The 57108-nt window shown below is 66.9% G+C and carries 48 protein-coding genes and 2 pseudogenes (2 of these 50 only partly in view); 26 read left to right on the top strand and 24 right to left on the bottom strand.

Features of this window, described 5'->3' with window-relative positions:
• Both ACT53N_RS03165 and ACT53N_RS03160 read left to right on the top strand, forming a co-directional pair.
• Window positions 1-911, top strand: partial view of a polar localization protein TipN gene (locus ACT53N_RS03165; protein WP_476062508.1) — the 3' end only. 1738 nt of this gene lie to the left of the window's left edge; 911 of the gene's 2649 nt are visible here — the last part of the coding sequence; its start codon lies beyond the left edge, outside the window; the stop codon is at window positions 909-911.
• 14 nt (window positions 912-925) lie between these two features.
• A complete protein-coding gene (locus ACT53N_RS03160; protein ID WP_476062507.1) occupies window positions 926-1486 on the top strand; it encodes a sugar transferase in 561 nt (186 codons plus the stop codon).
• Here ACT53N_RS03160 and ACT53N_RS03155 read toward each other — a convergent pair.
• Complete coding sequence (locus tag ACT53N_RS03155) at window positions 1483-2931, bottom strand: mannitol dehydrogenase family protein (RefSeq protein WP_476062506.1); 1449 nt, start codon at window positions 2929-2931, stop codon at window positions 1483-1485. The two genes, ACT53N_RS03160 and ACT53N_RS03155, sit on opposite strands and share 4 nt — an antisense overlap.
• An 86-nt stretch (window positions 2932-3017) precedes the next feature.
• Window positions 3018-4532 (bottom strand): UxaA family hydrolase, encoded by a 1515-nt coding sequence (locus tag ACT53N_RS03150; protein WP_476062505.1) that lies wholly within the window; start codon window positions 4530-4532, stop codon window positions 3018-3020.
• A gap of 160 nt (window positions 4533-4692) precedes the next feature.
• On the opposite strand from ACT53N_RS03150, the gene ACT53N_RS03145 reads away from it, so the two are divergent.
• The 9 genes and pseudogenes from ACT53N_RS03145 to ACT53N_RS03105 all read left to right on the top strand — a co-directional run bounded on the left by ACT53N_RS03145 (window position 4693) and on the right by ACT53N_RS03105 (window position 14466).
• Window positions 4693-5766, top strand: a complete 1074-nt coding sequence (locus tag ACT53N_RS03145; RefSeq protein ID WP_310216340.1) for a LacI family DNA-binding transcriptional regulator — start codon at window positions 4693-4695, stop codon at window positions 5764-5766.
• A gap of 108 nt (window positions 5767-5874) precedes the next feature.
• Window positions 5875-7338 carry a glucuronate isomerase gene (uxaC, locus tag ACT53N_RS03140; RefSeq protein WP_476062504.1) on the top strand — a complete coding sequence of 488 codons (1464 nt, stop codon included), beginning with the start codon at window positions 5875-5877 and terminating at the stop codon, window positions 7336-7338.
• Window positions 7339-7362: 24 nt separating this feature from the next.
• Window positions 7363-8202, top strand: a complete 840-nt coding sequence (gene kduI, locus ACT53N_RS03135; RefSeq protein WP_476062503.1) for a 5-dehydro-4-deoxy-D-glucuronate isomerase — start codon at window positions 7363-7365, stop codon at window positions 8200-8202.
• Window positions 8187-8337, top strand: a pseudogene (locus ACT53N_RS03130) (hypothetical protein); the annotation flags it as partial. The gene kduI and the pseudogene ACT53N_RS03130, both read left to right, overlap by 16 nt.
• Before the next feature lie 15 nt (window positions 8338-8352).
• Window positions 8353-9120 carry a 2-dehydro-3-deoxy-D-gluconate 5-dehydrogenase KduD gene (gene kduD, locus ACT53N_RS03125; RefSeq protein WP_476062672.1) on the top strand — a complete coding sequence of 256 codons (768 nt, stop codon included), beginning with the start codon at window positions 8353-8355 and terminating at the stop codon, window positions 9118-9120.
• Window positions 9121-9306: 186 nt separating this feature from the next.
• On the top strand, window positions 9307-12036 hold the full coding sequence (gene ppc / locus ACT53N_RS03120; protein ID WP_476062502.1) for a phosphoenolpyruvate carboxylase: 2730 nt from the start codon (window positions 9307-9309) through the stop codon (window positions 12034-12036).
• A gap of 277 nt (window positions 12037-12313) precedes the next feature.
• Window positions 12314-12685: pseudogene (locus ACT53N_RS03115) on the top strand (hypothetical protein); the annotation flags it as partial.
• Window positions 12679-13353, top strand: coding sequence for a bifunctional 4-hydroxy-2-oxoglutarate aldolase/2-dehydro-3-deoxy-phosphogluconate aldolase (locus ACT53N_RS03110; RefSeq protein ID WP_476062501.1), 675 nt, complete (start codon window positions 12679-12681; stop codon window positions 13351-13353). The pseudogene ACT53N_RS03115 and the gene ACT53N_RS03110, both read left to right, overlap by 7 nt.
• Before the next feature lie 6 nt (window positions 13354-13359).
• Window positions 13360-14466, top strand: a complete 1107-nt coding sequence (locus ACT53N_RS03105) for a sugar kinase (protein WP_096050980.1) — start codon at window positions 13360-13362, stop codon at window positions 14464-14466.
• Here the strand turns inward: ACT53N_RS03105 and ACT53N_RS03100 are convergent.
• The 3 genes from ACT53N_RS03100 to ACT53N_RS03090 form a co-directional block, all read right to left on the bottom strand.
• Window positions 14456-14701, bottom strand: coding sequence for a hypothetical protein (locus tag ACT53N_RS03100; RefSeq protein WP_476062500.1), 246 nt, complete (start codon window positions 14699-14701; stop codon window positions 14456-14458). The genes ACT53N_RS03105 and ACT53N_RS03100 overlap by 11 nt on opposite strands.
• Before the next feature lie 305 nt (window positions 14702-15006).
• Entirely contained in the window at window positions 15007-15189 is a 183-nt protein-coding gene (locus ACT53N_RS03095; protein WP_476062671.1) for a hypothetical protein, read from the bottom strand.
• Between the two features lie 308 nt (window positions 15190-15497).
• Window positions 15498-15809, bottom strand: coding sequence for a DUF1244 domain-containing protein (locus ACT53N_RS03090; protein WP_476062499.1), 312 nt, complete (start codon window positions 15807-15809; stop codon window positions 15498-15500).
• A 242-nt stretch (window positions 15810-16051) separates the two neighbouring features.
• Here ACT53N_RS03090 and pip point away from each other — a divergent pair, with 242 nt between their 5' ends.
• Window positions 16052-17137: a prolyl aminopeptidase gene (gene pip, locus ACT53N_RS03085; protein WP_476062498.1), complete on the top strand. Its 1086-nt coding sequence runs from the start codon at window positions 16052-16054 to the stop codon at window positions 17135-17137.
• Here the strand turns inward: pip and ACT53N_RS03080 are convergent.
• Both ACT53N_RS03080 and ACT53N_RS03075 read right to left on the bottom strand, forming a co-directional pair.
• Window positions 17134-17634: a PIN domain-containing protein gene (locus ACT53N_RS03080; protein ID WP_476062497.1), complete on the bottom strand. Its 501-nt coding sequence runs from the start codon at window positions 17632-17634 to the stop codon at window positions 17134-17136. The genes pip and ACT53N_RS03080 overlap by 4 nt on opposite strands.
• Entirely contained in the window at window positions 17634-17861 is a 228-nt protein-coding gene (locus tag ACT53N_RS03075; RefSeq protein ID WP_476062496.1) for a type II toxin-antitoxin system Phd/YefM family antitoxin, read from the bottom strand. The genes ACT53N_RS03080 and ACT53N_RS03075 overlap by 1 nt, the downstream gene beginning before the upstream one ends.
• Before the next feature lie 210 nt (window positions 17862-18071).
• Between ACT53N_RS03075 and ACT53N_RS03070 the strand changes: the two genes are divergently transcribed.
• Together ACT53N_RS03070 and ACT53N_RS03065 are read left to right on the top strand one after the other, a co-directional pair.
• On the top strand, window positions 18072-19436 hold the full coding sequence (locus tag ACT53N_RS03070; RefSeq protein ID WP_476062495.1) for a cation:proton antiporter: 1365 nt from the start codon (window positions 18072-18074) through the stop codon (window positions 19434-19436).
• Window positions 19437-19615: 179 nt separating this feature from the next.
• A complete protein-coding gene (locus ACT53N_RS03065; RefSeq protein ID WP_476062494.1) occupies window positions 19616-21121 on the top strand; it encodes a serine hydrolase domain-containing protein in 1506 nt (501 codons plus the stop codon).
• Between the two features lie 10 nt (window positions 21122-21131).
• On the opposite strand, the gene ACT53N_RS03060 is transcribed toward ACT53N_RS03065, so the two are convergent.
• The 4 genes from ACT53N_RS03060 to ACT53N_RS03045 all read right to left on the bottom strand — a co-directional run bounded on the left by ACT53N_RS03060 (window position 21132) and on the right by ACT53N_RS03045 (window position 24371).
• The gene (locus ACT53N_RS03060) at window positions 21132-22691 is read right to left on the bottom strand and encodes a tryptophan halogenase family protein (RefSeq protein WP_476062493.1); all 1560 of its coding nucleotides are present in this window, start codon (window positions 22689-22691) and stop codon (window positions 21132-21134) included.
• A gap of 245 nt (window positions 22692-22936) precedes the next feature.
• Window positions 22937-23350, bottom strand: a complete 414-nt coding sequence (gene arsC / locus ACT53N_RS03055; protein WP_476062492.1) for an arsenate reductase (glutaredoxin) — start codon at window positions 23348-23350, stop codon at window positions 22937-22939.
• Window positions 23347-24021 (bottom strand): MIP/aquaporin family protein, encoded by a 675-nt coding sequence (locus ACT53N_RS03050; RefSeq protein WP_476062491.1) that lies wholly within the window; start codon window positions 24019-24021, stop codon window positions 23347-23349. The genes arsC and ACT53N_RS03050 overlap by 4 nt, the downstream gene beginning before the upstream one ends.
• Window positions 24018-24371: an ArsR/SmtB family transcription factor gene (locus ACT53N_RS03045; RefSeq protein ID WP_476062490.1), complete on the bottom strand. Its 354-nt coding sequence runs from the start codon at window positions 24369-24371 to the stop codon at window positions 24018-24020. The genes ACT53N_RS03050 and ACT53N_RS03045 overlap by 4 nt, the downstream gene beginning before the upstream one ends.
• A 54-nt stretch (window positions 24372-24425) precedes the next feature.
• On the opposite strand from ACT53N_RS03045, the gene arsH reads away from it, so the two are divergent.
• Window positions 24426-25160 (top strand): arsenical resistance protein ArsH, encoded by a 735-nt coding sequence (arsH, locus tag ACT53N_RS03040; RefSeq protein WP_476062489.1) that lies wholly within the window; start codon window positions 24426-24428, stop codon window positions 25158-25160.
• A gap of 49 nt (window positions 25161-25209) precedes the next feature.
• Here arsH and ACT53N_RS03035 read toward each other — a convergent pair whose 3' ends face one another.
• The 3 genes from ACT53N_RS03035 to ACT53N_RS03025 form a co-directional block, all read right to left on the bottom strand.
• On the bottom strand, window positions 25210-26436 hold the full coding sequence (locus tag ACT53N_RS03035) for a PQQ-dependent sugar dehydrogenase (protein ID WP_476062488.1): 1227 nt from the start codon (window positions 26434-26436) through the stop codon (window positions 25210-25212).
• A gap of 120 nt (window positions 26437-26556) precedes the next feature.
• A complete protein-coding gene (locus ACT53N_RS03030; RefSeq protein ID WP_476062487.1) occupies window positions 26557-27834 on the bottom strand; it encodes an MFS transporter in 1278 nt (425 codons plus the stop codon).
• A 44-nt stretch (window positions 27835-27878) separates the two neighbouring features.
• Window positions 27879-28697, bottom strand: coding sequence for a 2-keto-4-pentenoate hydratase (locus ACT53N_RS03025; RefSeq protein WP_476062486.1), 819 nt, complete (start codon window positions 28695-28697; stop codon window positions 27879-27881).
• Between the two features lie 220 nt (window positions 28698-28917).
• Here ACT53N_RS03025 and ACT53N_RS03020 point away from each other — a divergent pair, with 220 nt between their 5' ends.
• The gene (locus tag ACT53N_RS03020; RefSeq protein WP_476062485.1) at window positions 28918-29280 is read left to right on the top strand and encodes a BlaI/MecI/CopY family transcriptional regulator; all 363 of its coding nucleotides are present in this window, start codon (window positions 28918-28920) and stop codon (window positions 29278-29280) included.
• A gap of 22 nt (window positions 29281-29302) precedes the next feature.
• Here the strand turns inward: ACT53N_RS03020 and ACT53N_RS03015 are convergent, their stop codons facing one another.
• Window positions 29303-30184, bottom strand: a complete 882-nt coding sequence (locus ACT53N_RS03015; protein WP_476062484.1) for a LysR family transcriptional regulator — start codon at window positions 30182-30184, stop codon at window positions 29303-29305.
• A gap of 106 nt (window positions 30185-30290) precedes the next feature.
• On the opposite strand from ACT53N_RS03015, the gene ACT53N_RS03010 reads away from it, so the two are divergent.
• Window positions 30291-31034, top strand: a complete 744-nt coding sequence (locus ACT53N_RS03010; protein ID WP_476062483.1) for an SDR family oxidoreductase — start codon at window positions 30291-30293, stop codon at window positions 31032-31034.
• A gap of 42 nt (window positions 31035-31076) precedes the next feature.
• Here the strand turns inward: ACT53N_RS03010 and ACT53N_RS03005 are convergent, their stop codons facing one another.
• From ACT53N_RS03005 to ACT53N_RS02990, 4 genes are all read right to left on the bottom strand, one after another.
• The gene (locus ACT53N_RS03005; protein WP_476062482.1) at window positions 31077-32567 is read right to left on the bottom strand and encodes an alpha,alpha-trehalose-phosphate synthase (UDP-forming); all 1491 of its coding nucleotides are present in this window, start codon (window positions 32565-32567) and stop codon (window positions 31077-31079) included.
• Window positions 32564-33343 carry a trehalose-phosphatase gene (gene otsB / locus ACT53N_RS03000; protein WP_476062481.1) on the bottom strand — a complete coding sequence of 260 codons (780 nt, stop codon included), beginning with the start codon at window positions 33341-33343 and terminating at the stop codon, window positions 32564-32566. Before otsB ends, ACT53N_RS03005 begins: the two co-directional genes overlap by 4 nt.
• A gap of 108 nt (window positions 33344-33451) precedes the next feature.
• Window positions 33452-36259: a TonB-dependent receptor gene (locus ACT53N_RS02995; protein ID WP_476062480.1), complete on the bottom strand. Its 2808-nt coding sequence runs from the start codon at window positions 36257-36259 to the stop codon at window positions 33452-33454.
• A 94-nt stretch (window positions 36260-36353) separates the two neighbouring features.
• Window positions 36354-38165 carry a glycoside hydrolase family 15 protein gene (locus ACT53N_RS02990; protein ID WP_476062479.1) on the bottom strand — a complete coding sequence of 604 codons (1812 nt, stop codon included), beginning with the start codon at window positions 38163-38165 and terminating at the stop codon, window positions 36354-36356.
• A gap of 206 nt (window positions 38166-38371) precedes the next feature.
• On the opposite strand from ACT53N_RS02990, the gene ACT53N_RS02985 reads away from it, so the two are divergent.
• The 4 genes from ACT53N_RS02985 (at window position 38372) to ACT53N_RS02970 (ending at window position 41524) form a co-directional block, all read left to right on the top strand.
• A complete protein-coding gene (locus tag ACT53N_RS02985) occupies window positions 38372-39880 on the top strand; it encodes a L,D-transpeptidase family protein (RefSeq protein WP_476062478.1) in 1509 nt (502 codons plus the stop codon).
• 72 nt (window positions 39881-39952) lie between these two features.
• Window positions 39953-40603 carry a peptidoglycan L,D-endopeptidase MepK gene (gene mepK, locus ACT53N_RS02980; protein WP_476062477.1) on the top strand — a complete coding sequence of 217 codons (651 nt, stop codon included), beginning with the start codon at window positions 39953-39955 and terminating at the stop codon, window positions 40601-40603.
• Window positions 40604-40711: 108 nt separating this feature from the next.
• Complete coding sequence (locus tag ACT53N_RS02975; protein WP_476062476.1) at window positions 40712-41044, top strand: hypothetical protein; 333 nt, start codon at window positions 40712-40714, stop codon at window positions 41042-41044.
• A 117-nt stretch (window positions 41045-41161) separates the two neighbouring features.
• A complete protein-coding gene (locus ACT53N_RS02970) occupies window positions 41162-41524 on the top strand; it encodes a GFA family protein (RefSeq protein ID WP_476062475.1) in 363 nt (120 codons plus the stop codon).
• Between the two features lie 80 nt (window positions 41525-41604).
• On the opposite strand, the gene ACT53N_RS02965 is transcribed toward ACT53N_RS02970, so the two are convergent.
• The 3 genes from ACT53N_RS02965 to ACT53N_RS02955 all read right to left on the bottom strand — a co-directional run bounded on the left by ACT53N_RS02965 (window position 41605) and on the right by ACT53N_RS02955 (window position 47510).
• Window positions 41605-42645, bottom strand: coding sequence for a substrate-binding domain-containing protein (locus tag ACT53N_RS02965; RefSeq protein WP_476062474.1), 1041 nt, complete (start codon window positions 42643-42645; stop codon window positions 41605-41607).
• A gap of 126 nt (window positions 42646-42771) precedes the next feature.
• Window positions 42772-45150: a transglycosylase domain-containing protein gene (locus ACT53N_RS02960; RefSeq protein ID WP_476062473.1), complete on the bottom strand. Its 2379-nt coding sequence runs from the start codon at window positions 45148-45150 to the stop codon at window positions 42772-42774.
• A gap of 278 nt (window positions 45151-45428) precedes the next feature.
• Entirely contained in the window at window positions 45429-47510 is a 2082-nt protein-coding gene (locus tag ACT53N_RS02955; protein ID WP_476062472.1) for a TonB-dependent siderophore receptor, read from the bottom strand.
• Window positions 47511-47646: 136 nt separating this feature from the next.
• Here ACT53N_RS02955 and ACT53N_RS02950 point away from each other — a divergent pair, with 136 nt between their 5' ends.
• From ACT53N_RS02950 to ACT53N_RS02940, 3 genes are read left to right on the top strand one after another with little or no spacing between them, the layout of a single operon-like run.
• Entirely contained in the window at window positions 47647-48381 is a 735-nt protein-coding gene (locus tag ACT53N_RS02950; protein ID WP_476062471.1) for an ABC transporter ATP-binding protein, read from the top strand.
• A complete protein-coding gene (locus ACT53N_RS02945) occupies window positions 48378-49826 on the top strand; it encodes an ABC transporter permease (RefSeq protein ID WP_476062470.1) in 1449 nt (482 codons plus the stop codon). The genes ACT53N_RS02950 and ACT53N_RS02945 overlap by 4 nt, the downstream gene beginning before the upstream one ends.
• Window positions 49823-51178 carry a DUF3526 domain-containing protein gene (locus ACT53N_RS02940; RefSeq protein WP_476062469.1) on the top strand — a complete coding sequence of 452 codons (1356 nt, stop codon included), beginning with the start codon at window positions 49823-49825 and terminating at the stop codon, window positions 51176-51178. The genes ACT53N_RS02945 and ACT53N_RS02940 overlap by 4 nt, the downstream gene beginning before the upstream one ends.
• 4 nt (window positions 51179-51182) lie before the next feature.
• On the opposite strand, the gene ACT53N_RS02935 is transcribed toward ACT53N_RS02940, so the two are convergent.
• Complete coding sequence (locus ACT53N_RS02935) at window positions 51183-52319, bottom strand: acyltransferase family protein (RefSeq protein WP_476062468.1); 1137 nt, start codon at window positions 52317-52319, stop codon at window positions 51183-51185.
• A 131-nt stretch (window positions 52320-52450) separates the two neighbouring features.
• On the opposite strand from ACT53N_RS02935, the gene ligA reads away from it, so the two are divergent.
• Together ligA and ACT53N_RS02925 are read left to right on the top strand one after the other, a co-directional pair.
• Window positions 52451-54802, top strand: coding sequence for an NAD-dependent DNA ligase LigA (gene ligA / locus ACT53N_RS02930; RefSeq protein ID WP_476062467.1), 2352 nt, complete (start codon window positions 52451-52453; stop codon window positions 54800-54802).
• 110 nt (window positions 54803-54912) lie between these two features.
• Complete coding sequence (locus ACT53N_RS02925; RefSeq protein WP_476062466.1) at window positions 54913-55341, top strand: DUF2147 domain-containing protein; 429 nt, start codon at window positions 54913-54915, stop codon at window positions 55339-55341.
• 131 nt (window positions 55342-55472) lie between these two features.
• On the opposite strand, the gene ACT53N_RS02920 is transcribed toward ACT53N_RS02925, so the two are convergent.
• On the bottom strand, window positions 55473-57108 hold the 3' portion of the coding sequence (locus ACT53N_RS02920; protein WP_476062465.1) for an aminopeptidase P family protein. 176 nt of this gene lie beyond the right edge of the window; only the last 1636 of its 1812 coding nucleotides appear in the window; its start codon lies beyond the right edge, outside the window; the stop codon is at window positions 55473-55475.

Genomic DNA, 57108 nt, shown 5'->3' with positions numbered 1-57108 from the left:
CGGCGCGGAGCACGCTCGACGAGCTTGAGGCCATGCTGGCCGAGATCGGCCGTCGCACGGCCGACCTTCCGGTCGAAGCGCTGCAAAAGGCCGGCGAGGTTCGTATCGCGATCGAGCAGGGCGTCGAGCAATTGATGAACGCCGTGCGTCGCACCGCCGAGGAGACGGCGGCGATCGACCAGGCCTTCCAGGAACGCGTTCGTCGCAACTACGAAATGCTGAGTGAGGCGGCGGGCGCCGTCACAGCCTCTGGCATCTCGACGGTCGCCGCCCGGGCGACCACGGCTGCGACGCCGCCCGTCCGGGCGCGCGCTGCCCCGCCACCGCCGCCTTCACCGCTTCCGACCGTCGAGTTCGACGATGAGGAAGAGCCGCTCGCCGACCGGCGCCGCCTGCGGCTGACGCCCACGGCCACCGACCAGGAGTTCCGCTCGGTCTTCGAACAGGCCTCCGCGCGCAAGCAGGCGGGGGCGCCGCTGGCGGAGAATGAGGCGGACGGCAATTGGAGCTGGCGCGGCCTGCTGTCAGGCATCGAGAGCAGCACGCCAGGCGACGCGGCGCTGGGCGAGAAGCTCGCCGCCGAGATAACCGCCATGGGCATCGACCCTCATGCCCTGTTACCGCGCGGTCGGATCGACGAGATCGCCGCCGCGCTTCAGACTCGCGACGCCAGCGGCGCGCGCGAGGTGGTCAAGCGGCTGGCGCCGGCCGCGATCCGGCGACTGGTCCGTCGCCTTTTCTCCGACGCGACGCTGAAGAGCAACACCGAGCGCTTCCTCAAGCGCTATGCGGGCATGATCGACGAGGCCGCCGGCCAGGATCGCGAGGGCTTCCTGCTGGCGGCGCTGCTTTCGTCTGACGCCGGCCGGGCCTATCTGCTGCTCGACGCGGCCAGCGGCGATCTGGCCTAGTCCGAGCGTGTTGAATGAAGCGCGCGTTTGACTTGCTGTCCGCAGCAGCGGGGCTGGTCGTTCTAGCCCTGCCTCTCGCGGCGCTGTGGCTGCTTGTTCGGATGACCTCTCCCGGACCAGGTCTCTACTGGTCGCAGCGCGTGGGAAGGGCTTCTGTACTGTTTCCGATGCCGAAGTTTCGCACGATGCGCATCGATACGCCCGAAGTGGCCACCCACCTGCTGGACGATCCCGATCAATGGCTCACCCCGATCGGAGGGCTGATGCGCAAACTCAGCCTGGACGAATTACCCCAGCTTTGGAGCGTGCTTGTCGGCCACATGAGCCTGGTGGGGCCCCGACCGGCTCTGTTCAATCAGGACGACCTGATCGCCGCGCGCCAAGCAGCGGGCGTGGATAGGTTACGTCCGGGCGTCACCGGCTGGGCCCAGATCAACGGACGTGACGAATTGGCCATCCCCGACAAGGTCGCGTTGGACGCTGAATATCTGCGTCGCCGGTCGTTCCTGTTCGACCTGCAGATCCTGGTCAGCACCGTCGTACCGGTGCTGACCGCGCGGGGTGTCACCCGTTAGGCGAGCTCGGCATAGGCTTTTTCCAGGGCCGATACAAAGCGAGGATCGCTTGCGAGCGAGGCCGGGAAAACCGCGTCCAAGGTCAGGAAAGCGGCGACGTCGGCGCTGGCCTGGCCGGTGGTCGCAAGGCCCAACGCCAGGAGACGCTCCTGTAGCGGATCGACGATCGCTTCACCGGCCTTGGCGCGCAAGGCGACGAACCGCATCCAAGCCGCCAGCGGGACGACAAGCCGGTCGACCGACCGACCGGCCGCAAGGGCTTCGGTCAAGGTCCCCAGGATGCGGAACGGAAGCTTCTGCGAGCCGTCCCAGGCGATCTGGGCCAGCAGGTGACGGATTTCGGGATTACGGAAGCGGGCGAGGATGGCGTCCGCGTAGGCCTGCAGGTCCAGGCCGCGCGGCGGCGTCAGGGTGGGAATGATGTCGTTCGTCATCATGTCCCGCGCCAGGTCGGCAAGCACCGGATCGCTGATGGCTTCGAAGACTGTCTCGTGACCCCGCAGAATGCCGACATAGGCGAGCGTTGAGTGCACGCCGTTCAAAAGACGCAGCTTGGCGCGCTCGAACCCGCGCACGTCGTCGGTCAAGATCACACCGACACTGGCTAGGTCGGGGCTCTCTGCGGGGAGAACGTCTTCTACGACCCACTGGGTGAAGGCTTCACGCTGGATCGGCCAGGCGTCCTCCAGTCCCGTCGCGGCCAGCGTGCGAGCGCGCAGAGCGTCGTCCGTCGCGGGGGTGATGCTGTCGACCATGGTGCGCGGGAACCGCCCGTCACCGTCGATCCAAGCCGCCAGCTCGGCGTCCAGCTTGGCGGCGTAGGCGACGACAGCCGATTTCAGACGCCAGCCGTTGTCTGCGAGGTTGTCGCAGGCCACCACGGCGTAGGGCGCCAGGCCGGCGGCGAAACGGCGGCGAAGGCCCTCGACGAGATAGCCGACGGCGCTCCTGGGGTCACGCGGATTGGCCAGGTCGTGAATGATGTCCGGATGGCCTTCGTCCAGCCCGCCGTCTGCGGAGAGCGTGTAGCCCTTCTCCGTGACCGTCAGGGTGACAAGGCGGGTCGTCGGGGCGGCGAGGCGCGCGAAGACGGAAGGCGGATCTTCTGGCGCCACCAGGACTTCGAGGATCGAACCCACGACCCGGAAGGTCGTCTCGGCGTCGAGCTGCGCCAGGGTGTATAGCCCATCCTGAGGCACCAGCGCATCGCGAACGCCCGGGCTCTTCAGAGACACCGCGCAGACGCCCCAGCGCGGATCGCTCTCCAGCAGCTTGTCGAAATAGTAGGCCTGGTGCGCGCGGTGGAACGCGCCGGGTCCGAAGTGCACCACGCCGATCTGGACCTTGTCGCGGTCATAGGCGGGAGTGGCTACGCCCGGGATTGCGCCGGGATAGCTGGTCGCGCTGAGACGCAGGGCGGGAGAGGTCGAGAGGGAAGCGGTCAACGGAGCACGCCTGAAGTTTCGTAAGGGAAGGGCAGGGCGCTAGATGAGCCAGTTCGGACACCGGTGGCAATCCAGCTTGGCTGATTTCACAAGGTGACGCCGGACTTCCAGATGGCGATCTCGCGCTCGCCGTTCAGCTCGGTCTTGGTGGCCTTGCCTGAGGCGGTCTCGATCACGAGATCCATCAGCCGGTCCGCCGCCGCGTCCATGGACACGCCTTCGAGCACCTGGCCAGCGTCGAAATCGATCCAGCCCGGCTTGCGCTGCGCCAGGCCAGAGTTGGACGCGATCTTCAGCGTGGGCGCGGGAAAGCCCAGGGGCGTGCCACGTCCTGTGGTGAAGAGGATCACCGTCGCGCCGGCGGCGGTCAGGGCCGTGGAGGACACCGCGTCATTGCCCGGGGCCTCGAGCAGAGTCAGGCCGTGCGGACCGACTTTCTCGCCATAGCGCAGCACTTCGACCAGGGGCGTCCTGCCTCCCTTCTGCACCGCGCCCAGGGACTTCTCTTCCAGGCTCGTGATGCCGCCAGCGATGTTGCCGGGGGAGGGGTTTTCGTAGATCGGCTGGTTGGCGTCGATGAAGTAGCGCTTGAAGTCGTCGATCACCGCCACGGCGGCGTCGAACACCTCGCGGCTGGCGGCGCGCTGTAGGAGGACGTTCTCGGCGCCGAAGATCTCGGGGATCTCGGTCAGCACCGGCGTGCCGCCAGCCCCGGCGACCTTGTCGGCGATCCGGCCAACCAGCGGATTGGCTGTGATCCCGGAAAAGCCGTCGGATCCGCCGCACTTGAGGCCGACCACCAGTTCCGAGACAGGGATGGGCTCACGTCGGTCGCGCTCGGCGATCTCGACTAGCGCCTCCACAGCCGCGAGGCCGTCTTCCAGTTCGTCCCCGACCATCTGGGTCGTGAAGCTTCGCAGGCGCTCGGGATCGATCTCCGGCGCGCTCTCGAGCAACGCCTTCAACTGATTGTTCTCGCAGCCGAGACCCAGGATCAAAACGCCGCCGGCGTTGGGGTGGCTCGCCAAGGCAGCGATGAGCTTGCGCGTGTGCGCGAGATCGTCACCCAACTGTGAGCAGCCAAAAGGATGCGGAAACGCATGAACGCCATCGACGCGCCCGGCGAAGCGCTGGTGGGCTTTTTCGGCGATCCGACGCGCAGTGTTGGCGACGCAGCCAACGGTGCAGAGGACCCAGATCTCATTTCGCGTGCCGGCTCGGCCGTTCTTGCGTCGAAACCCCTGGAAGGTCTGCGAGCTCGGGGTTAGCGGTGGCGTCGTTTGAGGCGGTGAGGGGGAAAAGCTGTAACCCTCGACACCCTCAAGCCGCGTGGCGACGTTGTGAACATGCACATGGTCGCCTGCTGCGATATCGATCGTCGCCCGGCCGATCGGCCACCCGTACTTCAGGACATCCTCGCCGGCCCGGACCGCCCGTGTCGCGATCTTGTGGCCCTTGGGGATGTCGGCGCCAACGACCAGGGCTTCACCGTTAAGGCGCACGGTTTCGCCGCGCTTCAGATCGCGAAGCGCCGCCGCCACATGGTCGCGCGGATCCACGGCGTGGATCGATTCGCCAGAAGTCGAGGTCGATTGGGTCATGACGTGCGATCGTCCAAGCGCTTGCTGCCTTCAGGGCTGGCTATCAACATGATGGAAACCGGTGTCAATCATGTGGCAATCGAATGTTTCGCCTTCTGTTGGCGAGCCTGTGTCGGCTGGAGTATGACAAAAGAAAACGCCTGATGCTGCTGGATACCCCGTGAGCCCTTCCAAGACGCCGTCCTCGATCCCGGAAGAAAACGAGACCAGCGTCGAAGGCGGGCGGCGACGGGCCACGATCAATGACATCGCCCGGCTGGCCGGGGTGTCCAAGAAGACCGTCTCTCGCGTCATCAACCAGTCGCCGTTCGTGCGGGATGAGACCCGAGAGCGTATCGAGGCGGTCATCGCCGAGTGGGGTTACGCCCCCGATCCGCAGGCCCGAGGGCTGGCGTTCCGCCGGTCGTTCCTGATCGGCATGATCTACGACAATCCTAACCCGCAATATGTCGTGAACATGCAGCTTGGTCTGCTGGACGGCATGCGGGGCTCGGGCTTTGAACTGGTTGTCCACCCCTGCAATCGCGCCAGCCCGACGTTCCTGACCGACATCCGCTCTTTCGTCGAAAGGCAGAAGCTGTTTGGCGTCGTGTTGCCGCCGTCGGTTTCGGAAGACGAGCGCGTGGCCAAGCTCCTGAACGAGATCGGCTGCGCCTATATCCGGATCGCGTCGGTCGAACTGGACAAGCCTGAGCACATGATCGTTGGTCACGACCGTATGGGCGGCGCTCAGGCGGCGCGGCACATCGTCGAGCTGGGCCATAAGCGGATCGCCTTCATCTCCGGCCCTGAAACCTTCCGATCGTCGCATGAGCGGCGAGGGGGCTTTGAGGATGGTTTGGCGGAAGCCGGCTTGAGCCTGGCGCCCGCCGACATTGTCCAGGGCGCCTATACCTTTGAGTCGGGCGTGGCGTGCGGCGATGAACTGCTGTCGCGGTCTCCCCGGCCCACAGCGATTTTCTGCGGCAATGACGAAATGGCGGCGGGGGTCCTCCAGTCGGCTCGTAAGGCTGGGCTGTCGGTGCCTCAAGACCTTACGGTCGTCGGGTTCGACGACTTCCAAATCGCCAAGGCGGTGTGGCCGCCTCTGACCACGATCCATACGCCGACCCGTGAGATCGGCCGTATCGCGGTCGAGAAGCTGATCGGCGGCGAGCGCCGCGAGCCGCGCGACGTCACCAAGATGGAACCAAATCTGGTTATCCGTGAGTCGTCCGGGCCTGTTCCGGCCTAGATAAGGGGCCGGCTCTGGTGCTTGCATCAAGTCATGACACCGGTTACCAAGCGGACACGAGCGGCGGTCGGCGAAACCGCCATCGATTGAGGGAGCAGACGCGAAGCCATGGCCAGGCCTCTGAATTTTCACGAGGATCGTCTTTTTCCGTCCGATCCGACGACGCGGTCCTACGCGCGCGGCCTCTATGGGCTGGTCAAGGATCTGCCGATCATCAGCCCGCACGGTCACACTGACCCGTCCTGGTTCGCGACCAACGCGCCGTTCCAGGACGCCACGGACCTGTTGTTGGCTCCGGATCACTACCTGTTTCGCATGCTCTACAGCCAGGGGATCAGCCTGGATGCGTTGAAGGTCCGTTCGAAGGCCGGCGTGCCCGACACCGACCCTCGCGAGGCCTGGCGCGTGTTCGCCAGCAACTTCCACCTGTTCCGCGGCACGCCCTCTTGGGTGTGGCTCAACCACGTGTTCAGCAAGGTCTTTGGCTTTGCCGAGTTCCTCGAAGCCTCGAATTCGGACGCCTACTACGACCGCATCACCGAGGCGCTGGCGACCGACGCCTACCGTCCGCGCGCCCTGTTCGATCGCTTCAATATCGAGACGCTCGCCACTACTGAAGGTCCGCACGAGAGTCTGCAGCATCATGCCGCCATCCGTGAAAGCGGCTGGGGCGGGCATGTGATCACCGCCTATCGTCCCGATGCGGTCATCGATTTCGAAGACGAGCGCGGCCCCCGCGCCTTCGAGCGGTTCGCCGAGACCTCGGGTCAGGACGTCTATAGCTGGAAGAGCTATCTCGAGGCGCACCGTCAGCGTCGGCAGGCCTTTATCGACGCCGGCGCGACCTCGTCTGACCACGGCCACCCCACGGCGGCGACCGCCGACCTCTCGAACGTCGAGGCCGAGGCGCTGTTCAATAGCCTCGTGAAGGGCGATGTGACGCCCGAGAAGGCCGAGCTGTTCCGCGCCCAGATGCTGACCGAGATGGCCAAGATGAGCTTGGACGACGGACTGGTCATGCAGATCCACCCGGGTTCGCACCGCAATCACAATATCGGCCTCCTGAATTCGCACGGCCGCGACAAGGGCGCCGACATCCCGATGCGCACCGAGTATGTGGACGCGCTGAAGCCCCTGCTGACCCGGTTGGGTAATGATCCCCGTCTGTCGGTGATCCTGTTCACGCTGGACGAGACGACCTACAGCCGCGAACTGGCTCCGCTGGCAGGACACTATCCGGTGTTGAAACTGGGCCCGTCTTGGTGGTTCCACGACAGCCCGGAAGGCATGATGCGCTTCCGCGAGCAGGTCACCGAGACCGCGGGCTTCTACAACACTGTTGGTTTCAACGACGACACCCGCGCCTTCCTGTCGATCCCGGCCCGCCACGACGTGGCCCGCCGCGTCGACAGCGCGTTCCTCGCCCGCATGGTCGCCGAGCACCGCATGGACTTGGTCGAGGCCGAGGAGCTGATCGTCGATCTGACCTACAATCTGCCCAAGAAGGCCTACAAGCTCGACCAGCGTCCGGATTGGGCTCGCCCCACCACGCTGCGCGCCGCCGCCGAATAGAACACCCTTTCCGGAGACTTCCCGATGTTCGCCAAGACCTATCACGCCACCCATCCGGACATGATGTTCGCGGTCAGCAATGACGACCTGCGTGATCGCTACCTGATGCAGGGCCTGTTCCAAGAGGGCCAGATCGTCCTGACCTACAATCATGCCGAACGCTTTGTCGTCGGCGGCGTGGTGGCCACCAGCCCGATCAAGCTGCCCGACCAGACCGAGCCCGCCTCGGCCGCCGGCCACCCGTTCCTGGAGCGCCGCGAGCTGGGCCTGATCAATGTCGGCGAGACGACCGGCAAGGTCACCGTCGATGGCGTCGCCTACGAGATCGTTCCGCGTGACGGCCTGTACGTCACCATGGGCGCCAAGGACGTGACCTTCGAAGGCGTCGACGGCGCCGCCCGCTTCTACCTGGTCAGCCTGCCGGCCCATGCTGCGTTCGAGACCAAGAAGCTTGCCTTCGCCGACGCGATCCCGCTGGAGCGCGGCGCTCTGGAGACTTCCAACGAGCGCACGATCTACCAGTACATCGTGCCGACCACCTGCAAGTCGGCCCAACTGCTGCTGGGCATGACCGTGCTGAAGCCGGGCAGCGTCTGGAACACCATGCCGCCCCACCTGCACGACCGTCGCTCGGAAGCCTACTTCTATTTCGGTCTGGGCGAGAACGACCGGGTCTTCCACTACATGGGCGAGCCGGACGAGATGCGTCACATCGTGATCGCCAACGAGGAAGCCGTGATGAGCCCGCCGTGGTCGATCCACATGGGTTCGGGCACCGCCAACTACACCTTTATCTGGGCGATGGGCGGCGAGAACCTCGACTATACCGACATGAACGTGCTGGACATCTGCCAGCTGAAGTAGGGGCCTTGGCCACCGCGCTCCCGTGTCATCCCGGCCGGAGCGCAGCGTAGAGCCGGGACCCAGGGGGCACCGCATTGAGCGCGGCCCCTGGGTCCCGGATCGACCTTTCAGGTCGTCCGGGATGACACCTATTTTGGACAGGAACTGACAATGGCCAATCCGTTCAGCCTCGAAGGCAAGGTCGCGCTCGTCACCGGCGCCAACACCGGGATCGGGCAGGGGATCGCCATCGCCCTGGCCGCCGCCGGTGCGGACATCGCCGCCGCAGGCCGTAGCGCGCCGACTGAGACGCAGGCGGCCGTCGAGGCGCTTGGCCGCAAATTCCTGTCGATCAAGGCCGACTTCGGCTCGATCGAACCTGTTCAGCGCGTCATCGATGAGACCGTCGCCGCCTTCGGCAAGGTCGATATCTTGGTCAATAACGCCGGCATCATCCGCCGCGCCGACTCGATCGAGTTCTCGGAAGCCGACTGGGACGCGGTGATGGACACCAACCTGAAGGTCGTCTTCTTCCTGACCCAGGCCTTCGCCAAGCAGGCCCTCAAGCAGGGCTTCGAGGGCGGCCAGGCCAAGGTGATCAACATCGCCTCGCTGCTCTCCTTCCAAGGCGGCATCCGCGTGCCGTCCTACACCGCGTCCAAGTCGGGTCTGGCGGGCTTGACCAAGATCCTGGCCAACGAGTGGGCGACCAAAGGGATCAATGTCAACGCCATCGCGCCCGGCTATTTCGACACGAACAATACCGAGGCTCTGCGCGCCGATCAGGATCGCAACGCCGCCATTCTGGCGCGGATTCCGGCCGGTCGCTGGGGGCGTCCAGAGGACATCGGCGGGGCCGCCGTGTTCCTGGCTTCGTCGGCGTCGGATTACGTTCAGGGCATTACTCTGCCCGTGGACGGCGGTTGGTTGGCCCGCTAGCGAAAGAAAAACGCGCAAAAATACGATGGTAGCGCAACCATCGTGCCGGGCGGCTTTTCCCGCCCGGTGAAGCGCGCTAGAGGGCGCCGCTGCGTAAAGCGCTCGGCTTCGCTCGAGCGCGACTGCGCGTCTTCTTGATCCATTCCTGTTCGGGACCGCCCCTTGCGCGGTCCCTGGAGTCCGCGCATGCGCAACCCGGCCCTGTCGATCGACGTCGACCGTCCGACCAGCCGTCACGTTCGCCAGAACGCCAATCTGCTCAGCGACCTGCTGATCGAGGCGATCACGTATCTGGAGGGCGAGGAGAAGGCAGAGCTGGTGGCCAAGGCGCGCAAGGCCGCCTCGCGGGAGGATGTCGCTAATGGCGACACGCCGTTGCTGGATCACCTGTTCGCCGACCTGACGACCGAGCAGGCCGTGTTCCTGTCGCGGGCCTTCGCCAGCCACTCGCTGTTGGCCAATATCGGCGAGGATGTCGCCGGGCGCCGTCGTCACGCCGAAGCCGACGCCCAGCCGGGCGACGAGCGGCCACGCACCCTGATCGACGCCGTCAAGGCGCTGAAGGCTGCTGGTAAGTCCGATGCCGACCTTGCCAAGGTCTTCGCGACGATGAATGTGGTCCCGGTGCTGACCGCGCACCCCACCGAAGTCCGTCGCCGCAGCATGGTCGATCGCGAAACCGAGATTTCGCGGCTGATGGCCCTGCGCCGTCATCACCTGCCGCCGGATCTCGACGCCGAAATCCGCGAGAGCCTGTTCCGCGAGATCGCCCTGATGTGGCGCACGCGTCTCTACCGTCCCGAGCGGATCACGGTTAAGGACGAGATCCGCAACGCGCTGTCGATCGTCCGCACCTCGATCCTGCCGGCGATCATCGACCTCTACGGCGACTGGACCGGCAAGATCGGCCAGCACGGGCAACTGGCGCCGCTGCTGAAGATGGGCTCTTGGCTGGGCGGCGACCGCGACGGCCACCCGGGCGTCAATGGCCAGACCCTCAAGCTCGCCTTCGCCAGCCAGTCTCGCGTGATCCTCGACTGGTACGCCGGCGAGGTGCGCAAGCTGTGGTCCAACCTCGCGGTCTCGACCGCTTATACGCCGGTGTCCGAAGAGCTGCTGGCCCTGGCCGCCCAGGCCAAGGATCCCTCGGTCCATCGCATCGATGAGCCGTATCGGCTGGCGCTGGAGCTGATCTTCGACCGCCTGACCGCTGTGTCGCAGAAGCTGACCGGCGCGCCGGTGGCCTTTGCAACCGGCGTGACCAGCGTTGCGCCCTACGGCCACCCTGACGCCTTCGTCGCAGACCTGTCGGTCATCATCGACAGCCTGGAGCGCAACGGCGGCGAGCGCTTGGTCGGCTCGGCCCTGCGCACCCTGGTCGAGGTCGCCAAGGCCTGCGGCTTCCATCTGATGAGCCTGGACCTGCGCCAGAACGCCGACGTTCACGAGCGCACGCTCGACGAGCTGTTCCGCCGCGCCGGTACGGGCGTTGAGTATCTGAAGCTCGACGAGGACGCGCGCTGCAAGGTGCTGATCGACGAGCTGTCGCACCAGCGTCCCCTTGTCTCTCCGTTCACCGCCTATGGCGAGGAGACCACCAAGGAGCTGGCGACCATGGAGGCGGCCGCGCAGGCGGTGCGCGACTATGGTCATGGGTGTCTGGGGGCCTACATCATCTCGAAGTCGGCGACCCTGTCCGACATGCTCGAGCCGCTCGTTTTGCTCAAGCAGGTGGGCCTGGTCTGGGGCGGCGCCGCGCCGCGCGCCTCGGTCAAGGTCGCGCCGCTGTTCGAGACCATCGGCGACCTCGAAAATGGTCCGGCCGTGCTGCGCCAGTGGCTGCAGTTGCCGCTCAGCCGCACGATCCTTGGCGATCGGCCGGTGCAGGAGATCATGCTCGGCTACTCCGACAGCAATAAGGACGGCGGCTATGTCGCCAGCAGGCGCGGCGTGGCCACGGGCGCCTCGGCGCTGGCGTATGAGGCCGATCGGATGGGCGTCGGGCTGCAGTTGTTCCACGGCCGCGGCGGCAGCGTCGGGCGGGGCGGGGGGCCGGCCGCGGAGGCCGTGCTGGCCCAGCCGGCCGGCACCGTCCAGGGGCGCATCCGCATGACCGAGCAGGGCGAGATGATCGCCCGCCGCTTTGGCGACCAGCCGACCGCGCGCCGTAATCTCGACGGTCTGGCCGCTGCAGTCCTGATGGCCAGTGAGCGTCCGATCCCGCAGCGGGACCCCAAGATCGAGGCGGCCATGACCGCCCTGGCTGAAGCGTCGTTCCACGGCTATCGGGCGCTCGTTTACGACGATCCGGCCTTCGAGGACTTCTTCTGGTCTGTGACCCCGATCACTGAGATCGCTCGCCTCAACATCGGCAGCCGTCCGGCCAGCCGCACCGCCAGCCGTAAGATTGAGGACCTGCGGGCCATCCCGTGGGTGTTCAGCTGGTCGCAGGCGCGGTTCATGCTGCCGGGCTGGTACGGCTTCGCCTCGGGTGTCGAGCGGGCCGGCCTGTCGGTCGAGCAGCTCCGCGATCTGGCGGGCGGCTTCGATTTCTTCGCCTCCCTGCTGTCGAACATGGAACTGGCCCTGGCCCAGAGCCAGATGGGCATCGCCGCCCGCTACGTCGCGCTGTCGCCCGACAAGGCCAACGCCGAGCGGATCTTCGCCACCATCCGGCGTGAGCACGAGGCGGCGACGGGTCTGGCCCTGGCGATCCGGGGCGGAACCAGCCTGCTCGACAATCAGCCGGACCTCGCCGAGTCGGTGGCCTTGGCCAGCCGCTCTGTCGACCCGCTGAACCATCTGCAGCTGGAGCTTCTGTCGCGACGCCGGGCGGGGGACAGCGACGAGGAGCTGCGTTTGGCCATTCAGCTGACCGTGGCGGGGATCGCGGCGGGGCTGCGCAATACGGGCTGAGCGCCACCGACACGTCTTCTCCCCTTGTGGGAGAAGGTGGCCCGAAGGGCCGGAAGAGGGGTTTCTCGGCCTTGCCTGTGCGACCCCTCACCCGACCCACTGCGTGGGCCACCCTCTCCCGCAAGGGGAGAGGGAAGTAAGGCGTTCAAATCCAATGGCTTACCGATTACGGACATCATGAGTTCCTAGCGCTTGCGCTCCCCTGCGGATTCTGATTATCTCCCGATGACACCGGTGGCAAAGACAGCTTCGCCGTCCTTGGTAACCGGTGTCATAACGTTTCGGTTCGGCGTCGTGGTCGTCCGTCTCGTTTGCGGCTCTTTGAGCTCGCTCCTGCGCAAACTTTCGGGGCGTCGGCGGAGTCCGACGCCTCAATTTTGTATCGGGCGGCGAGGGCGGCGAGCCGAGGGAAAAGGTCTGGGGAAGGAAGCGTGCGTCGGAAAGCTTTCGCGCGAAGGCGGCCGCGATGGTCGATTTCAGCGCGGTCGCGTCCCTTAGTTTGACGTTGCGGCAAGCGCGGTGTGGCGCGCGAGCGCAACGCGGTCTAAGGGAACGCCCTGAGCCAATTCCGGCGAAATATTGCTCGCGCGGCGGCCCATGCGGCCCTTCGCGCAAGAACGATCCTTCGGGAAGGAGTTTGAGATGGTGAAAGACCGTATGGCGGTGCTGACCGCCCTGATGGACCAGGGCGTCATTCCGGTGTTCTACCACCCCGACGTCGAGGTTTGTAAGAGCGTGATCCAGGCCTGCGCCGACGGCGGCGCGCCCTGCATCGAGTTCACCAATCGTGGCGATTTCGCCAGCCACGTCTTCTACGAAGTGACCCGTTACTTCGATAAGGCCGATCCGCGCGTGATCATGGGCGTGGGCTCGATCGTCGACGCTCCCACCGCCGGCATCTACATCGCCAACGGCGCCAAGTTCGTCGTCGGCCCGATCCTCAACGCCGACGTCGCCAAGGTCTGCAACCGTCGCAAGATCCCGTACTCGCCGGGCTGCGGTTCGGCCTCGGAAATCTCGTACGCCGAAGAGCTGGGCTGCGAGATCGTCAAGGTGTTCCCGGGCTCGTCGGTCGGCGGCCCCGATTTCGTCAAGGCTGTGCTGGGCCCGATGCCCTGGACCCGCATCATGCCGACGGGCGGCGTCGATCCGGACGAGGCCTCGGTGAAGAAGTGGTTCGGCGCGGGCATCGTCGCCGCCGGCATGGGCTCCAAGCTGATCACGCAAGAGCTGCTGGACGCCAAGGACTACGCGGGCATCTCTAAAAAGGTCCGCGAGACGGTAGACCTGATCAAGAAGGTTCGTGGGAAGGCCTAAGACCAAATGACCGACAATATCCTCAACATCCGCCCGGCTTCGGAAACGAAGTGGGACTGCGCCAGCTTCGGTGAAGTGATGCTGCGTTTCGACCCCGGTTTCGGCCGGGTGCGCAACGCCCGTCAGTTCCAGGTCTGGGAAGGCGGCGGCGAATACAACGTCGCCCGCGCTTTCAAGAAGTGCTGGGGCAAGCGCTCGACGGCCGTCACCGCCCTGCCGGTGAACGACCTGGGCTGGCTGGTCGAGGATCTGATGATGCAGGGCGGTGTCGACACCTCCCACATCATCTGGCGCGATTTTGACGGCCTGGGCCGCAATACGCGCGTTGGTCTGAACTTCACCGAAAAGGGCTTCGGCGTTCGCCCGGCCCTGGGCTGCAGCGACCGGGGTCACTCGGCCGCCTCGCAGATCCGCCCCGGTGAAGTGAACTGGGAAAAACTGTTCGGCGAAGAAGGCGTGCGCTGGTTCCACACCGGCGGCATCTTCGCCGCCCTGGCTTCGAACACGGCCGAAGCCGTGATCGAAGCCGTGGAAGTAGCCCGCAAGTACGGCACCGTCGTCTCCTACGACCTGAACTACCGCGCCAGCCTGTGGAAGTCGCAGGGCGGCAAGGAAGGCGCTCAGAAGGTCAATCGTCATATCGCCCAGTACGTCGATGTGATGATCGGCAACGAGGAAGACTTCACCGCCTGCCTCGGCTTCGAAGTTGAAGGCCTGGACGAGCACATCAGCTCGATCGACCCGGCCAACTTCAAGAAGATGATCGAGACGGCTGTGAAGCAGTTCCCGAACTTCAAGGTCGCCGCCACCACCCTGCGCAACGCCAAGACCGCCTCGGTCAATGACTGGTCGGCGATCCTGTACGCGGGCGGTGAGTTCTACGCCTCGATGATGCGTGAGAACCTCGAGATCTATGACCGCGTCGGCGGCGGCGACGGCTTCGCCTCGGGCCTGGCCTTCGGCTTCATGGAAGGCAAGGGCCCCCAGGCCGCCGTCGAGTACGGCGCGGCTCACGGCGCTCTCGCCATGACCACGCCTGGCGACACCTCGATGGTGCGCAAGGAAGAGGTCGAGGCCGTGATGAAGGGCAAGGGCGCGCGGGTCATCCGCTAAACGTCTCTCGTTCTTTGAAGAACAAGGAGAAGTCCTCGGTCGCAAGGCCGGGGACTTTTTCTTTGGCGTCGCGCGGATTGTAGATGTCCGTATCGTTGCGCTCCTTCTCGGCGAGCAGCTCGGCGAAGCGCAGGAACCGCTCTTGAAGCTTCCTGGTGAGCCAAGCTTGCTCGTGGCGACGGCGACGCGCCGAGCGCGATCCGCCTGGGCGGCGGGGTTTGCGAGGGGAGGGCATGGTGGAGCTCCTTTTCCAAGATCCTCCCCCGCAATGCGGGGGAGGTGGCCCAGAGGGCCGGAGGGGGCGAACTGGAAGGTCGCCGCGTTGGCTCCCTCAGTTGCTCCGCGACAGCTCCCCCGCATCGCGGGGGAGCATCCGGACGCGTCGAAACCGCTCAGCGGCGTGACCGTGAGGATCGGGGAGGGATGCGGAGCGCCGGACCTTCGTCCGGAGTTCTGTTGTGGTGTTACCGTTTCGACGAAGACCGACGCTCCGCGCAGCCGTTATCCGCCAGCGTCCCGTCAGGTGGCCCTGTTCAGGCCTTACCGGGACCCGAGCCCCTGGTTTCCCAGGCGCCCGACGATCAAGGAGGACGAGCCACTCCAGGCTAAGACACATCCTTTTGCCCTCGACCACGCCGACGGCGGGCGGGTCTGGCCAGCAACCAGGTCCCCGGACCGTACGAGTATCCCCCTCGAACCTGTCCCCGCTCGACCGCCCCCCAAAGCCGCGAAGGTCGCTGGCCGCGCGCCCTCCCCAGTGCTTCGAGGTGGGAAGAGGATAGGGCAGGTTTTGGGGCCGGGGATGAAATCGCGGAAACGCTCATCGCATTCCCTCTCTCTTTGAGAGACGGAGGGGCCCAAGCGAAGCTTGGGAGGGTGAGTGGTTTCACCCTTTCCGGACAGGGTAGGGCAGAGGAAGATATTGAATAGGTTAAGGATTCACGGGTTGCTCCGTAACCGCTCACCCTCCCACGCCTGACGGCGCGGGTCCCTCCCTCTCTCGAAGAGAGAGGGATTCTTCGCCCATCCCCTTACGCGCGTTCAGCCCGAAGCTTGGCGTTCAGCGCCAGGCTCGCTTCCATCCGCGCCAGTTGCTCCGGCGTCGCGGGGCTCTGATGCTTGGCCTTCCAGTCGGCGGCCGGCATGCCATGCACCGCCTCGCGGGCGGCTTCCTTGCTGATTGCGCCGTCCGAGGCCTCATGAACCCAGTCGCCCAGGCAGTTGCGGCAGAAGCCGGCCAGGCCCATCAGGTCGATGTTCTGAGCGTCGGCGCGCATCTGCAGATGGTCGACCAGACGGCGGAAGGCGGCGGCGGCGAGGCGGTCTTCGATCTCGATGGTCATGGGATTACGGTCCTGTAGCGCGCCAACTGTCTCAATCAGCATCATCGAAAAGTCCAACATTACCTCGTCATCCCGGGCGGCGAAGCCGACCCGGGACCCAGGGGCCAAGTCCAGTGCGGTGGCCCCTGGGTCCAGGCTCTCCGCTACGCTGCGGCCGGGATGACGAGAGAATTGAGCAAATAGCCTGGAGATCGGGCCTCTTCAGCGCGAGAGTGCGCCGCCTCTTTCGACAGGATTCGACCATGGACTTCTCGCGCCTTCGCGCCACTAGCAAGGTCACCAACGAGTGGACCTATCCTCAAGGGCAGCCGCTGAGGACGGGCTGGCTGCGCGTCGACACCGCGCCAGACCACGAGATCTACTGGGAGGAATACGGCCGCGCCGATGGAGAGCCGGTGATGTTCCTGCACGGCGGGCCGGGCGGGGCCTGCGCGCCGGTGATGTCACGGTTCTTCGATCCGGACCGTTATCGCGTGATCCTGTTCGACCAGCGCGGCTGTGGGAAGAGCCGTCCGACCGTGGCGGCCGACGGCCCGGAAAAGGCCCTGGCCAACAACACCACCGACCATCTGGTGTCCGACATCAACGCCTTGCGCGACGCCTTGGGGATCACCGGCAAGATGCACGTCTTTGGGGGCAGCTGGGGCAGCACCCTGGCGCTGGTCTACGCCATCCGCCATCCCGAGAAGGTCGCCTCGTTGATCCTGCGCGGCATCTTCCTGGGGCGGAAGGAGGATCTGCTCTACATGTACCAGGGCAACGCGGCGACCTATGCCGACCAGCCCTATGGCCTGACCGCGCCGGGCGCCTACATCACCTATCCCGACGAGTGGAAGGCCTTCGTCGAGGTGATCCCGCCCGAGCAGCGCGGCGACATGATGGGCGCCTACAAGGCGATCTTTGATCGGGCTCCGACCACCGACGCCGAGCGGGAAGCGCAGCTGAAGGCGGCCCTGGCTTGGTCCGTCTGGGAAGGCACGATCTCGAACATGATCCCGGCCGCCGACGATGCGGGCAAGTTCGGCGAGGCCGAGTTCGCGCTCAGCTTCGCCCAGATCGAGGCCCACTTCTTCGCCCATGACCTGTTCTTGAAAGAGGGCGAGATCACCGATGGCGTGGTCGCGCTGAAGGGCGTGCCCGTGCATATCGTCCATGGCCGCTTCGATCAGGTCTGTCCGCTGACGCAAGGCTCGCGGCTGGTGCAGGCGCTGGAGGCGGCGGGGACGCCGCCGGCGACCTATGTGATCACCGACGCCGGCCACAGCGCCATGGAGGCCCAGACGGTGATCGCCCTGACGGCGATCATGGACGGGCTGCCCAGGCTCTAACCTCGCACGAAGATGTTCCGCAGCCACTGGCCGCCGGCCTTGGCGGCCTGACCCCAATCTTCCTCGTCGTCCAGCGCCTCGGGCTTGTAGCTCCAGGGGTTGAACAGCTTCAGGCGTGGAACCTTGGCGAAGGTAGCGGTCTCGCGCGTGGCCAGGGTCAGGCCGTGCTCCAGAGCCGTGGCGGCCAGCAGGCCGTCCCGCGCGTGCGGCAGCGGAAGCTGGGCCCGGCGTCGGGCGACGGCGGCGTCGACCGCCAGGATGCGGCCGTCAAAGGCCGCCGATACGCGCTCGTCCAGCCAGGCGCGCACGGCCGCGCCTCGGCTCTTGTCGGCGCGTTCGGCGCGCGCCGCGGCGGTCTCCAGCTCCATCAGGGTGATCGCCGAGATGAAAAGGTTGGTCCGCGCCACGCCGCTGGCCCAGGCGGCTAGGCCAGGATCGGCGCCGCCGGCCTTGGCGTTGCGCAGCGCGTAGACGATCTCGGTGTCCAGAAGGTGCATCAGCGATCCCAACGCTCGGGCGTCAGGTCGAGGGCGGGGGAGGCTGCAGGCATGGCCAGGAGGTCGACGATGGTCTCGCTCTGGCCTGACAGCCGGCGATAGGTCTCGACGCTCATCAGCACGTGAGTGGGGCGACCACGGTCGGTGATGAACACCGGCTCGATTCGCGCCGCGCGCTTGGCCTGAGTGACATCCTGATTGAATTCGCGGCTTGTGACGACCTTCATGAACCAGACCCCAGCGCTCCGAATGACAAGGCTGTCTTGTAGGTACGTTACTACATCGTGGCGTGGTGGCAACAGACAATAGGCCAGCAAAAACAATCGACTGACAAGGCTGTCAAAAATTCGCCTAGGCTGTTGCGCTGACGCCGGATCTCTGCGCGGCATGCGGCCAAGGCGTAAAGCCACGACGATCCATTAGGGGGCTTAAGGACCGTGTCAGACATCATCGCGCATACGCTTCACACCCTTGCGGATGTTCTGTCCCCGCATGGTCCGGCGACCAAGGCCGCCGCGCAGAGCTACACGCCCAACGACTTCTCGATCCACTTCTTCCTGCAGCTGGCGGTGATCCTATTGGCCTGCCGCGTGGTGGGCTGGCTTGGCAAGAAGTTCTTGGCTCAGCCGCAGGTGGTGGGCGAGATGATCGCCGGCGTGATCCTGGGCCCATCGCTGCTGGGCCTGCTGTTCCCCGATTTCCAGCTCGCCCTGTTCCCCAAGGAGACGCGCAACGTCCTCTATGTCGGCGCCCAGCTGGGCGTGGGCCTCTACATGTTCATGGTCGGGACAACGTTCCAGGCGGGACACTTCAAGGCCAAGGCCAGGAGCGCGATGAGCGTGTCGTTCGCCGGCATCGCCGCTCCGTTTGTGCTCGCTGCGATCATCACGCCGTTCCTGCTGAAGGTGCCAGGCCTGTTCGCGCCGACCATCAGCCCTGGCGCGGCGACCCTGTTCATGGGCGCCTGCATCGCCCTGACGGCCTTCCCGATGCTGGCCCGGATCATCAATGAGCGCGGCCTTCAGAAAACCTCGCTGGGCACGCTGTCACTGACCGCCGGCGCCTTCGACGACGCGGTCTCGTGGTGCGTCCTGGCCGTGGTGCTGGCCACGTTCGGCGGCGGGCCGGGCGTGGCGGTGCTGGCCATCGGCGGCGGCCTCCTGTGGGTGCTGTTCGTTCTGACCATGGGCCCCAAGATCCTCGCGCCCCTGGGCCGCATGGTCGAGCGGGAAGGGGAGCTCAGCACCCACGCCCTGGCCCTGGTGATCCTGGCCTTCTGCGTCTCGGCCTTCCTGATGGACGCGGTCGGCATCCACGCCATCTTCGGCGGCTTCATCATGGGCGTGGTCATGCCGCGGGGTCGCCTGACCGAGGAGCTGAAGAAGAAGGTCGAGCCCCTGGCCGTGGTGCTGCTGCTGCCGATGTTCTTCACCTATTCGGGCCTCAACACCCGGATGGACATGGTCAACTCGGGCGAGCTGCTGCTGATCGCGCTGGGCATCCTGGCCGTCTCGATCCTGGCCAAGTGGGGCGCCTGCTACGTCGCCGCCCGCCTCACGGGCGAGGACCACCCGACCGCCATGGGTATCGGCGCGCTGATGAACTCGCGCGGCCTGATGGAGCTGATCATCATCAATATCGGCCTGCAGAAGGGCATCATCGGCCCGACCCTTTTCTCGATGCTGGTGCTGATGGCGATCGTCACCACGGTGATGGCCAGCCCACTGTTCGAGGTCGTCTATGGGCGTAAGGCCCGCGAGCGCGGGGAGTTGGAAGCAGCGCCTGACGCGGCGAAGGCGTAGGACTTGTGGGCGGGGCCTGCTTCGGCGGGTCCCGCTGCGCTGTTCCCAGAAAAGTTTCAGCGCGCCGCCTCCAAAGCGCTCGCCCAAGGCCTCTAACTGACGGGAGGCCGCTTCATGCCCGTCAACATCACCCCGTCCGTAGCGTCGGATCTGCGATCCTCATCCAGAGGGCCCGTCGCATGATCACGCGCCGTCCGCTCATAGCCGCCTTGGCCGCCGCGCCCTGGCTGATCGCGCCGGCTCATGAGTCGGCCGCCGACGCTCTAAGAGGCGAAGAGGCTGAAGGGATCGACGCCTTCGTGCGCCGAGCGCTGGCCGCGGTCGCCGTCGTTCCGGGCCTCTCACTGGCCGTGGTGCAGGGCGATGAGGTGCTGATGGCCGGCGGCTATGGGGTCGCCGATGTCACGACCGGCCGCCCGGCTGCCGCCGATACCGCGTTCTACATCGCCTCGGCGACCAAGGCCTTCACCGCCTTGACGATCGCCGCCCAGGCCCGGCGTGGGGCCTTCGACCTGGACGCGCCGCTGAGCCGCTGGATCGGCAAGAGCGCCTTACCTGCTGATCTGGCCGCCTCGGTGACGCTGTCGGATCTGCTGTGTCACCGCTCGGGCCTGGAGAACCTCGCCATTCCCTATCGCGCCGCCTTCACGGGCGAGCACACGCCAAAAGTCATGAGCGGCCTGCTCGGCGCCACCACGCGCAGCGCGGACACGCCTTACGGCGTCTTTCGCTACGCCAACACCGGCTACAACCTGGCCACCACCCTGATCCAGGACCGCTTTGGCCTGGACTGGCGCGACATGGTCGACGAGGCGGTGCTGCGGCCGGCGGGCATGCGACGCACCACGGCGCGCATCGACGGTGCGCGCCGCCGGCTGTCGGTCGCCCCGGGCCACACCCCGGCCGCCGACGGCCAGATCGCGCCCAGCCCGTTGCAGAAGGTCGACGCGACGATGCAGTCGGCCGGGGGCCTGGTCTCGACCGCCCGTGATATGGCGCGCTGGCTGGAGATCCAGTTGAACGACGGCGTGCTGGAGGGGCGACGTCTGTTCCCGCAGGGACTGGTCGCCGCCATGCACCGCCCCCTGGTCGCTCAGCAAGCCAGGTTCGGCCCTTATGTCCGTGACGGGTACGGCCTCGGTTGGCAGACGGGACGCTACGGGGATCAGCGCTTGATCCATCATTTCGGCAACTTCGCCGGCACCCGGGCCCATGTGTCTTTCATGCCTGAGCGCGGCGTCGGCATTGCGGTGATGACCAACGAAGATGTCTTGGGCGGCGAGGTGGCCGACTTGATCGCCAACTATGTCTATGACCGCCTTGCCGGGCGGGAGGACCTGTCGGCGGTCTATGACGCCGAGCTAGCTGCGCTGAAGGCGCGGGTGGACAAGCGCCGCGCCGGCCTGGCCGCCAGCCGCGCCGACCGGGCGCGGCGGCCCTGGTCGCTTGGGCGGCCGAACAGCCACTATGTCGGGACCTACCGCAATCCGCTGATGGGGCGGCTGGATATTCTGGAGGTCGGGGGGCGGCTGACGGTGCGCGCCGGGGTCATGACGGCGGTCGGTGAAGCGGGCGCAGACGCCGAGACCTTGCGGGTGGAGCTGGTCCCGATGAGCGGTCAGACCCTGCGCTTCACAGGCGCCGAAACGCTGGTGCTGGACGGCCAGACCTACGCGCGGGTGTAGGGCGTGACGCTCACACCCCCTCCAGCGCCTTGTCGTAGCCGAAGCGGTTGATTTGGGTGATCAGGTCCCGGTGGCTGGGCAGGTCCTGGGTGGCGCGGTCGGCGAAGCTGCGGATCTTGGCGAACAGCTTGGCCGCGCCGGCCACGTCCGGGAACTCGCCGGCGCCGTCGGCCAAGTCGGTCTCGAAGCCCATGCCATACAGAATGTACTGGTAGTTGAAGAAGGCGAAGGTCTCGAGATCCAGGATGAAGTCGAACCGCGCCGGGGGACGGTGGCGCCACTGTTCCAGCAGTTCGGTCAGCCGTTCCGGGATCGAGGCCGGATCGACATTGTCACGCCAGAACGGCTCGGTGCGCCGGCTGAGCGCATAGTGCAGCTTCAGGAAGACCATGATGTTGTCGAAGCGCGCGGCCATCAGCTCGTTGAAGCGTCGGGCAGGCGCACTGACCGGCCCTGAGTGCGGGAAGAGCTCGGCGATCATCGCCACAGCCGCCTCGATCAGGACGACTCCCGTCGACTCCAGCGGCTCCAGGAAGCCGGCCGCCAGGCCCACTGCGACGCAGTTCTTGATCCACTGTTTCTCGCGATAGCCGGCGTCGAAGGCGATCCTGCGGGTCTCGATCGAGGCGGAGCCCGCGCCGAGATAGTCGCGCAGCACCGCTTCGGCGCGGTCGTCGTCCATATAGTCGCCGGCGTAGACGCAGCCGACGCCGCGACCTCCCGCCAGGGCGATGTCCCAGATCCAGCCCGCCTCATGGGCGGTGGCGATGGTGTAGCTCTGGATCGGCGCGTCGGGGCGCTCGTACGGCGCGCGGCAGGCGACGGCGCGATCGGCGAACAGGATCGGCTTGGCGGATTTGAACGGCGAGCCCAGCGCCTTGCCGATCAGTTCGGCGCGGAAGCCGCTGCAGTCGATGAAGAGGTCGGCGCTGAGCGCGCCATGACCTGGCGAGACCACTTGGGCGATCGCGCCGGCGTCGTCCAGCGCCACCTCGGACACCTCGCCTTGCAGGTGGCGAACCCCAAGCTCCCGCGCGCGGTCAGCCAGCACCTGGGCCAGCTTGGCCGCATCGAAGTGGTAGGCGTAGTTCAGGGGCCCGCCAAAGTCGCTCTCGTGCGGGCGTTTGGGCGCGCGGGCCGCGTCGGCCACCCGCGCCTGGATGGTCACGGCCTCGGCGAACGGCGCGCGCGTGCGCTCGTTCTGCAGCAGCCAATAGGGCGCCAGGCTGGTTCCCTCGGTGGAAAAGGGCGCCTCGAACGGGTGGAAATAGCTGTGGCGGCGTCCGTCGCGCGGCGTCTCGGCCCAGTCGACGAAGCGGATGCCCTGCTTGAAGGTCGCTGAGGTCTCGCGGATGAAGTGGGCCTCGTCGATGCCGAGGAACCGCAGGGTGTTGCGGATGGTCGGGAAAGTGGCCTCGCCGACCCCGACAATGCCGATCTCGGGCGACTCTAGCAGGGTGATGTCGAGATGGCGCTGCTCGGCGATGCGTAGCGCCTTGGCCAGATAGGCGGCCGTCAGCCACCCGGCCGTCCCGCCGCCCACGATCAGAATGCTACGCCTGCGCTGCATGGCCTCAGTGATAGCAGAGTTCGGGGCGGGGGAGGGAAGTCTTGGAATGGGTAGGGCCTTGAGGCCGCAGACCAATACGTTCGTCATCCCGGAAGCCTCGTAAGAGGCAGTCCGGGACCCAGGGGCAAGCGATCGTGCGGTGGCCCCTGTGTCCCGGCTCTACAGTCCGCTACGCGGTCTTACGGCCGGGATGACGATGGAAAAAGGGGGACTGGCGGGTGGAATACGGAAGAGCGTCCCGCGCCTTACGGGATGACGACCTCGCCGTCTTCCTTGCTGAACTGGTCGGGCCTGCGGCCCAAGAGATCGAGCACCAGCTCGGACGGACGGCACAGCTTCACGCCCTTGGGCGTGACGACGATCGGGCGGTTCACCAGGATCGGGTGCTCAACCATGGCGTCCAGCAGGCGGTCGTCCGACACGTCGTCGGCCAGCAGGCCAAGGGTCTCGGCCGGCGTGCCCTTTTCCCGCATCAGGGCGCGCAGCGGTTCGCCAGACTTGGCGGCAAGATCTTGAAGTTGCTCGCGAGTCCAGCCGGCCTTCAGGTACTCGACCACCTCGGGGGCATAGCCGGCGGCCTGGACCATGGCCACGGTATTGCGCGAGGTGCCGCAGGCCGGGTTGTGGAAGATGGTGATCGGGAACGCGGTGTCGGTCATCGGGAAGTGTCCGTCTTGAGAAGCCAGCCAAACAGCGCCGCCGCGACCAGGGCGCCGACGAACTGGGCGAGGATGAAGGCCGGCGCGCTGGAGGGCGCGATGCCGGCGAAGGTGTCCGACAGGCTGCGCGCCACCGTCACCGCCGGGTTGGCGAACGAGGTCGAGGCGGTGAACCAGTAGGCCGCCGTGATGTAAAGCCCCACGGCCATGGGCGTGCTGTCGGGTCGGAAGCGGCCGACGCCCAGGATCGTGGCCAGCAGGCCAAAGGTGGCCACGACCTCGGCGAAGGCCTGGTCGCCGCCGGACCGGAGCTTGGTCGAGACCTGCAGGATCGGCTCGCCGAACATCGCGTGCGCGGTCCAGACGCCGGCGATCCCGCCTAGGACTTGGGCCAGCGGGTAGGCGAGGGCTAGGACGACCGGCAGTTCTCGCCGCAGGGCCGCCACCAGGGTGACGGCCGGATTGAAGTGCGCGCCGGAGATCGGGCCGAACACCCAGATCAGCACGACCAAGGCAGCTCCCGTCGCCAGGGTGTTGCCGAGCAGCGCAATGGCGACGTTTCCGCCCGACAGGCGCTCGCCCATGATCCCCGAGCCGACCACGACGGCCAGCAGGAGGGCCGTGCCCAGGGCTTCGGCGACGAGGCGGCGCTTGGCGTCAAAGACGGTCATGCCCTGGCTACGCCGCAGGCCATGCCGCTGCCGACGATACCGCCCAGAGGGCCGCAGATCTGTGGCGCGCCCTGGCAGCAGTCCTCCATCAGAAAGCCCAGCAGGCCGCTCATGGCGTCGTAGTTGGCCGTGTAGATGATCGAGCGGCCGTCTCGGCGCGAGGCGATCAGCCCGGCGTGGGACAGCACGTTCAGATTAGCCGACAGGCTGTTGGGCAGCACGTTCAGGGCGCGGGCGATCTCGCCGGCGGCGACGCCGGCGGGGCCGGCCTGCACCAGAAGCCGGAAGATGGCCAGGCGCCCTTCGTGGCCCAGGGCCGACAGCATGTTGACAGCGGCTTTCGATTCCATATTTCCAATATGCTCGAATTATTCGACAGTTCAATGACGATGCTGGAGGCGCCCTTGTCCGATTTCCCCGCCCTTGATCCGAAGTTCCTGGCCAAGATCGACGGGGCGCGCCTGGAGGTCGATGAGCGCGCCGCGCATCCGCCGCGCATCCTGCTGATGTACGGATCGCTGCGCGAGCGCTCGTTCAGCCGCCTGCTGGTCGAGGAAGCCGCCCGGATCCTGCAGGCGCTGGGCTGCGAGACGCGGATCTTCGACCCCCGCGATCTACCCTTGCCCGACGCGACCGGCCCCGATCATCCCAAGGTGCAGGAACTGCGCGCGCTGTCCCAATGGTCCGAAGGCCAGGTGTGGTGCAGCCCCGAGCGGCACGGGGCGATCACGGGGATCATGAAGGCCCAGATCGACTGGATCCCGCTGGAGATCGGCAGCGTGCGACCCACCCAGGGCAAGACCTTGGCGGTGATGCAGGTCAGCGGGGGCTCGCAGTCGTTCAACGCCGTCAATACGCTGCGCTTGCTCGGCCGCTGGATGCGGATGATCACCATTCCCAACCAGTCGTCGGTGGCGATGGCGTTCCGCGAGTTCGACGACAACGATCGCATGCTGCCGTCCAGCTACTACGATCGTGTGGTCGACGTGATGGAGGAGCTGGTGAAGTTCACCCTGCTGACGCGCGACCGCTCGGACTATCTGGTCGATCGTTACAGCGAGCGCAAAGCGCAGGGACGGATCCCCGAGCATGTCGCCCTGGCCGCCGAGGCCATGAAGCACGAGACATCGCCGGCATGAACCGGCCCGGATCGGCCTGAGCGCTCGCGCTCAGGCCTGGTCTGGACGATCAGCCCTTCGGGGTGATCTTGATCAGCTTGCCGTCTTCCTCGTCGGTGAGGACGTAGATCGCGCCATCCGGACCGACCGCGACATCGCGGACGCGGCCGCCGATATCGGTGAACAGACGTTCTTCGCCGACCACCTTGTCGTCCTTGAGCACCAGCCGCGCGACATGCTGTTCGCGCATCGAGCCGATCAGCACGTTGCCCTTGAGGGCGGGGAAGAGCGCGCCGTCATAGATGGCCATGCCGGACGGGGCGATGACGGGGTCCCAGTAGTAAACGGGCTGCTCCAGCCCTTCCTTCTGCGTCGCGCCATCGCTGATCGCCTTGCCGGAGTACTCCTCGCCATAGGTGATCAGCGGCCAGCCGTAGTTCTTGCCGGGCTCGGGCCGGTTCAGCTCGTCGCCGCCGCGCGCGCCATGTTCGACCGTCCACAGCCGGCCCTGAGCGTCCAACGTGGCCGACTGGATATTGCGGTGGCCCAGCGACCAGATGTCGGGCTTGGCGCCGGCGGTGTTCACGAACGGGTTGTCGCTGGGGATCGAGCCGTCGGCGTTGATCCGCACGACCTTGCCCAGGGTGCCGTCGAGGTTCTGGGCCTGGACGCGGCCGGCCATGACCGAACGTTCGCCGGTGGTGATGAACAGCTTGCCGTCGCGAGCGAAGACCAGGCGGCCGCCAAAGTGCAGGGCGCTGGCCATCTTGGGCGTCTGGCGCCAGATCACCTGAGCGTTGTCGACCTTGGGCGCGGCCCCCAGGGTCAGCTTGCCACGCGAGACGGCGGTGCCGTTCACGCCGTCGACCTCTTCGGCGTAGGACCAGTAGACGAGGCCGTTCTTGGCGTAGTCGGGATCGATGGCCAGGCCCAGCAGGCCGCCTTGGCCCTGGGCGTAGATCGCCGGGAGACCGGTCACCGCGGGCGAGAGCTTGCCGTCCTTGCCAAAAACCCGCAGACGCCCGGCGCGTTCGCTGACCAGGATTTCGCCCGTCGGCAGGAAGGCCATGCCCCACGGATGTTCCAGGCCGCTGGCCAGGGTCTGATACTGGCCCGTGACCCCGGAATTGAGACCCGGAGCGCGGGTCTGGCCGGCGAAGGCGGGCTTCTGGTCGGGCGAATTGGCCGCGCGGCTCTCGACAGGCGCGCCGGCCTGACCGGGCTGAGCAGGGGCGGGACCACAGGCGGCCAAGGCGGCGGCGAGGGCGGCGGAGGCGGTGAGCAAGGGTGTGCGCATGAGTCTTACTTAGAACGGTTTTCACCGCGCGCCACCCCGGATCCGCCTCAGTTCAGGCGCAATATGAAAAGGGCCGGGGATTGCTCCCCGGCCCGGATCGCGATCGCGTGAAGGCGGCGACTAGATCTTCACCGGCTCCATCTTGGGCGTCAGCAGATGGACGACCAAGAGGGCGATCAGATAGGCGCTGCCGGCCACGATGAAGATCGGCGTATAGGTGCCGATGCTTTCCAGCACGCCGCCGATGTACTTCGAGAACACCATGCCGCCGAAGGCGCCCAGCATGCCGCCGATGCCGACGACAGAGCCGACCGCGCCGCGCGGGAAGACGTCCGAGGGCAGGGTGTAGAGGTTGGCGGAGAAGCCCTGGTGCGCTGCGGTGGCGACGCCGATGATCAGCACGGCCAGCCAGACCGAGTCCGCGAACGAAGCAAACATCACCGGCACGGCCAGCAGGGCGCAGACCAGCATGGTCAGCTTGCGCGCCTTGTTGATCGAGGCGCCGCCCTTCATCAGGCGTGAGGACAACCAGCCGCCGCCGACGCTGCCGACGTCCGACAGGAGATAGATGGCGACGATCGGCGGGCCGAAGGTCTTGAGGTCCATGCCATAGCGCTTACCCAGGAAATCCGGCAGCCAGAACAGGAACATCCACCAGATCGGATCGATCAGGAACTTGCCCAGGGCGTAGGCCCAGGTCTCGCGCTTGGTCAGCAGCTTGGTCCAGGCGATTTTTTCGACCGGATCAGCCGGATCCTGCTCGATGTGCGCCAGCTCGGCGGCCGACAGCTTCTTGGTCTCGCGCGGGGTGCGATAGATCAGCAGCCAGATCGGCAGCCAGATCAGGCCGGCGACGCCCGTGACGATGAACGCCATCTGCCAGCCCCAAGTCAGGACGATAGCCGGAACGACCAGCGGCGTCACGATGGCCCCGATATTGGTGCCGGCGTTGAAGATGCCGGTGGCGAAGGCGCGTTCCTTCTTGGGGAACCACTCGGTGACGGCCTTGATGCCGCCCGGGAAGCCCCCGGCCTCGCCGACGCCCAGCGCCATGCGGGCGAAGATGAAGCCGGTCAGGCCGCGTGCGCCGGCGTGGGCGATGTGGGCGACCTGCCAGATCAAGAAGGCGATGCCGAAGCCCCAGCGGGCCCCGATCTTGTCCATGATCCTACCCCAGACAAGGTAGGCCACGGCGTAGGACAGTTGGAAGTAGAAGACCAGATTGGCGTAGTCTTTCTCGCTCCAACCAAACTCGACTGACAGGTCGTGCTTCAGGAAGCCGATCGTTTGGCGATCAACGTAGTTGATGACCATCGCCAGGAACAACAGCGTGACGATGACCCAGCGATACCGTCCGATCTTCTCGGAGGGTTCGGGCGCTTTTGGAACGTCGATCAACTTAGCTTCCTTCCCCTGATATTTTTATCGCGGTTGTGTTGGCGTCAGGCCGGAACGGCCACGCAGTCCACGGTTCCGAACGGGCCGAAACTCACATGGGCCACGTCGCCGGCGACCACGTCATGAATGCCCGTGGTGGCGCCGGTGGTGACGATCTGGCCCTTCTTCAGCGGCTTGCCGCGCGCGGCGACGGTCCCGAGCAGAAAGGCGAGGGCGGCGAGCGGCGAACCCGGAATGGTCGCGGCGGACGCCGTACCGACCGACTTGCCGTTAATGAAGGTCTCGACCGGCATATCCTCCCAGGCGATATCGCGCCAGTTGGAAATGGCCTGACCAATGATCTGACCATCGTTGTTGCCGAAGTCGGACGCCACGACCGTGGGGCCCAGCGCGTTGATGGTCTTCAGGGGGCTGCCGGCGATCTCGACGCCGACCAGCAGCTCGCCGACGTACTCGGCGGCTTCCTCGACGGTCCAGTCGGTCTTGCCCTCGGGGGCGTCCTTGCCCAGGCGGATGATGAATTCGGCCTCGACGGCGCAGAAGCCGCCCTCGATGGCGCGGAAATTGTTGGGTTCGCCGCTCGAGGCGTGCTGGACCTTGGACTTGAAGATGCAGCCGGCCAGGCGCTCGGCGCCCAGGCGTTCGCGATGCTGCGGGGGCACCAGGCCGACCTTCCAGCCGACCAGCTCGTCAGGCCAAAGATCGATCGCGATGTCCTGTACGGCGTAGCCGTCGGCCATGCTCGGGGGAATCACGCCGCCGGGATAGCCGGGAACGCTGACGCCCTGCTGGCGCGCCTTGACGAATTGGGGGGCGATGGCCGCGGGTGCGAAAATCTCGCTGTCGGCCTCAGAAACGGTCACGCCGCAAGTCCTCCCTCGAATCCGGCTCGTCCCCCGCTTTCGGGGTTTGCGATGTCTCTAATGGAAACCGGTGTCATTGACAATCGTGCCGTTCGTCCCAGCGCACCGGAGGATGCACGTGACGGCCGGTCAGCTGGGTCACAGGACGGAAGGGCGGGAGCGACTTGACACCCGTAATAGCGGGTATAGCGTCGCGCGTTGAATTACGGATGTAAGCGTCATGCACATCACTTCGGCCGAAGCCCATGTCATGGAAGCGCTCTGGCGCCGCTCGCCCTTGTCGGCCGATGAGCTGGTGGCCGAGGTTGGCGCCGCCCAGAACTGGGGCGATGCCACCGTGAAGACACTGATCAATCGCCTGCTGAAGAAGAAGGCGATCAAGTCCGAGCGCGCGGACGGCAAGCACGGCTATCGCCCGCTGGTCGACCGCAGCGCCTATGTGCAGGCCGAAAGCCAGGGGCTGCTGGATCGGCTCTTCGATGGTCAGCTGGCGCCGCTGATCAGCCACTTCGCCCAGCACCGTCCGCTCAAGCCGGACGAAGTCGCCAAGCTGAAGAAGCTCATCGACGAGATGGGCGAGTAGGGGGAGCGAGCGTAGAGTCCCGTCAGGCTGGGCGCGGCTCCCGAAGCAGATCGATCAGAGCCCGCAAGGCCGCAGGCTGGTGCGCGCGGTTCGCGTAGTAGAGGTAGAGCGACTGGTAGGTCGGGCACCAGTCCGTCAGGCATCGCACCAATCGCCCCTGGGCGAGCAACGCTTCCACCCGCTCGGTGAACACGAACGCTAGGCCAGCGTCGGCTAGGGCCGCTTCGACCATCAGGTCCTGGTCATCCAGCGTCAAAGGCCCCTGGACATTGATGGTCAGGTCCGCGCCATCCCGCTCAAACTCCCAGGGAAACAGGGCCCCACTGGGGAAGCGATAGCGCACGCAGCGGTGGGCGAGCAGGTCGTGGGGCGTGAGGGGCGTCGGATGGGCGGCGAAGTACTCTGGCGTAGCGACCACGGCGAAGGATACCGGCAAGGCGATCCGTGTGGCGATCATGTCCTGATGCAAACGCTCGCCGAACCGGATGCCGGCGTCGAAGCCCTCGGCCACGATATCGACGAGCGCGTCATTGGCCGACAGTTCGACCGAAAGGCCGGGATTTTCGGCGATCAGACGGGCGATCACTGGCGCGATCAGCATTCGGCCGATCGCCCGGGGCGCGGTGATCTTCAGCGTCCCGAAGGGCGTTCCCCGGAAATGATTCAGCGCGTCGACGGCCTCCGCGATGCCGTTGAACGACGGCTTCAATCGCGACTGCAGCAGGAGACCCGCCTCGGTCAGCGAGACGCTCCGTGTCGTCCGGTTGAGCAGACGAACGCCGATGTCATCCTCGAGATTGCGAACCGCATGGCTGATCGCCGACCGCGTAACCCCGCGCGCGATAGCCGCCTGCTGGAAACTGAGATGCTCGGCGACGCTCAGGAACGCTTCGAGATCGTTCAATCGATAACTCATAGGTGAAATTGATTCACCTCTGGATCAAGAATTGTCAACCTAATGGCCGAGCCTCCGACGCCCTAGATCAAGCGCCCTTTAGAGGAGTTGCGATATGAACGAAGGCATCAACGGCAAGGTCGTGGTCATCACCGGCGCCAGCAGCGGCTTGGGCGAAGCCACTGCGCGTCATCTGGCCGCCCGCGGCGCGAAGGTCGTCCTGGCGGCCCGTCGGCGTGAGCGGTTGGACGCGATCGTCGCCGACCTGAAGGCGGCAGGCGGAGAGGCCGTGGCTGTCACCGCCGATGTGACCTCCAAGGCCGAGGTTGAGGGCGTCGTGCAGGCGGCCGTGGGCGCTTTTGGTCGGGTGGATGTGCTGGTGAATAACGCCGGCCTGATGGCCATCGCCCCGATGCAGGACGGTCGCACCGACGAGTGGGACCGCATGATCGACATCAATATCAAGGGCCTTCTGTACGGCGTCGCGGCGGCCATGCCTGTGTTCCAGCAGCAGGACAGCGGTCACTTCATCAACATCTCGTCGGTCGCTGGTCTCAAGGTGTTCGCCCCCGGCGGGACCGTCTATTCGGGCACCAAGTTCGCGGTTCGCGCGATCTCGGAAGGCCTCCGCCAGGAAGCGGGCCCCAACATCCGCGTTACGACGATTGAGCCCGGCGCGGTGGACAGCGAGCTGAAGCTGGGCAGCGGCCACAAGGAAAGCCGCGATTTCGTGGTTGAGTTCTACAAGCAGGCCATTCCGGCGGACTCCGTGGCGCGCGCCATCGCGTTTGCAATCGAGCAGCCGGCGGATGTGGACATCAACGAGATCGCGCTGCGTCCTACTCGCCAGGAGTTCTGATCGCGAGCGCGATTGCGTCGGACAACTCGCGAGGCCGGCCCCTCAGGCCCGGACCTCGCGGGCCTCGGCGTTGCGGGCCTTCAGGGCCTTGGCGGTCAGGTCCAGGCTCTGGACCGGCGGCTGGGGCGGGGTGTCGTCATCGGCGTCGAGCATTGTTCGCTCACCGCGCAGAGCGGTGACGAAGTCGTCGCGCCAGGCGGTGACGTCCTCGCGCTGGACGTTGTCGAACAGGTCCCGCCAACGCTTCTGGCGCTCCAAAACGTCCATGGACAGGGCGCGCTCCAAGGCGTCGGAGACCTCCTCGGGACTGTTGGGGTTGATGATCAGCGCCTCTTTCATCTGTCGCGCGGCGCCGGCGAAGCGCGACAGGATCAGCACGCCAGGGTCCTCTGGATCCTGGGCGGCGACGAACTCCTTGGCGACCAGGTTCATCCCGTCGCGCAGCGGCGTGACCAGCGCCGCCTTGCTGGCGCGATAGACGCCAGCCAGCTCGTCGCGCCGGTAGGAGCGGTTGACCCACCGGATCGGCGTGAAATCCATTTCGGCATAGGCCCCGTTGACCCTGCCGATCAGGCCGTCGAGCCTCCCGCGAAGATCCTGATAGGCTTCGACCTCGTCACGGGAGATCGGGGCGATCTGCAGCAACATCACCTCGCGGCGGAGGTCAGGGTGATCGTGCAGGAACCGCTCGAACCCTATGACCCGCTCCTCGAGGCCCTTGGAGTAGTCGAGCCGGTCGACGCCGACGACCATCTTGCGAAAGACGCTATGGGCCATCATCCGGTCGTAGACCTTGCGGGCCGCGTCACTCTGAACGAGGCGGGCGAAATCCTGCGCGTCGACGCCGATCGGAAACGCTGCGGCGCGTGCGCGCTTGCCGAAGGCGACCAGATCGCCGCGATCGGTCTTGGCCCCTTCGACCTCAGAGAAGACATAGCCTTCGAAGGCCTGCAGCGACTCCTCGGTCTGGAAGCCGATCAGGTCGTAGTCGAACAGCGCCTCCACCAGTTGGCGATGGCGCGGCAGGGTGACCACCAGCTGGTGGGCCGGCCAGGGGATATGCAGGAAGAAGCCGATGCGGTTGGTGACGCCCAGCCGGCGCAGCTCCCGGGCCAGCGGGATCAGGTGGTAGTCGTGGATCCAGACGATGTCGTCGGGTTCGATCAGCGGCAGCAGGGTCTGGGCGAACAGCCGATTGACCCGGTCATAACCCTGGCCGAACGAGCGGTCATAGGCCGTCAGATCGACGCGATAGTGGAATAGCGGCCAGAGCGTCTTGTTGGCGTAGCCGTTGTAGTACTCCTGATAGTCGGTCTCCTCGAGATCGACGGTGGCCACGGTGACGCCGTCGATCCGCTGCATGTTGAGCTGGCCTGTGAACTCCGGCACGGTCTTGCCGCTCCAGCCGAACCAGATGCCGGAATACTCGCGTAGCGCCGCCGCCAGGGCCATGGCGAGACCGCCAGTCGAGCTCTCGCCCTCGGCCGGATTGGGCGGGTTCACGCGGTTGGAGACGACGATCAGACGGCTCATGCGATCACCGGCGCGGTGAGCGCTTGCAGCCAGCGGCTGACGTCGCGGGTGTCGGAAAGGCGGTAGCGGGCGGTGGTGGGACGCGGCTGTCCGACCAGAACGCCGAACCCGCCCAGACGCTCGGCGGCCGCGAAGCCGTCCTCGTCCGTGAGATCGTCGCCAACAAACACCGGCAGCGCGCCCACGAAGGGGGCTTCTCGCAGGAAGGCCGTCAGCGCCGCGCCTTTGTCGGCGCCGGGCGTACGCAGCTCGGCCACCATGTCGCCCAGTTGCAGGATCAGCCCCGTCGCCTGCGACAGGCGCTCGGCGGCCTCGATCACCGCCTCGGCGGCGTTTGGCGCATTGCGGTAGTGGAGCGCGACGCTGAGGCCCTTGTCTTCGAACAGCAGCCCGCGGTCGCAATGGGCCAGCTCGCCCAGGATGCGGCGCGCGTCTTCCAGGCCGGCATGCGGCTCCAGAGTCGTGACCGCGCCGTCGGCCGAGCGTCTGACCAGGCCATGGACGGCGCCGATGGCGGGAACGCCGCGATCGAGAATATGGTCAAGATCCGGAAGCGAGCGGCCGCTGACCACCGCGACCCTATCTTCGAGCGTCTCGCGCAAGCGCGCCAGCAGCCGTGCGCGCGCAGGGTCTGGGCCAACGTCATCGGGACGCGGCATGATCGGCGCCAGGGTGCCGTCAAGATCCAGGAACAGCGCGATGCTGCGGGTAAGATCCAGGGGCGGGGCGCGCAGGTCGACGGATTCCGTCTGCGCGCTGATTGGAGCAGCGGTCATGGCGAGAACCCCCTCATGGGTAAGCAACATGAGGGGCAGAACGCAAAGCAGCGACGTTCGATCCCACCTCGTGGTCAAGCGGCCGTGAACAGCGGGCGCAGTCCAGGGCTAGAACAGCAGTTTCCTGAAGGTGAACTGCACCACGCGTCCACGCGGATTCAGATAGTCCGGCTGGTAGGTGAGGGGCGTTGCGCCATTGGCGTCGCGGACCTTGGTCTCGGCGTCGAACAGGTTGTTGACGGCCAGGCTGAGGCGCACGCCGCGCAACAACGGATGAGCCTGGACCAGTTCGCGCCGGACGCCCAGATCCGCGAACAGGCGCAGGTTCACCGTCGTCAGGCTGGAGAAGTCCAGCGCGGTGGTCGCACCGCCGATCCCGCCGTCGACATGGGTGGCGCTCTTCCAGTTGGCGGTGAGCCGCGCGCCAAGTCCGTAGCGGGTGATCCCCGCCTGAGCTTCCACCTGATGGCGCGCCTGACCGCCGTTGGAACCAAGAACGTCGCCGTCCAGGAGGTCGAGGACCGGAAGGCCGTCGGCGACGGTGACCTGCTCCTTGAGTTGCAGCGTGTGGAATAGCGCCAGTTGCAGGCGCGTGGCGCGCGGGTTGCCGCCGCCGCGTCCGAAGCCCCCGCCGAAACCCCGGCCGCCGCTGCTGAAGCGAGGGCCTTCGCCGCCGGGAGACCCGCCCTCAAGCGCCGGGCGAGGCGCTTCTTCGCCGGTTGTCGGCGCGGCGCTGGTTGCAGGTTGTGGTGGGGTGGCGGCGTCGCTGGTGTTCTCGGGCGCTGAACCTCCGGGGCGCCCCGCGCTGTCGCTCTGCCGCCCGCGCCAGCCGCCGGGCGGCGGGGGCGGCGCCTTGCCGATCTGGCGCGAGAAATTGAAGCCCCAGCGGATTTGTTCGCTCTCGCGTTTCTGGAAATTGACCGGCCGCGTGTCGATGCGGGTCAGAACCCCGTCGGCGTCACGCGTGAAGCGATCGCGGAAAGCGGCTTCCACCGCTGCGGTGGCGGCCGGGAAGCTGGCGACCGGGTTGTCGATCCGCGTGCGGCTGTAGTTGGCGGTCAGCGACAGCCCCTGAATCTTCTCGGGCTTGAAGGTGGCGCCCAGGCGCAGGACGTTGCGGGTCTCACCCTTGAGGTCGGGATTGCCGCCGCTGACCCGCGTGACGTCGACGCTGGTCCCGCGCACATAGTCGAAGACCTGGCTGCCGGGCGTGACGATCAGCGGATTGCCCAATTGGGCGATGCTGGGCGCGTTCTCCTGCCGCGTCGCCGACAGGATGACGCTGAAGGGCTTGACCGGCGACCAGTTGAGACCGCCGCCCAGCGTGGTCAGGGTCCCGAAGTCGGAGACCTGCCGTGCGGCGAGGTTCAGGTTGGCCGACAGATCGCCGATCTCGGCGCGAACGCCCTTGCGGCGACTGGCCAGGGGCAGGTCGAAGCTGACCTGCGCATTGGCCTCGCCCCGCGACAGGGTGCTGTCGCTTTCGACACCTGAACGGATCGAGCTCGCCTCCAGGCGCGAGCCGGTGGCGCCCAGCTTGACGGTGGTCGACAGGTCCCCGGCCCTGAGCTTGGCCAGGGCGCGGTTGGCGACGAACTGCAGGTCGGCCGTATCGGTCGTGGACTTGGCGCGATCAGTGTTCAGCGGCAGGGCGGGCAGGGCGCCGAACGGGTTCAGGCCGGTGTCCAGCGCGGTCAGCCGAGCTTGCAGGGCGGCGATGTCGGCGCTGCGATCGGTCTCGGTTCGGTTGATGGCCCGCTCATAGGTCCCGGTGAGCGACAGCCGCAGGCTCTCGGTGTCGCGGTTCAGGGTGACCCCGGCGTTGCCGGCGATGTTGCGGGACGTCTGGCCCAGGGCGTCCTGGCCGCCCAGATAGCGATAGAGCAATACGTCCTGCCCGAACGGCGAGAACGGGCTCGCGGCGGGGAGGACCAGGCGCGCGCGCGCGGGGCCTTGCAGCGAGTCGTTCTGCGAGGCGGTCAGGCCCAGGTTCAGCGTCGCTGAGACGTCATCCAGGATGTAGCGGTTGGTGACGCTGTTGATCGTCAGCTGGCGGTTCTGCGGCAGCAGCGTGCGGTCGTCGGTGATGTCGCTGGTGTTCGCCCGGTTCGCGGTGGGCAGGAAGGCCGCCAGACTGGGCGCGCCCGCAGCGGCCGAGGTCGGAACGCCGGCCACGGTCACGGGTGTTCCGGCGAGGGCGCCGAGGTTGGTCAGGGTGGCGCCGCTGGCCGGTGCGATGTTGCCGGCGAAGTCGTAGAGGCCCGTGCTGGAGCGGCTGACGAGATCGCGATCGCTTTCCAGCAGTTGATCGCTGTTCTGCACCTTGACCGACAGGTTGGTGCGGCCCTGGCGGTTTAGCTGCAGGCGGGTCCAGTTGAGCTGTTCGGTCATCTGGCCGCCCTTCGTCGATCCGCCCAGCGTGGCGTCGAGCGTGGAGGCGCGGAAGCGCTGGCGCAGTACGATGTTCACGACCTTCTGGTCGGCCGAGTAGCCGTACTTGAGGGCGACTTCCTCGGGCAGGACCTCGACGCGCTGGATGGCTTCGGTCGGGATGTCGCGGATCTCGGCGCGCCCGGAGATGCGACGCCCGTTCAGCAGGGTGACCGGATCGCCGCCCAGGCCGCTGGTGGTCTGGGGCTGGAGTTCGGTGAGCAGGTCCTCAACCGAACTGACGCCGATGGCGCGTACGTCGGCGGTGGTGAAGGTCTGTTCGGGGGGGATGTCGCCCAGCACCGCGCCGAACGGCTTGCCGCTGGCGGTGATGGTGACGGCTTCGACCTCGGTGTCCTCAAGATCGGCGGTCGCGGTGTTCGGGGCGGGCGTCTGCGGCGTTGCGGCGGGCTGGGCCTGTTGGGCCTGCGTCGCGCCGGCGGTGACCAGGCTCAGGACGCCGACGAGGGCGAGATTACGGCTCACGATGAGCGCCTCCGATAGCGATACGTCCCGGGGCGGGTGTTGCGCGCCTGATATGACGTCTGGATTTCAGAGTTTGCGAAAACCGCAACACGGATCAGCGAACAGACGTCCATGGACGGCTCAGCAGGACCGCGCAATTGATCAGGCCGACCAGAGAGTAAGTCTGCGGATAGTTGCCCCAAAGCTCGCCGTCGGCGAAGCCGATGTCCTCTGAGAGGAGGCCGGCGGGCGTGCGCCGCGACAGCATGTCTTCGAAGAGCGCCCGGGCCTCCTCGCTTCGCCCCGCCAGATGCAACGCCTCGATCAGCCAGAAGGTGCAGATGTTGAAAGCCGTCTGGGGCGAGCCGAAGTCGTCGGGAATGGCGTAGCGCAGAAGATAAGCGCCGCGTCGCAGTCCGTCCTCGATGGCCTTCAAGGTGGCGACGTTGCGCGGGTCATCCGCCGTATGGAAGCGCAGATCGACCAGTTGCAGCAACGAGGCGTCCAGCTCGTCGCCGTCGAAGGTGGCGGCGAAGCGGCCCAGGGTGTCGTTCCAGGCGCGGTCCTCGATGACCTTGCGGACATGGGCGGCGCGATCGTTCCAGAAGGCGGCGCGATCCTTGAGGCCCAACCTCTCGGCCGCGTTGCCGAGGCGATCGCAGGCGGCCCAGCACATGGCCGACGAGTAGGTGTGCACATTGGCCCGGCCCCGGAACTCCCAGAGGCTGGCGTCGGGCTGGTCGTGCATTTGAAACGCTCGCTCGCCCACGGGCTCCAGGGCTTGGAAATCCTCGACGGTGGCGGGGCGAAGCAGCCGCTCGTCAAAGAAGGCCTGCACGGTCGACAGGACGATCTGTCCGTAGACGTCGTTCTGGATGTGCTCATAGGCCTGATTGCCGACCCTGACTGGTCCCATGCCGCGATAGCCGGGCAGGGCGGGGGCGAGCCGTTCGGTCAGAACTTCCTCGAAGCCCACCCCGAACAGCGGCTGGATGTGGCCGCCATTGGCGCGGTCGACGATGTTGCGCAGATAGCCGAGATAGTTCTCCAGGATGTCCACGGCGCCCAGACGGTTCAGCGCCTGCACCACGTAGTAGGCGTCGCGCAGCCAGCAGTAGCGGTAGTCCCAGTTGCGGCCGCTATCGGCATGTTCGGGGATCGAGGTCGTCAGGGCCGCGACGATCGCGCCGGTTTCCTCGTGCATGCATAGCTTCAGGGTGATCGCGGCGCGGATGACCGCTGTCTGCCAGTCCAGCGGTATGGCCAGGCCTCGCACCCAGTGCTTCCAATACTGCTCGGTCTCGCGCAGCATCCGTTCGCAGGTCGCCCCGATAGGCGCGTTGAAGCCTTCGTCCGGCCCCAGATACATCGCGATCGGCCGCTCCAGCCGGAACGCCCGCTCTTCCAGAACGTGCGACACGGGCGCGTCGGTCGACAGGCGCAAGGTCATGTCCGAGCACAGATAGCGGATATGGTTGGAGCCCGAGGTCCGCTCGGCGGGCTTGGCTCCCCAGTCGGCGGTCGGCCGCAGGCGCAGAGTGATGCGCGCGACGCCGACGATGGGGCGGATCAGCCGCACGAAGGCGGTGGGGCGGAAGGTGCGGCCGAACTGTTGGTATCGCGGCGCGAAGTCGATGATCTCAAATCGCGCGCCGTCCTCGTCGGCGATCTCGGTGCGCAGGATGGCCGTGTTGCGCACATAGCCCTGGCGGACCTCGGCGCGGCGCTCGACCTGGACGTCCCAAAGTCCCTTGGCGTCAAGGCTGTCGGGATCAACATCGTCGAGCAGGGCGCTGAACACCGGGTCGGAGTCGATGCGGGGCGCGCAGGCCCAGACGAAACGGCCAGCGGTGTCGATCATGGCGCTGACGGCGCAGTTGCCGATCGGAAAAAGGTCGAGTGTCTTTTGTGGCAAGGCCTTGTCCATTGTCGCCCCCGCGAGCTTTCGGGCGGCGCCCGGTCGGGGATGAAACCAACGGTGTGGCTTGCGGGTTCCTGTCTGCGAAAAACGTCTTCGCGCGGTCAGGGGAGGGCTCGCCTTTCACGCTACCTGCGTTGACGTCGACGGCCGTGCGCGGCCATCTGTAATCCTTAACGCGGCTTTGCCGCGCCAGTGCGGCGGACCGTTCGATAGTGATGCGATTTTCGAGAACCTGCGGCGTCCTGGCGGCGACGTTGAGCCTTCTGTCCCTCGAGGTCGCCCAGGCGCAATCCCAACGTCCGCCCGTGGTGGGCGCTCGGCCCGTCCAGAGCGGAGCGGTGGTCGCCCCGCGTCCGTCGGTGATCCCGCCGGACCTGTCGGCGGTGCAGTTCACCCCAGACCAGGTCGACGTGCTGCGGGCGGTGCTTGGCGACGCCTATTCCCATGGGTTCGCGCTAACCGCCTTCTCGCCGGATCAGGCCATCGAGCTCTACACGTCCGGCGATCCCGCCTCGCGCACGGCGGGCCAAGCCCAGCTTGTCAGCCTGACGCTGGCCTATGCGCGCGCTGTTCGCACCGGACGCCTCCCGATCAGCGCGTTCAAGACCGAGTGGGGCCTGCGCCCGGCCGCCTATGACCCCACGCCGGAGTTTGTCGCAGCCGTGCAGCAGGGACGCCTGGCCGAATGGCTGGAGACTCTGCCGCCCCCGTACACCGGCTATCAGACCCTGCGGACGGGCCTGGCCACCTATCGCGACATCGCGGCCAAGGGCGGCTGGCAGCCGATCGCGGCGGGTTCCGCGCTCAAGGAAGGCGCGACGGACGCCCGTGTTATCGCGCTGGAGGCGCGTCTGGCGGTCGAGGATCCCACCGTGGCGGTCGACGCCGCGCCGGTGTTCGACGCGGCGCTAACCCAAGCGGTCCAGCGGGCGCAGAAGCGGTTTGGCCTCAATCCGAACGGGGTCGTCGACAAGGCGACACTGGCGGCGCTCAACATCCCGGTCGAACGTCGGATCGATCAGATCGTCGCTAACATGGAGCGCTGGCGCTGGCTGCCTCAGACCCTGCCCGCCGAGCGGATCCAGGTGAACGTGGCCGCCGCGATCCTGTCGGTGTTCCACCATGACACCCCGACCCTGACGATGCGGGCTGTCACTGGGCGGCCTGGCGACGAGACGCCGATGCTCTCGTCGATGATCCACAGCATCGTGCTGAATCCGCCCTGGAACGTGCCGCAGTCGATCGCCGCCAAGGAGATCTGGCCCAAGGAGCGCGCCAGCCCCGGCTACTTGGCGCGCAACGACTTCATCGTCATCCCGACCGAAGGCGGCGGCTCGCGTCTGCAGCAGAAGGCCGGCCCGCTGGCGGCGCTGGGGAAGGTGAAGTTCGACTTCAACAATCCTTATGGCGTCTATCTGCACGACACCCCCAGCCGCTCGCGGTTCGACAGCTTCAGCCGGTTGGCCAGCCACGGCTGCGTGCGGCTGCAGAAGCCGATCGAGCTCGTCAACGAGGTGATGCGCGACGATCCCACCTGGACGCCCGAGAAGGTCAATGAAACCCTGGCGTCGGGCGAGACGGTGCGGGCCAAGCTGCCGCAGCAGATCGCCGTCTATCTGCTCTATTGGACGGCCTATGTGACGCCGGACGGGCAGGTGAACTTCCGCCAGGACCCCTATGGCTGGGATCGTGAGCTGGTGCAGCGTATCGCCGCACTGTGAGCCTGCTCAGCTTGCAATCCGGCGCGGCATGAGGTGTCCTGCCTGGCATTCGGTGTCGGGTAAGGCGTACTCATGCAACGACGTAAGCTGCTCCAGTGGGGGCTGGGCGCTATCGGGGCCGGACTTCTGCCGTTGGCGGCGCGCGCCGACGACGACATCATCGGCGCTCTGCTGGAGGGAAAGCTCCCTCAGGCCGCGCCGGTTCCTCCGCCGACCACTGTCGCCGCTACGGTCGCGTCGATTGACCCTCCGAAGCTCGCGCCCGCCGTCGCGCCGCGTTGGGTGCATCTGCATAACGTCCATACCGGCGAGAAGCTGGAAGCCGTCTACTGGGAGAACGGCGCCTATGTTCCGGACGCCGTGAGCGCGCTGGACAAGGTGCTGCGCGACTATCGTAACGATGAGGTCCATCCGATGGACCGGGGTCTCTACGACCTGCTGGACCAGATCGCGCGTAAGACCGAGAGCAAGTCGCCGTTCCAGGTGATCTCGGGCTACCGCTCGCCGTCGACGAACCGCCTTCTGTCCAAACGCAGCGGCGAGGTCGCCAAGAAGAGCCTGCACATGGACGGCAAGGCCATGGACATCTTCCTGGAGGATGTCGAGCTCAAGCATATCCGAGCTGCGGCCCTGGACCTGGGCGTCGGCGGGGTCGGCTATTACCCGACCAGCAACTTCGTCCATGTCGACGTCGGGCCGGTTCGCAAGTGGACCGGGACCTGAACCGTCGTTCGCCTGTTAGCCGAATTCGGTAACCAAGCTCTGGCTCGTCCGTTTAGACCATGGTAGCCGGCGGTAAGGCCAAGTCGGCGTGGATGGCGGACCCGTAGAATGAGCGAGCGTCGTAACAACCCGTTTGGTTTGTTCCTGCTGGGGTTCATCGTCGGCGTTCTGGCCACCTTCGGGACCATCCTGTTCCTGACGTCCAGCGGCGGTGGTTACGAAGACGGGCCGGCTGAAACGCGCACCGCTGCGGACAACGCCGCGGCCGCCGCCATGGCCGCCAGGTCCAGCCCGCCCCCACCGGCCAAGACGGAAGTTCCGGCTCCGACGCCGGAGGCGCCCGCTAACCCTTCGATCCGTCAGACCGGGCCCGCGCCGGAGCTTGACCCGCAGGTCGCCGACGACGCGGCCGCAGCGGGCATGACCTCTCGGACACGCTAAAGGCGCGCTCAACCCTGGAAGGGTGCGACGCACCGCCTCAGCCGCGATCGAAGCCTGCTGACACATCGCTGGCGACAAGGGAGGCGCACGGTCCTTGAGAAATCAAGGAGACCGCGTGTGGCGATCAAGGGAAGCTGTTGTTGCGGCGGCGTTCGGTTCGAACTGTTCGAGCGTCCGGCCATGGTCGGGGTCTGCCACTGTTCGCGGTGTCGCAAGTTTGGGTCCAGCGCCTACGCCTATGTTCGCGCCGAGGCGTTCTCTTGGGTCGCAGGCCGCGATTTGGTCGCCAGATATGCGCCCGAGCCGCCGCTACGGTTTAATCGCTGCTTCTGCGCGCGCTGCGGCACGGCGTTGGGCGATCCGTTTTCGGGCCGCGTCCTTGCCATCGCGGCCGGCTGTCTGGACGACGATCCGGGTCTGACGCCCGACTTTCATGAGTATCTGCCGGACAGGCCAACCTGGTGTCGAAGCGAGGTGTGAGCGCAAGGCGCGGTTCAGGGCGCACGAAAAAGGCGGCCGCTTGAGCGACCGCCTCTCTCGTTCAGACCTATCGTGCGGGCCTAGTTCTTGGGCGCCGGCATCGGCGTCAGAGCGTTGGCCTTCTGCTTCATCTGGGCATGCACCGCCGGGGGCAGCGGGATCATGCCGCGACCTTGCAGATAGCCGCCGCGACCGGTGGCGGCGTCCGAAACGAACTCGGTCACGAACTCCTTCAGGCCCGGCGTCACGCCGACCTGCGACTTCTTCACGTAGATGTAGAGCGAGCGCGACAGCGGGTACTGGCCGCTGGCGATGGTCTGGGCCGTCGGCTTCACGCCGTTGACCGAGGCGCCCTTGATGCGCGAGCCGTTCTCTTCAAGGAACGAGTAGCCGAACACGCCGAGCGCGTTCGGGGTCTTCTCGATGGTGCCGACGATGGCGTTGTCGTTCTCGCCTGCGTCGACCCAGCCGCCGTCGGTGCGCATCGGCGAGACGGTGGCCTTGAACTTCTTCTCGTCGGCGGCTTTCATCTTGGCCAGGGTCGGCAACTTGGCGGCGCCGCCTTCGATGGCCAGCTCGATCCACGCGTCCCGGGTGCCCGAGGTGGGCGGCGGGCCGTAGGCCAGGATGCGCGCCTTGGGCAGGCCCGGGCCGACTTCGCTCCACATCTTGTAGGGCTGCTTGACCACCTGGCCGCCGCGCAGGCTCTGGTCGGCGAGGCCGAGGTAAAGCTGCTCGAGCTTGAAGTTGAAGTCCGGACCCTTCTTGTTCGACGCGACGACGATGCCGTCGAAGCCGATCTTGATCTCGACGATGTCCTTCACGCCGGCCTTCTGACAGGCCAGGAACTCGGACTTCTTCATCGGACGCGAGGCGTTGGCGATGTCGGGGAATTTCTCGCCCGTGCCGCCGCAGAACATCTTGATGCCGCCGCCCGTGCCGAGGCTTTCGATCTTGGGCGACTTCTTGCCCGTCTTCTTGGCGAAGTTCTCGGCGACGCGCGTCGAGAACGGGAAGACCGTCGAGGAGCCGGCGGCCCAGACCTGGTCGCGAGCCGCGTGGGCTTGGTCGGCGACGGCGAGCAGAGCGACGGTGGCGACCGCGCCGATAAGCTTGTTCATGTCGTCAAATCCTGTGTCGTCCAGACGCTGGGGAAGCATCTCAGACTGGTGACGGGTTTTTGTCACGGTTCGACGACAGTTTTACGACAATGCGTCCGTGGGCGGATGAAGCTTGACCGTAAGATCCTACGGGCGCGGCTCGGGAGGCGGCGGCGCCAGCGGAACGCCACTGTTGGCCGGCGGCGAAGGTTCGCTGGGTTCCGGCGTGAACGGCGCCAGCGGCAGGCCGTCCGGACCCAGCTCGCCCTCCAGCGGCAGGCCGAGATCCTCGAGAGGGTCTTCTTCGACGACAGGGGCGACATCACGGCCCAGCGCCGACAGCATGAACGCCTTCCAGATCTTCGCCGGCTCGCCGCCGCCGACCACGCCGTTCATCGAGCTGTTGTCGTCATTGCCCAGCCAGACGCCGACGACCAGATCCTCGACGTAACCGACGAAGATCGCGTCGTGATAGTCCTGGGTCGTGCCGGTCTTGCCGTAGGCTCCCGGGATGGCGGCCTCAAGACCCGTGCCGCGGTGGGTGGCCGAGCGCAACAGATCGCGCATGTTGGCCAGCACCTTGGGGTCATAGGCCTTGGTCTTCGGCTTTTTGAATTCAGCCACGCCATGCGGGACGATCGGATACTCGCCGGCCGCGACGGACGCATAGGCGGCGGTCAGGCGGGTCAGGCTCATCGGTCCGGTGCCCAGCGCCATGGTCAGATCCGACGGGATCTCTTCTGTAACGCCCAGTTCGCGCGCCACCTTGATGACCTTGGCGGGACCCAGGTCGTGCGCCAGGCGCACCGCCGCGACGTTGGACGAGCCGGCGAAAGCGGTGATCAGGGGGACCTCGCGGGCGTGATATTTGCCCTCATGGTTCTTGGGTGTGTAGCCGCTGACCTGCACTGGCGTATCGAGGATCGGGGTGGTGACCGTCATGCCTTCGCGCAGGGCCGCCAGATAGACGAACAGCTTGAACGCCGAGCCCGGCTGGCGCTCGGCGTCGGCGCGATTGAACTGGCTCTGCTTGTAGTCGCGGCCGCCGACCATGGCGACGACGCGGCCGTCCTTGCGCATCGCCACAAGAGCGCCTTGGGTGACGTTGAGCACCTCGCCGTCACGCTCGATATAGTCGTTGAGAATGCGCTCTGCCTTCTCCTGCAGTTCGGGGTCAAGCGTCGTCTTGACGATGGTCTCGCCGTAGCGAGCCCCGATCAGCGCGCGGGCCTGGGGCAGGGCCCAGTCGGCGAAGTACGAGCCCGTAGGGAGCTTTTCCTCGGCTTCGACAGGGGACACTTCGCCCACCGCGTCCGCCTGGGCCTGGGTGATCGTCTTGGTCTCGACCATGGCGCCGAGCACCACCCGCATGCGCTCGCGGGCGCCTTCGATGTTGTTGGTCGGCGCCAGGCGCGAGGGCGCCTTCACGAGACCGGCCAGCATCGCCGCCTCGCCGATCGTCAGCTGTTCGGGCGGTTTGCCGAAGTAGTGTCGGGCTGCAGCGCGTAGGCCAAAGGCGCCGTCGCCGAAATAGACCGACGACAGGTAGCGCGACAGGATCTCGTCCTTGGACAGCCGGGCTTCCAGATAGACGGCGATCAGCGCCTCCTGGGCTTTGCGCCGCAGGTTTCGGTCGCTGGACAGGAAGGCGTTCTTGGCCAGCTGCTGGGTGATGGTCGAGCCGCCTTCGGACACGCCACCGGCCTGGGCGTTGCGGCCCAGCGCGCGGGCGATGGCCTTGGGGTCCACGCCCATGTGGCTGTAGAAGCGCCGATCCTCGATAGCGATGAAGGCGCCGGGCACGTAGGCCGGCAGCTTTGCCACATCGATCGGCGCCTCCTTGTAGGAGCCGCGACGCGCGATGGGCGACCCATCTTCGGCCACCAGCACGATGGCCGAATTGTCCAGAGGCTCCAGCGCTCGGCTCAACGGCAGGGACCAGAACAGCGAGGCGAGCAGCACGATGACCAGAACGACCGCCGCGCCCGCGCCGATCAGCCAGGCCGGTCGCTTCCAGATCGGTGGCTTGGCGACGGGGGCGGGGTGTTCCGGCGCTGGGGCTTCGACCGCCTCAACCTCCGCCTTGGGTTCCGGCTCGGCCGGGGCCTCAGGCTCGGGGAGGGCGGGGGCTTCAGCCGGGACGTCCGGCTCTGGCGCGACCTCGGCTTCGGTCGCGAGCTCGGCCTCGGACATTGTCTCAGACGTGGCGGCCGCTTCGGTTTCCGTCGGGGTGTCTTCAGTCTCCGTCTCGGCCTTCACTGCGGGCTCGAAAAGATCGGCGTCGGCGTCGTCTTGACTGACGGTCGCCGGCGACGGCGCCTCGACTTCTGTGGGGGCGACGGCCTCGGGCTTCGCGCGGCGGGATTTGCGGGCGCGGCGCGGCTTTGCAGGCGCGGTTTCCGGCGCGGCTGGATCGAGACCGGCGGCCTCGGTCATGACGGTCTGAGCGCGAGGCTTTCGCGGCCGCCGGGGCTTTGGCGCCGGCGCGGCGGAAATGTCGTCTGCAGGGTCGGTAGGATCAGACATGGACTTGGCGCTCGCTTCGGGCGCAGGCCCTCATTCGTCGAGGGCGCTCATATCACACGGCCCCGGCAAGCCAAGCGGCCCGCTTGTGAAGAATCTTTCAGGCGGGGCCTTGAACCTCTCGAAAGTGAACATAGATCACTCACGTGAGGCCGAGCGCCTCTGCCCTTCCCGGGGCGTTTCCTCCCTACTTATTCCAGCCCGGCCTTCCGCCGGGCTTTTCTTTTGGTGGTTCTGGCCTTCGCGCCGATCGGAGCCACCGACGCAAAGGCTAGAGGCGGCTAGAAGCTGACGCGCAGCCGGCCCGTGATCGTGCGCGGCGCGCCCGGTGTGATCCAGACGTTGCTGTACGAGCTTTCCAGGTAATAGGTGTCGAACAGATTCTCGACATCCAGGTGCAGCGAGACCGCCTTCGACGCCTTGTAGGCAAGGTTGGCGCGCACCGTCACATAGTCCGGCAGCTTGAAGCCGGTGTTGACGTCGTCGCCCGTGCGCTCGCCGACATAAACAACGCCGCCGCCCACGGTCACCGATCCCGCCGCATCGCCGGCCGAGCGCCAGTTGGCGTAAAGCGCGCCCGAGTGCTTCGGGATATTGCTCAGATGGCTGCCAACCATGTTGGCTCGGGTGTCCCGGGTGATCTCGGTGTCGGTGTAGGCGTAGACCGCCGTGGCGGTGATCCCCTTGGGCAGGTGAAGATTGGCCTCGGCCTCCACGCCCTGACTACGCGCGGCGCCCACGGGAATGAAGAAGCCGCTGTTGGCCGGGTCGTTGACGAGGATGTTCTCCTTGTCGATGCGGAACAGCGAGGCCGTGCCGGTCAGGCGGCCGGCCAGATCCCACTTCACGCCCGCTTCCCAGGCCTCGCCCTTCTCAGGCGGGAAGGCGCCGCCCACGGCGTCGGATCCCTGATTGTAGCGGAACGAACGTCCCCAGCTGACATAGGCCGAGAAGCTCTCGTTCGGCGCCCAGGTCAGGGCGGCGCGCGGCGAGGCCTGCGACGGCGACTGCCGGGTGACCGTGTTGTTGCGCAGGTTGGTGTTGGTCTGGCGGATCCAGTCCTGGCGGACGCCGACCAGCAGGGTGAACTGGCTGTTCAGCGTCACCAGGTCCTGCAGATAGAGGCTCTCGCCGCTCAGCTCTTCCAGCACATTCTGATTCAGCGGCGCGACCGGCTTTGTCTGGCCGTACACCGGATTGAAGATGTCGATCGCGTAGGGCGCGGCCGCTGTCGGGCTGAAGCGGTAGAAGATCCGGTGCTGCTCATAGGTGAAGGCGTCGGCGCCGGCGCGTAGCTGGTGCTCCAGGCCACCGAGCTTACCGTCGAAGCTGACCTCGATCCGGCCGGAGAGGTCATCCCAGGTATAGTCGTGGATGCGCAGTTGACGGCGAAGCTGTGTGCCGATCAGCGCGCCGTTGTGGGTGGACTGCCCTCGGAACGAGCCGTCGCGATACTGGACGCCGGCTTCGACCGCGACGCTCGGGCTGAAGTTGTAGGTCGTGGTCAGCTGGTGCTGGACCGTCTTCTGCGTGATGTCGCCGTCGTTCGGTTCGCCCAGGAAACGCTCGCGCGGCAGCGCCTTGCCATTGCCGCCTACCGCCACCAGACCTCGGTCATGCACGAAGTGCACGGTGTTGGCCTCCAGCTGGTAAAGCAGGCGCAGGTCGTCGGACGGCGTCCAGGCCAGCGAAGGGGCCAGCAGTAGGCGGTCGCTGCCGACATGATCGCGCCAACCGTCTGTGTCCTGATAGACGGCGATCATGCGGGCCGAGACGCCGCCGCCCACAGGGCCGCTGAGGTCGCCCATGATCCGCTTGGCGTCGAAGCTGCCATAGGAGAGCTCCCCCGAACCTTGGGCGGTTTCGGTCGGCGCCTTGGTGACGATGTTGATCGAGCCGCCGGGCTCGCCCTTTCCCGAGAGGGCCGAGGCGGGGCCCTTGAGCACCTGGAAGCGCTCGACGGTGGCGATGTCGCGCCGCGCATTGAAGCCGCGGTTGGCGGTGAAGCGGTTCACCAGGAGGTCCGGGCCCTGGTTGATGTCGCCCGAGAACCCGCGGATGGCATAGGCGTCCCACGCGCCGCCGAAGCTGTTCTGGCGGGCCATGCCGCCGGCGAAATCAAAGAGGTCCGACAGGTTGGTCACGCCGGTGTCGACGATCAGGGCCTCGTCCAGAACCCGCACGCTCTGCGGCAGTTTCAGGGGGGCGATGACCACGCCGTTGATGCCGGCGCTGGCCGCGCGCGAGCCGGTGATCACGACGCTGTCGACCTCATCGGCCTTGTCCTGCGCGGCGGCCAGACTGGCGAAGGCGAACGGCGAGGCGCCGGCGCAGAGGGCGAAAAGAAGGGCCTTGGAGGTCATGGGGGATCTCGCTGGAGAACGGCGGTCTGAGTTGGCCGGTCGAATAGGCGAGGGGTTGATCGACGGTCAAGATAATTGTTACGATATAACATCACATGGCGACGCGAGCGGCGCCTGACTGGCTGATGAGGGTGGCGTGACGACTGAGGGAAGCGAAAAGGCGATCGAGATCGCGGATCTCGTGGTGCGGTACGGCGATCGCGCCGTGATCGACCAACTGGCTCTCACAGTCAGGGCCGGGGAGGTCTACGGCCTGCTCGGCGGCAATGGCGCGGGGAAGTCGACCACCCTGCAGGCGATCCTCGGCTTTGTCCGCCCCAGCGCCGGCCGCGTCCGCGTGGTCGGTCGCGATCCTGCGTCGGAGCCCGCCGAGGTGCGGCGCGCCATCGCCTACATTCCCGAGAATGTGGCGCTGTACGAGCACCTGACCGCGCGGGAGAACATCGACTATTTCCTGCGTTTGGCGGGCCTGCGCCCCGTCGCCGACGAGATCAACAAGGCGCTCGACACTGTCGGTCTGGCCGAAGAGGCCTGGGGGCGCCGGGTGTCGGGCTTCTCCAAGGGCATGCGCCAGAAGACAGCCATCGCCCTGGCGGTGCTGCGCCGCGCGTCGGTGCTGCTGCTGGACGAGCCGACCTCGGGGCTTGATCCGGGCGCGACCGCCGACTTCAACGCCCTGGTCTCGCGCCTGCGCGGGGAGGGGGCCGCGATCCTGATCGTCACCCACGACTTGATCGGCGTCGCCGACATCGCGGACCGCATCGGGTTCCTGGAGCGCGGACGGATCAGCGACGAGATGGTCGCCGAGGGCCCTGAGCGCTTCGACCTTCGCGCCCTGCACAATCGCTTCTCAAGGGCGCGGGCGGCATGAGCGTGATCCTTTCGGTGACGCGCAACGAACTGCGTCACCTTGTTCGGAGCCGGGTCGCCCTGATCGGCCTGATCCTTGTCGCGTTGCTGACCTTCGCCGCAGCGCTGACCTCGCACGCCTATCAGGCCGACCAGGCGGGCCTTCGCGAGCGCTTGCAGCACGCCGCCGACGAGGACTTTGCGGCCCAGCCTAACCGGCACCCGCACCGTGTCGTGCACTTTGGCCACTTCGCCATCCGGCCGGCCAGCGGCCTGGCGGCGATGGATCCGGGCGTCGAGGCCTATACGGGCAATATGATCTTCCTCGAAGGTCATCGGCAGAACAGCGCCAATTTTGGCGACGCCCGGCAGTCCTCGCTGCTGGTCCGGTTCGGACTGCTGTCGCCCGCGCTGGTGCTGCAGGTGATCGTGCCGCTGCTGCTGGTGTTCATCGGGGCCGGGATGATCGCGGGCGAGCGCGAACGGGGCACGTTGCGCCAGTCGCTGTTGGCCGGGATTTCCGGCGGGGCGCTGCTGAGCGGCAAGGCCCTGGCGTTGGGCCTGGCGGCCCTGGCCATCTCGACCCCGGCCTTTGGTCTTCTGCTGTGGCTCGGCGCCAGCGGCGGGGCGCGGCTCTCGGCCGTCGGACTGACCGCGCTGGGCTATGTCGCTTACCTCGCCTTCTGGATCCTGCTGATCATCGCCGTCTCCGCCACGGCCAACCGCAGCCGTTCGGCCCTGATCGGCCTTGTCGGCGCCTGGGCGTTCATGGTGGTGCTGGTTCCGCGCGTCGCGCCCGAGGCCGCCGCCGCCCTGGCGCCGCTGCCGACGCGCGTGGAGACCGACATCGCCGTCCAGCGCGACCTGCGCGCGATGGGCGACAGCCACAATCCCAACGACCCCTATTTCGCGGCCTTCAAGCAGAAGACGCTGAAACAGTATGGCGTGACGCGGGTTGAGGACCTGCCGGTCAACTATCGCGGTCTGCTCGCCATCGAGGGCGAGAAGCTGACCTCCAGCCTGTTCGACCGCTACGCAGACCAGGCCTTCGGCGCGATGGAGGCGCAAGGGCGGGTGATGGACGCCCTGGCGGTGGTCAGCCCGACCGTGGCGATCCGCCGTGTGTCCATGACCTTGGCCGAGACCGACCTGTTCGCCTACCGCCGGTTCCTTGAGCAGGCCGAGGCCTATCGCTACGATCTGGTGCAGCGTCTCAACCGCCTGCAGGCCACGGCGGTCACCGCCGCTGATGACGCCGCCAAGAGCAAGAACGCGGCGGCGGAGGCTCGCAGCCGCATCTCGTCCGACCACTGGCAGGCCATGCCCCACTTCGACCCCAAACGGCCCTCGGCGGCCGACGTCGTGGGCCGCGCCTTGCCGGCGCTGGTCGCCCTGTTGCTCTGGCTTGCCGCTGGCGCCGTGTTTGCGGCCCGCGCCGGCCGTCGCCTGAACCGGAGCGCCGCATGAACGCCCTGCTTCGCGAAGCCCGCTTCCTGCTGGACCTGAAATCAGCCGTTGTGGCCATTCTCGGCCTGCTCGTCCTGACCAGCGTTGCCATCGGCGCCGGCCTGGTCGAGGTCGCGCGCCAGGAGGCCGCCATCGCCCGGATCGGACCACAGCAGGCGTCCGACGTCGCCGCGATCACCGACTGGGTCTCCCGCGAGAAGGATCCTGGCAGCGCGGCCTATTACACGTTCCACGCCACGTCGGATCCGCCGTCGGACCTGGCGTTCGCCGCCATCGGGACCCGCGATGTCTCGCCCTACGTCCTGCGGGTGCGGGCTCTTGGCCTGGAGGCGCAGCTCTATGAGGGCGAGATCGGCAATCCGGAGGCTGCGCTTCCGGGACGTTTCGACTTCGCCTTCGTGCTGGTCTATCTGGCGCCGCTGTTCGTGATCCTGCTGTTCCACGACCTGCGCTCGGGCGAGCGGGAGGCCGGGCGGTTGCGGGCCCTGGAGGCCTCGGTCGGCGCGCCCTCGGCGCTTTGGGGCGCGCGTCTGACCGTTCGCGCGCTGGGTCTTTTCCTGGCGCTGGCCCTGCCGTTCTTCGTGGGAGCCTTCGTCGCCAGCACAGCGCTTTGGAAGGTCGGAGCGGTGCTGGCGGTGGTGCTGGCCTATCTGGCCTTCTGGATCGTGCTGTGCCTGGTGGTCGCCCGCGCGGCGCGCAGCTCGCTGGCCAACGCCATGACCCTGGCGGCGGCCTGGATGACCCTGACCCTGATCGTTCCGGCGATCGGTCACGTGGTGATCAACAGCGCCATTCCGCTACGCCAGGGCATGGAGCTTGGCCAAACCCAGCGCACCGCCGTCCATCGCGCCTGGGACATCCCCAAGTCTGAAACCATGGAGGCGTTCTTCCGCACCCATCCGCAGTGGCGCAACACCGCGCCGCTGGGCGAGGCGTTCCACTGGAAATGGTATTTCGCCTTCCACCAAGTCGGGGACGAACTGGCTGGCGATCTGTCGCGCCAGTATCGGCAGGGTGTGCTGGCCCGGGCGGCCTGGAGTGAGCGGCTGGGCCTCTGCACCCCCGGCGTGGCGACTCAGCTGGCGCTCCACCGCCTTGCCGCCACCGATCCTGCGGCGCAGATCGCCTATCAGGACCGCATCCGCGCGTTCCATGGCGCGCTTCGGCGGTTCTACTATCCGTACCTGTTCGAAGACCGGCCGTTCGACCGCGCCGACTTCGCGCGCGCGCCGCAGTATCGGGCCGCGCCGGCGGTCGGAAGCTGGCCTGTCGCGCTGCTTGGCGGCGTGGTCTTGATGACGGCGCTGGTCGGCGGAGTTGGCCTTGTGCGGGGACGCAGGAAGGCGTCCTAGACGCCTACGCCGAGGCCTCGCGCATCTTGGTGATGTGCGGGGCCGCCGCCCCACGCGACCGCGACTTGATCCAGGTCTGCAGCGGCGCGTCGACCAGGCGCTCGAACAGCCATGCGGCGATGATCGTCGCCGGGATGGCCAGCGCCCACAGCGTCCACTGGGCGGCGACCGGCAGGCCAAGCTTGGCGTCGAGCATCCGCACGAGGCCAAACCAGACCACGGCTGTGAGGGTGTTGGTCAGGAACAGCGGGAACGACAGTCGCCCGGCCGCGCCCGCCCAGCGCCAGGCGCGCGGCTTGGCGGCGCCGGCTGCGTAGATCAGGAACGCCAGCAGGGCGAGGCTGAAGTAGTCGAAGTTCCCCAGCGCTTGCACGCCGATGACGATGGTCAGGCTGGCGGCCGCCAGCGGCAGCGCTTGCTGCTGGGCCAGGCGCGTGAGCGGCAGACGCGCGACCAGCACGCCGATCAGGAACAACGGCACGCCCCGGATCAGGCCAAAGCGGAGCGGCGACTGATAGCCATGCACGCCGAACGCCATCAGCGCGGTCTGGTCGATGATCACCCAGACGCAGACGCCCATAGCCAGCAGTCGCAAAGGCCGCGACGTGGCGGCGACCTTGCGCCAGACCATCGGGAACAGCGCATAGGCCACGATCAGGGCCGACAGGGTCCAGGTCGGCATGTTCCAGCCCGAGGTCCCCGGGACAAACCAGGCTTGCACCAGGAAGATCTGCGGCAGCAGTTGATCCCACTGGAACCATTGCGGGTTCTGCGGCGCTAGGCCGACCGCCGTGGTGGCCAGGAAGAAGACGACGAACAGGGCCAGCATGACCAGGTGCGGCGGCCAGATCCGCTGCACGCGACGCTTCAGGAAGGTCAAGGTGTCGACCTCGGCGCCCAGCACGCGCGCACCGTAGGTGCGGGCCAGCACATAGCCCGACAGCATCAGGAAGAAGTCGGTCGCCAGATAGCCGCGCCCGAACGCCGGCGACAGGCTAAACAGCGACACCGGCGCGCGCTCGGCGACGTGGTAGAGCACGATGAACAGGGCCGCCAGGAAGCGCAGGGCGTCCAGCGGACCGTCCCGGGACAGGACAGGCGGAGCGCTCGCTGGAGACAGACGTGTGCCGGCGTTGAACATGGGAGGCTCCTTCGCGTGCTACGCCGCAAGGGCCGGGCCAAGTTCGCCTGTCAGGCGAGGGCGCGTGTGACTCCCCCCATCACCACCGCGTTGCTAACCTCGCCGCGTTCTTCGCCTTTCGGATTCGCCCCGTGTCACAGATCCCCGTCGCCGACCTCACCGAAGCCCAGGCCGTCGAGGAACTGGAGCGTCTGGCCGATCTCCTGGCGACGCATGACATCGCCTATCACCAACAGGACAACCCGACAGTCAGCGACGCCGAGTACGACGCGCTGAAGCGGCGGAACCTCGATATCGAGACCCGCTTCCCGCATCTGGTGCGCGACAACTCGCCCTCGATGCGGGTCGGCGCCGCGCGGGCCGAGCAGTTCGCGCCGGTGGAGCACGGCGTGCCGATGCTAAGCCTCGACAACGCCTTCTCGAACGACGAGGCGATCGAGTTTGACGCCCGCATCCGACGCTTCCTACGGATCCCGCCGTCCGAGACAGTCGCCTACACCGCTGAGCCCAAGATCGACGGCCTGTCGGCCTCGCTGCGCTATGAGAAGGGTATCCTCGTGCAGGGCGCGACGCGCGGCGACGGGCGCGTTGGCGAGGACGTGACCGCCAATCTGCGCACCATCGCCGACATTCCCCACCGCCTGAAGGGCGCGGGCTGGCCCGACGTGATCGAGGTGCGCGGCGAGGTCTATGTCGAGCTGGAGGCCTTCGCCGCCTTCAACACGGCCGCCGAAGAGGCCGGTCAGCGCACCTACGCCAATCCTCGCAACTTCGCGGCGGGCTCGCTGCGCCAGATTGATCCCAAGATCAGCGCCCAACGGCCGTTGCGGTTCTTCGGCTACGCCTGGGGTCTCGTGTCGGACGCGTTCGCCGAGACGCAGTGGGGCGCGCTGGAAAAGCTGGCCAAATGGGGTTTCGTGACCACGGCGCCGCCCGCCCAGCGCGTGCTGAACGCACAAGGTCTGCTCGATATCTACGCCCAGTTCGAGGTCCTGCGGCCGACCCTGGGCTTCGATATCGACGGCGTCGTCTACAAGGTCGACGACCTGGAGCAGCAGCGCCGCCTGGGCTTCGTCTCCCGCTCGCCGCGCTGGGCGATCGCCCGCAAGTTCCCGGCGCAGCGCGCGCGGACGGTTCTGGAAGCCATCGATCTTCAGGTCGGCCGCACCGGCGCCATCACCCCCGTGGCGCGGCTGAAGCCGGTGACGGTCGGCGGCGTCTCGGTGACCAACGCCACCCTGCACAATGGCGACGAGATCGCGCGCCTGGATGTGCGCGTCGGCGACACCGTCGTTATCCAGCGGGCCGGGGACGTCATTCCGCAGATCGTCGAGGTCGCGCTGGACGCGCGGCCTCATCCCGCGCCGCCGCCCTATGAATTCCCCCATATCTGCCCGTGTCCCTTGCAGACACCGCTGGCGCGCGAGGTGACGGCGTCCGGCCAGGAGTCGGTGGTGCGTCGTTGCACCGGCGAGTTCGCCTGTCCGTTTCAGCGGGTCGAGCACCTGCGCCACTTCGTCTCCCGCCGGGCGTTCGACATCGAAGGTTTGGGCGAGAAGCAGCTGCAGGCCTTTTTCGAGGAAGGCTGGATCACCGAGCCCGCCGACATCTTCAAGCTGGCGCGCGACGAGGAGAAGCTGGCCGCCCTGCGCGAACGCGAGGGCTATGGCGAGACGTCGGTGGCCAATCTGGTCAAGGGGGTCGAGGCGCGGCGGACCATCGGCATGGACCGCATGATCTACGGCCTGGGCGCGCGCGACATCGGCGAGACGACCTCTACGGTGCTGGCCCGCAACTTTGACCGCTTTGCGGACCTGCAGGCCGCCGCCGAGGCCGCCGCACGGGCGCTGCCCGGCGAGACCTATCTCGAGCTCTCCACGGCGCCGGGCGTGGGGCCCAAGGCGCTGGACATGCTGATCGAGGCGGGGAAGGGCGGTCTGGTCGCCGACCCGTGGCCGCAGACCGACGACCTTGAGATCAAGATCGGCCACGCAGTCCCGAAGCTGACGAAGCCCGCCCGCGCGGCGCTGGCGCAGCGCTACGGAACCTGGGACGCCTTCGCCGAGGGGCTGGCGGCGGCGGCGTCAGGCGCGCCGGGCGATGACTATCTGCACCTGGCCGCCATCGACGGCGTCGGACCGGTGGCGGCGCAATCCCTGGCGCGCTTCTTCGCCGAAGACCACAACCGCCAGAAGGTCGCCAACCTCGTCGCCGAGCTCGACATCCAGCCGGTGGCCAAGCCCAAGACCGACACTGCGGTGGCGGGCAAGACCATCGTCTTCACCGGATCGCTGGAGAAGATGACCCGCGACGAGGCCAAGGCGCAGGCCGAGGGCTTGGGGGCCAAGGTCGCGTCTTCAGTCTCCAAGAAGACCGACCTCGTGGTCGCCGGCCCCGGCGCGGGCTCCAAGCTCAAGACCGCTACGGAACTTGGCATCCAGGTGATGACAGAAGACGAGTGGCTGGCGCTTGTGGCGGGCTGACTGCTTTCCGAATTCTCGCCGCGATTTCGTGCGAACGCTTGTTTCGAGAGACGTGATCGCGCAACCAAGCGACCAAGACGCACGCTGATCGCGTGAACAGGGAGATTTTGATGATCCGCAAAGCCATGATCGCCGCCGCCGCGCTCGGCGCCAGCCTCGCCGTTTCAGCGCCCGCCTTCGCTGCGGATGTCACGGGCCTGTGGGCGACGCCGGGCAATGGCGGCCAGGTCGAGATCTCGCGCTGCGGCAACAGCCTCTGCGGCAAGCTGGTGACATCCGACCACATCAAGACCAATCCGGGCCTGAAGGACATCAAGAACAAGGACGAGAGCCAGCGCGGCCGCACCTTGAAGAACCTGCAGATGCTCTACGACTTCAGCGGCGGCCCCACCAAGTGGACTGGCGGCAAGGTCTACAACCCCGAGGATGGCGGCACCTATTCGGGCACGATCGAAATGGTCAGCAACACCGAGCTGAAGCTCAAGGGCTGCATCGTCGCGCCGCTGTGCAAGACCCAGAAGTGGACGCGGATCCGGTAGGTCGCATCAAATCCTCCCCCTCGCGGGGGAGGTGGTCGCGAAGCGACCGGAGGGGGAAGTGCTGTTGAGCTTGCGACTTCCCTCTCCGTCGACTCCGCCGACACCTCTCCCTTGGGCAGAGGATCTCGCGCCTAAAGCGGCGCGCAGGCCTGTTCCATCCAGGTCCTAACCTCAAGCTCAACCCGAGGCCCAATCTCGCGCAGCACCCGGGCGTGATAGGCGTCGAACTGGGCGATTTCTTCGTTGGTGAGGAGCGCCTTGTCGATCAGGCGACGGTCGATCGGGGCCAGGGTCAGGGCCTCGAAGCGGTGCATAGGCCGCTCGCCGCCGGGCAGGTCCTCGGCGGGCATGACCACCTCAAGGTTCTCGATCCGGATGCCGTACTCGCCGTCCTTGTAGTAGCCGGGCTCGTTCGAGACGATCATGCCCGGCTGCAGGGCGATGGTGTTCGGCGCCTTCGAAATTCGCTGCGGTCCCTCGTGGACGCCCAGATAGACGCCGACGCCGTGGCCGGTGCCGTGGTCATAGTCGAGGCCATGCGCCCACAGGGCCATCCGCGCCAGGGCGTCGATGGCCGAGCCGGTGGTGCCGGCCGGGAAGCGGAGGCGAGCGATGGCCAGATGGCCCTTCAGCACGAGCGTGTTGCGCTGGACCATCTCAGCCGTGGGCTCGCCGATCGCCACCGTGCGGGTGACGTCCGTCGTGCCGTCCAGATACTGACCGCCGCTGTCGACCAGCAGCAACGAGCCCATCTTGGCGCGCTCGTTGGACCGCTCGGTCGGGCGGTAGTGGGGAAGGGCGCCGTGGCCGTTGGCCGCGCCGATGGTGTCGAAGGAAAGGTCCTTCAGCACGCCGGTGGCTTCACGGAAGGCTTCAAGCTTGGCGACGGCTTCCTTCTCGTCCGGCGGGTTGATCTGGCCCTCGGTCGCCAGCCAGTGCAGGAAACGCGTCAGGGCCGCGCCGTCGCGGCGGTGCGCCTCGCGCGTACCCTCCAGCTCGACGGCGTTCTTGCAGGCGCGCGGCAGGGTGCAGGGATCCATCGCCCGCACGACCTTGGCGCCGGCGGCGGTCAGGACGTCGAAGTACCAGGCCGAGGACTGGGCCGGATCGACGACGACACTCTTGCCCGAGAGGTCGGCGAGCGCGGCTTCGAGCTTGTCCGGGGTCTCCAGCGAGACCTGGTTGCCGAGCCAGGCCGGCAGGTCTGTCGTGACCTTGGCCGGCTCCAGGAACAGGCGCGCCGTGCCGTCGGCGTTCAGGATGGCCTGCGACAGCGGCAGCGGGGTGCGGATGACGTCGCCGCCGCGCACGTTGAACAACCAGGCGATCGAGGCCGGAGCCGTGATCACCGCCGCGTCGGCGCCCAGCGCTGCGACCGAAGCGCCGACCCTGGCGCGCTTGGCGCTGGACTCTTCGCCGGCGTGCTCGAGCGGCTGAGGGACTACCGGCGCCATGGGCTGCGGCGGGCGAGCCTCGCCCCAGGCCTGGTCGACCGGGTTGGCGGCGACAGGCTTCAGTGTCGCTCCGGCGCGAGTGGCGGCGGCCTTCAGGCCGTCCAGAGCGGCGGGGCTGTGCAGGCGAGCGTCATAGCCGATCACGGCGCCCTTCGACACGGTTTCCAGATAGTCCGGGACGCCGCCCTCGACGAGGTCACGGATCTCGAACACGCCCTGGTCGACCTGCTCGCGGACCTGCAGGGTGTAGCGGCCGTCGACGAAGACGGCGGCGCGGTCCTTCAGGATCACGCCCGCACCGGCCGAGCCGGTG

This window comes from Caulobacter sp. DMC95, from assembly GCF_056313785.1.
The sequence above is the reverse complement of the archived record's forward strand: the minus strand, read 5'-3'. Positions and strand labels throughout refer to the sequence as shown.

Coding starts and splice junctions, on each gene's coding strand:
- uxaC (WP_476062504.1), top strand. CDS start 5,875: ATGGCCAGGCCTCTGAATTTTCACGAGGATCGTCTTTTTCCGTCCGAT.
- pip (WP_476062498.1), top strand. CDS start 16,052: ATGGACTTCTCGCGCCTTCGCGCCACTAGCAAGGTCACCAACGAGTGG.
- ACT53N_RS03065 (WP_476062494.1), top strand. CDS start 19,616: ATGATCACGCGCCGTCCGCTCATAGCCGCCTTGGCCGCCGCGCCCTGG.
- ACT53N_RS03060 (WP_476062493.1), bottom strand. CDS start 22,691: ATGCAGCGCAGGCGTAGCATTCTGATCGTGGGCGGCGGGACGGCCGGG.
- ACT53N_RS03010 (WP_476062483.1), top strand. CDS start 30,291: ATGAACGAAGGCATCAACGGCAAGGTCGTGGTCATCACCGGCGCCAGC.
- ACT53N_RS02945 (WP_476062470.1), top strand. CDS start 48,378: ATGAGCGTGATCCTTTCGGTGACGCGCAACGAACTGCGTCACCTTGTT.
- kduI (WP_476062503.1), top strand. CDS start 7,363: ATGTTCGCCAAGACCTATCACGCCACCCATCCGGACATGATGTTCGCG.
- mepK (WP_476062477.1), top strand. CDS start 39,953: ATGCAACGACGTAAGCTGCTCCAGTGGGGGCTGGGCGCTATCGGGGCC.
- ACT53N_RS03090 (WP_476062499.1), bottom strand. CDS start 15,809: ATGACCATCGAGATCGAAGACCGCCTCGCCGCCGCCGCCTTCCGCCGT.
- ACT53N_RS02940 (WP_476062469.1), top strand. CDS start 49,823: ATGAACGCCCTGCTTCGCGAAGCCCGCTTCCTGCTGGACCTGAAATCA.
- ACT53N_RS03045 (WP_476062490.1), bottom strand. CDS start 24,371: ATGGAATCGAAAGCCGCTGTCAACATGCTGTCGGCCCTGGGCCACGAA.
- ACT53N_RS02960 (WP_476062473.1), bottom strand. CDS start 45,150: ATGTCTGATCCTACCGACCCTGCAGACGACATTTCCGCCGCGCCGGCG.
- arsC (WP_476062492.1), bottom strand. CDS start 23,350: ATGACCGACACCGCGTTCCCGATCACCATCTTCCACAACCCGGCCTGC.
- ACT53N_RS03105 (WP_096050980.1), top strand. CDS start 13,360: ATGACCGACAATATCCTCAACATCCGCCCGGCTTCGGAAACGAAGTGG.
- ACT53N_RS03035 (WP_476062488.1), bottom strand. CDS start 26,436: ATGCGCACACCCTTGCTCACCGCCTCCGCCGCCCTCGCCGCCGCCTTG.
- ACT53N_RS03005 (WP_476062482.1), bottom strand. CDS start 32,567: ATGAGCCGTCTGATCGTCGTCTCCAACCGCGTGAACCCGCCCAATCCG.
- ACT53N_RS03150 (WP_476062505.1), bottom strand. CDS start 4,532: ATGACCCAATCGACCTCGACTTCTGGCGAATCGATCCACGCCGTGGAT.
- ACT53N_RS03110 (WP_476062501.1), top strand. CDS start 12,679: ATGGTGAAAGACCGTATGGCGGTGCTGACCGCCCTGATGGACCAGGGC.
- ACT53N_RS02925 (WP_476062466.1), top strand. CDS start 54,913: ATGATCCGCAAAGCCATGATCGCCGCCGCCGCGCTCGGCGCCAGCCTC.
- ACT53N_RS03020 (WP_476062485.1), top strand. CDS start 28,918: ATGCACATCACTTCGGCCGAAGCCCATGTCATGGAAGCGCTCTGGCGC.
- ACT53N_RS02935 (WP_476062468.1), bottom strand. CDS start 52,319: ATGTTCAACGCCGGCACACGTCTGTCTCCAGCGAGCGCTCCGCCTGTC.
- ACT53N_RS02955 (WP_476062472.1), bottom strand. CDS start 47,510: ATGACCTCCAAGGCCCTTCTTTTCGCCCTCTGCGCCGGCGCCTCGCCG.
- otsB (WP_476062481.1), bottom strand. CDS start 33,343: ATGACCGCTGCTCCAATCAGCGCGCAGACGGAATCCGTCGACCTGCGC.
- ACT53N_RS02990 (WP_476062479.1), bottom strand. CDS start 38,165: ATGGACAAGGCCTTGCCACAAAAGACACTCGACCTTTTTCCGATCGGC.
- ACT53N_RS03075 (WP_476062496.1), bottom strand. CDS start 17,861: ATGAAGGTCGTCACAAGCCGCGAATTCAATCAGGATGTCACTCAGGCC.
- ACT53N_RS02965 (WP_476062474.1), bottom strand. CDS start 42,645: ATGAACAAGCTTATCGGCGCGGTCGCCACCGTCGCTCTGCTCGCCGTC.
- ACT53N_RS03100 (WP_476062500.1), bottom strand. CDS start 14,701: ATGCCCTCCCCTCGCAAACCCCGCCGCCCAGGCGGATCGCGCTCGGCG.
- ppc (WP_476062502.1), top strand. CDS start 9,307: ATGCGCAACCCGGCCCTGTCGATCGACGTCGACCGTCCGACCAGCCGT.
- kduD (WP_476062672.1), top strand. CDS start 8,353: ATGGCCAATCCGTTCAGCCTCGAAGGCAAGGTCGCGCTCGTCACCGGC.
- ACT53N_RS03160 (WP_476062507.1), top strand. CDS start 926: ATGAAGCGCGCGTTTGACTTGCTGTCCGCAGCAGCGGGGCTGGTCGTT.
- ACT53N_RS02975 (WP_476062476.1), top strand. CDS start 40,712: ATGAGCGAGCGTCGTAACAACCCGTTTGGTTTGTTCCTGCTGGGGTTC.
- ACT53N_RS03080 (WP_476062497.1), bottom strand. CDS start 17,634: ATGCACCTTCTGGACACCGAGATCGTCTACGCGCTGCGCAACGCCAAG.
- ACT53N_RS03050 (WP_476062491.1), bottom strand. CDS start 24,021: ATGACCGTCTTTGACGCCAAGCGCCGCCTCGTCGCCGAAGCCCTGGGC.